This window comes from Planotetraspora silvatica (assembly GCF_016863315.1).
In the GTDB taxonomy this organism is placed as follows: domain Bacteria; phylum Actinomycetota; class Actinomycetes; order Streptosporangiales; family Streptosporangiaceae; genus Planotetraspora; species Planotetraspora silvatica.
The window spans coordinates 171,232-227,540 of the sequence record NZ_BOOQ01000026.1; the positions used below are offsets into that span (position 1 = coordinate 171,232).

Below are 56,309 nucleotides of genomic sequence, written 5' to 3' on the forward strand. Positions count from 1 at the left end.
CCCCAGCGTGAACACCCTCAGCCGGATCGGCGACGCGCTCGGCGTGACCGTGGGGCGGCTGGTCGAGGTTTCCGACACCCCCGTCGTGCGCGTCGTCCACGCGTCCGAGGTGGTCACGTTCGAGCACAGCGGGGGCGGCTCCGCGCGACTGCTCGTCGGCACCGACGCCCCCGCGATCCTCGAACTGTGGGACTGGCACCTCGGCCCGGGTGAGCTGCACGACGGCGACGCGCATCCCGCCGGGACCCGCGAGATGATCACGGTCATCGAGGGCGAGCTCACTCTCAGCCTGTACGGCAAGAGCCACATCGTGGGGAAGGACGAAGCGGTCGTCTTCAGTGCCGACCGGCCCCACCGTTACGCGAACGAGGGCGGCGCCCCGCTCCGGTTCGTCATGGTGGTCACCGAACCCGCTGAACGGCTTGATGACTGACGGGTACGCCTGCGCGGTAACGCTCCGGAGTCTCATGATTACACCATGAGTGTGCGAGGGCCAGCTCAAGGTTGGGTACATCCCTTTTTGTGTGCCTCTCTTCGGCGACGGATCGTGAGTGTCCGGCAGCGGGTGGTGGCGGGTGAGTGAGTCGCAGGCCGCGCTGGAGAAACTCCGCGCGGAGCTCGCCCTGCTCGGGGTTCCCGACGCGTACGAGATCGGTGACGACGTGACCCTCTCGGTGTGGATCGGCCTGGTCGTCAGCTTCCGGGAGGGTCTTTACCGTTGGCGGGAGGGTGCCGTGAAATGCCGGCACCTGGGTACGGACCCTGTCGGATGCGCCATCCGGGTCGCCCGGCGATATGCCGAGCTCAAGGCACACGAGCCGCCCTGGTGGGAAGACCTGGCCAAGGTTCTCCGGGGGGAAGGGGTCAAGGGGCATCCGTAGCGTCCGCGCCCCCCGAGCTCTCCGGGGGGTCGTATGCGGATCGGATTGGTGCTGCTGTCGTTGCTGCTTGCCGCGGGATGTGGTGAGGCCAGATCGTCCGCGGTCCCGAGTCCGTCCTCGAAGTCGCATCACGCGTTCCGCGTGGGCGGCCAGTTCGACGCCCAGGTCTTCGGCAGCAGGCTGGCGGCCCGGCAGCACGGTTGGCCCGGCCCGCGGATGCCGGTGGCACCGCCACCCCGGAACATCGACTGCCGTCAGCTGAAATGCGTGGCGCTGACCTTCGACGACGGGCCGGGAGACAACACGGGCCACGTGCTGGACACCCTGGCCGCCCACCGTGCCCGTGCCACGTTCTTCATGCTGGGCCAGATGGTCACCGACGGCACCCGCGACTTCGTCCGGCGGATGGTCTCCGAGGGGCACGAGCTGGGCAACCACTCGTGGGATCACCCCTCGCTCGTGGGGCTGTCGGAAGGGGCGCTCCGGCGTGAGCTCCAGCGCACGCAGGACGTGGTCCAGCAGGTCGCCGGAGTGCGGATGCACGTGATGCGCCCGCCGTACGGGTCGACCAACCACGAGGTGGAGGCGATGGCGAAGGAGGAGGGACTCGCCCAGATCATGTGGGACGTGGACACCCTCGACTGGCGGGACCGCAACCCCGGACTCGTGGCCAAGCGTTCCGCCGAAGCCAAACCAGGCGACATCGTGCTGATGCACGACATCCACCCCACGACCGTCGAGGCGCTCCCGCGCCTCCTCGACGAGTTGGACCGGAAGAAGTTCACGTACGTGACGGTCTCCGAGCTCATCGGCAGCCTCACTCCCGGAAAGGCGTACCACAACGGATGAAGGGCTACGATTTCCCGGGACCGGCGCTGGAACTGGGCGCGCTGGTGAAGGACGACGGCACGGCCGATCCTTCGTCACCGATCCGGATCCCTCTCGCGATGATGAACCGGCATGGGCTCGTCGCCGGGGCGACCGGCACGGGCAAGACCAAGACGCTCCAGCTCATGGCCGAGCAGTTGTCCGCCCAGGGTGTGCCGGTCTTCCTCGCCGACGTCAAGGGCGACCTGTCCGGGATGGCCTCGCCGGGCGTCCCCTCCGACCGCACCGCACAGCGGGCGGCCGAGGTGGGCCAGTCCTGGGCGGGGAGGGCCTGCCCCGTGGAGTTCTTCTCTCTGGGAGGCATGGGCGAAGGCATCCCGCTGCGCGCCACCATGACGGCCTTCGGGCCCACCCTGCTCTCCAAGGTTCTCGGGCTCAATGAGACGCAGGAGTCGTCACTCGGGCTGGTCTTCTATTTCGCCGACAAGCACGGCATGCCGCTGCTCGACCTGAAGGACCTCGTCGCGGTCATCACGTACCTGACCGAGACGCCCGAGGTGCTGAAGGGCATCGGCGGCCTGTCGTCGGCGACGGCGGGCGTCATCCTGCGCGCCGTGGTCAACTTCCAGGCGCAGGGGGCGGACGCGTTCTTCGGCGAGCCCGAGTTCGACGCCCGTGACCTGCTGCGGCAGGGGCCGGACGGCCGGGGCGTCGTCTCCATCCTGGAACTGCCTGCCGTACAGGACCGGCCGCGGTTGTTCTCCACATTCCTGATGTGGCTGCTCGCGGACCTGTTCGAGGCGCTGCCCGAGGTGGGCGACCCGGACAAGCCCAAGCTCGTGTTCTTCTTCGACGAGGCCCACCTGCTGTTCAGCGACGCCTCCAAGGCGTTCCTGGAGTCGATCACGCAGACCGTGCGGCTGATCCGCTCGAAGGGCGTCGGCGTCTTCCTCGTCACCCAGACGCCCAAGGACGTGCCGGCCGACGTGCTGGCCCAGCTCGGCGCCCGGGTGCAGCACGCCCTGCGGGCGTTCACGCCGCAGGACGCCAAGGCGCTGAAGGCCACCGTCTCGACCTTTCCCGAGTCGCCGTACGACCTGCAGAGGCTGCTCACGGAGCTCGGCATCGGGGAGGCGGTCGTCACCGTGCTCTCGGAGACGGGAGCCCCCACACCGGTCGCCTGGACCCGCCTGTGCGCGCCGCAGTCGCTGATGGCGCCCTCGGACCCGGCTGTGGTCGGCGGAGTCGTCGCGGCCTCCCCGCTCCTCGCCAAGTACGGCACGGCGATCGATCGCGAGTCGGCCTACGAGATGCTCAGTGCCCGCCTGGCGGCGCCCGCGTCCACCGACACCTACGGCGCGCCTCCACGGGAGCCTGAGCCGCGGCGGCACGAGGAGAAGTCGGTGCTGGAGGGAGTCCTCGGCTCGTCGGCCTTCAAATCGCTCACCCGATCCGCCGCGTCGGCCCTCGGCAGGGAGATCACCCGCTCGATCTTCGGCACCGCGAGACGTCGGCGCTGACCGCCTGTCGCCTTCGCCCCGGCAGGGTTGTCGGCGGGGCGTGCGAAGGTGGGTGCCATGGGATTCAGCGGGTTTCCTGATGAGGCGCTCATTTTCTACGAGGGCCTCGTCGCCGACAACTCCAAGTCGTACTGGGCGGCCAACAAGGGTCTCTACGACAGCGCGGTGAAGGCGCCGATGCTGGCGCTGATGGACGAGCTGGCCCCCGAGTTCGGGACGCCGCATCTGTTCCGGCCCAACCGGGATGTGCGCTTCGCGAAGGACAAATCGCCCTACAAGACCCACCAGGGCGCGTACGTGCAGGTCGGGGTCGACGGCATCGGCTACTACGTGCAACTCGACGCCGAGGGGCTCTACGTGGCCGGTGGCTGGTGGGCGGGGGGAGACCAGATCGTCCGCTACCGGGACGCGCTCGACGACGATGTGGCGGGCGGCAGGCTCGAGTGCGCGATCGCCGAACTGCCGCCGGAGCTGACCGTCGGCGGCGACCGCCTCAAGACCCGGCCGCGCGGGACGCCTGAAGGCCACCCCCGTCTGGAGTTGCTCCGGCACAAGTCGCTGCACGCCGGCCGCCGATTCGAGCCGGAGTTGTGGCTCAACACTCCGGAGGTCCTCGACCGGGTCCGGGTCACTTGGCGCTCATTGACCCCGCTGGTCGACTGGCTGCGGATCCACCTCAGCTGATCGTCAGGTGAGAACCCTGATCACGCCGCAGCCCACCCGGTCGCCCGCGTCCCCGGTCTTGAGCGTGGTCGCGTCCGGCCCCATGGCGCCCGTCGCGTCGGAGGCGTGGGTGTAGCGCGTGGGGATGTTGGCGAAGTTGTCGGCCTTCGCGTGCACGACGACCGCGCTGCCGTCGCTGTCCGCCAGTTGCGCGATGGCGAACCGGTCGGTCACGAAGGACGCGTTGCCGGTGCCGTCGCCCGCCACGAGCAGCGAGGGAAGGTTGCCGGCGGCCATGCCGTACGAACCGGCGCTGGGGTCGAGGTGGGCACCCGCGCTGGAGAACGGGCTGCCCGTGGTCGCGTCCACGGACTGTGGGTCGCACACGCCCGCCGTGTGGATGTGGAGGCCGTGGAATCCGGGGGCCAGCCCGCGGACGTTGACCGTGACCCGCGACTTGGTCATGTCGTATCGCTCGATCCGCAGGGTGCCGAGCGCGGTCCCGGCGGTGTCCTTGATCACGGCGATGGCCGACGGGCCCACCGGGGGACGGGCCGGTTCCGCGTGTGCGAGGACACCCGTGCCGACGCAGATGACGAGGTTGGCGGCCAGGGCGAGATGGGTTTTCCGAAGCATGGACGGCTCCTCCGTATGCGCTCGTGACCTGGCACAGGAGAGCACGGTCGATACCGGGGAAGAGCTCCGGAAACGCCGCTCATAGACCGTCGTTTGCCCCCACCTTGCCGACTCCCGCCCCTTCTCCGCGTGATCATGCACGGATTCGTGGGCAAGGTGTCTGAGCGGCGCGAACGCCCTGCGTGATCATGCACAGGCTCGTGGATTCGGCCCTGACCTGCGCAGACTCCGAGCGTGATCATGCACGGATTCGTGGAACCAGGCTCTGGCCTGGGCGAACTCTGTCCGTGATCATGCACACATTCGCCGGAAGGATGTCTGAGCAGCGCAAACGCCCCTCGTGATCATGCGCGGTGGCATGTTCACGAGGGGCGTCGCTGCGTGGTTCGTCGCCCGGTCACGACCGGGGTCCTCGCGTGGCTGAGCGCCGCTCGCCAGGGCCGGCCGTTCGCCGGGTCAGTTGACGCGCTTGGCCCGCGCGGTTGCGCGGCCGCGGCTGGCCGCGTCGAGCACGACCTTGCGGATGCGGACGGTCTCCGGCGTGATCTCCACGCACTCGTCGTCACGGATGAACTCCAGCGCCTGCTCCAGCGACAGGGATCGCGGTGGGATCACCTTCTCCGTCTCGTCGCTGGTGGAGGAGCGCATGTTCGTGAGCTTCTTCTCCTTGGTGATGTTCACGTCCATGTCGTCGGAGCGCGAGTTCTCGCCGACGATCATGCCCTCGTAGACCTCGGTGGTGGGAGCGACGAACAGCGTCCCGCGCTCCTGCAGGTTCAGCATCGCGAAGGGGGTGACGGGGCCCGACCGGTCGGCGACGAGCGAGCCGTTGTTGCGGGTCCGCAGCTCGCCGAACCACGGCTCGTAGGCGTCGAACACGTGGTGGACCAGGCCGGTTCCCCGGGTCTCGGTGAGGAACTCCGTACGGAAGCCGATCAGGCCACGTGCGGGAACCACGAACTCCATGCGGATCCAGCCGGTGCCATGGTTCGTCATGTGCTCCATGCGGCCCTTGCGTACGGCCAGCAGCTGGGTCACGGCCCCCAGGTACTCCTCGGGGCAGTCGACGGTGAGCCGCTCGACCGGCTCGTGCACCTTGCCGTCGACGAGCTTGGTCACGACCTGCGGCTTGCCGACGGTCAGCTCGTAACCCTCGCGGCGCATCTGCTCGACGAGGATGGCCAGCGCGAGCTCACCACGGCCCTGGACCTCCCAGGTGTCGGGGCGCTCGGTGGGGATCACGCGCAGCGAGACGTTTCCGACCAGTTCCTTGTCGAGCCGGTCCTTGACCATCCGCGCGGTGACCTTGGAGCCCTTGATCTTGCCGACCAGCGGGCTGGTGTTGGTGCCGATCGTCATCGAGATCGCCGGCTCGTCGACCGTGATCAGCGGCAGGGGCCGCGGGTCGTCCGGGTCGGCCAGCGTCTCGCCGATCATGATGTCGGGGATGCCGGCGATGGCGATGATGTCGCCCGGGCCCGCCTCCTCGGCGGGCTTGCGCTCCAGCGCGTCGGTCATGAGCAGCTCGGAGATCTTCACCCGCTGGATCGTGCCGTCGGTACGGCACCAGGCGACCTGCTGCCCCTTCTTGATCGTGCCGTGGTGGACCCGGCAGAGCGCGATCCGGCCCAGGTAGCTGGAGGCGTCGAGGTTGGTGACGTGCGCCTGCAGCGGGGCGGTCGGGTCGTAGAGGGGAGCCGGGATCGTCTTGGTGATCGTCTCGAACAGCGGCTCGAGGTTGTCGGCGTCCGGCATGCCGCCGTCCTGCGGCCGGTTGAGCGAGGCCCGCCCGGCCTTGGCCGAGGCGTAGACGATGGGGAAGTCGATCTGCTCCTCGGTGGCGTCGAGGTCGAGGAACAGCTCGTAGACCTCGTCGACGACCTCGGCGATCCGGGCGTCGGGCCGGTCCACCTTGTTGATGCACAAGATCACCGGCAGCTTGGCGGCGAAGGCCTTGCGCAGCACGAAGCGCGTCTGGGGCAGCGGCCCCTCGGAGGCGTCCACCAGGAGGACGACGCCGTCGACCATGGAGAGGCCACGCTCGACCTCTCCGCCGAAGTCGGCGTGGCCGGGGGTGTCGATGATGTTCAGGGTCATTCCGCCGTGCTTGACCGCGGTGTTCTTCGCGAGAATGGTGATGCCCTTCTCGCGCTCGAGGTCATTGGAGTCCATGACGCGCTCGTCGACGTCCTGGTTGGCGCGGAACGCCCCGGACTGCCACAACATGGCGTCCACCAGCGTGGTCTTGCCATGGTCGACGTGCGCGATGATCGCGATGTTCCGCAGGTCGTCGCGGCTGTTCAAAGGCATAGTGGAGTCTCGCTCTAGTTCGTCGGGGTGTCGTCCGCGTCCCGGAACTTCGGCGAGACGGACATCCGCCGCGGAGTGCGGCCATTCGATTTTAGTTGATCCCCGTTACCACCATGTGCCGTGGAAGCGGGAATCCCCACGACCTGCGGTTTTAGCGGCGTATTCGCTACGAGTTCGCTATGGGTTTGCTACGGGCGATCGGCTGGGCCTGGTAGCGGCCCGTCTTCGACGGCCGTTGCCGATTGCATGATCACGGCCGATGAAGCCGCGGGTCGTGGGGGGTTTTCGCGAATCTGTGCATGATCACGAATCTGGTTTGGGCAGGTGGCGAGGGGCTTCTGCGAACCTGTGCATGATCACGCGGGGTGTTTTGGCTGGTCAGGTGTCCCGTCTCCGAACTTGTGCATGATCACGGGGAGTGGGGTGGGGGTGGCTTCTGAGATCGGGGTGGGGGAGGAAATAAGGTCGGCGACATGGGTTTTGCTCCTGCCTTCGGGGCGATGTTGCGGACGGCCGACGGAATCAGGATCGACGCGTCGCACACGCCCAACGGTTCGCTCGATCTCGGCGTCGTCGTCGCCCACGGGTTCACGGGCTCGTGGCGGGAGCGTCCCACGCGGCGCATCGTCCATGTCCTGTCCGGTTTCGGCGGCGTGATCTCGTTCGACTTCCGGGGTCACGGACGTTCCGGCGGCGTATCCACCGTCGGCGACCTGGAGGTCCTCGACCTCGACGCGGCGGTCAAGCACGCCCGGTCGATCGGCTACGAGCGGGTCGTGACCGTGGGCTTCTCCATGGGGGCCGCCGTGGCCGTACGGCACGCGGGCCTGCATGGGGGAGTGGACGCGGTGGTGGCGGTCAGCGCCCCGGCCCGCTGGTACTACCGGGGAACCCGCCCGATGCGGCAGGTCCACTGGGCGATCGAGCAGTGGTCGGGACGTCTCGCGGCCCGGCTGGCCAAGCGCACCCGGATCTCGACCGGGACGTGGGATCCCGTTCCGCTGCCGCCTCACGAGGCCGCCGCGCTGATCGCGCCGACGCCGTTGCTGATCGTCCACGGGGACGCCGACCCGTTCTTCCCGCTGGACCACGCCCATCAGCTGTACGAAGGCGCCAAGGAGCCGAAGGAGTTGTGGATCGAGCCGGGGTACGGCCACGCCGAGGCTGCGGCGACTCCTGAGCTGATCCGGAAAATTGGCCGGTGGATTTCGCGAACCAAATCCCAATAAGGGTCGTCTATGTGAACGTAGGGGTCCCTGGGGGATCCACACCGCCGATCAAGGGGGGTCGGCGCACACCCGCGGGTGTGGCCCAGCGTCGCGGGGGCGCGCTGGGCGATCTTCCCGGTCCTGTACGGCCTGCCGTACAGGACCGGGAGGTGCTCATCCTCAGCCCAGGCGGGCGATCGACTTGTACTCCAGGTACGCCGACAGGCCCTCGGGGCCGAGCTCACGGCCGAGCCCGCTGGCCTTGTAACCGCCGAACGGCGTGTTCGGGTCCATGGTGTTCATCATGTTGACGCCATAGGTCCCGGTGCGGACCTGCCGGGCGACGTCCACACCGTGGTCGGTGTCCGCCGTCCAGACCGTGCCGGACAGGCCGTAGTCGCTGTCGTTGGCGATTCTGATCGCGTCGCCCTCGTCCTCGTAGGGGATCACGGTCAGGACCGGCCCGAAGATCTCCTCGCGGGCGATGCGCATGTCGTTCGTCGCACCGGCGAACACGGTCGGCGCGACGTACCATCCCCGGTCGAACGGCCGGTCGAGGCCGCCGACCACCGGCTTGGCCCCCTCGTCGAGACCGGCCCGGATGTAGCCCTCGACACGCTCCTGCTGACGCTTGGCGACCAGAGGGCCGATCCCGGTGGCGGGGTCCGCCGGGTCACCGACGGCCTGGCTCGTCACCATGTCGGCCACGGCCTGGACGACCTCGTCGTACCGGTGGCGCGAGGCCAGGATGCGGGTCTGGGCGACGCAGGCCTGGCCGTTGTTCATGAGGGAGGCGATCGACAGGAAGCCCATCGCCGAGGGCAGGTCGCAGTCGTCGAGGATGATCGCGGCCGACTTCCCGCCCAGCTCAAGCGTGCAGCGCTTGAGCTGCTCGCCGCAGATCGAGGCGATGCGGCGGCCCGCGGCGGTCGAGCCGGTGAAGGCGATCTTGTCGACGCCCGGGTGGGAGACGAGGTGCTCGCCGGCCTCGCGACCGGCGGCCACGATGTTGACCACGCCGTCGGGGATCCCCGACTCCTTGATCATCTCGGCGAGCAGGTAGGAGTCGAGCGGCGTCTCCGGAGCCGGCTTGATCACGACCGTGCAGCCCGCGACGAGTGCGGGGGCCAGCTTGGTCATGATCACGAACTGCGGGACGTTCCACGGCACGATCGCGGCGACGACGCCGACGGGCTCGCGACGGATGGTGACCGGGCCGAACGTCCCGGGCCGCTCCTCCTCCTCGGGGAACGTGGCGCCGAGGCCGGCGAAGTACTGGAGCATGCCGAGCGGCTGGGGAGCCTGCGCGAGCTGCGAGAACGTGATGGGGGAACCCATCTCGAGGGTGATGACGTCGGCGAGTTCCGCCTGGCGGGACGCGTAGATCTCCGCCAGTTTCCCGACGACCGCGGCGCGCTCGGCCATGGTCATACGCGGCCAGGGCCCGTTGTCGAAGGCCTCGCGGGCGGCGGCCACCGCCCGGTCCATGTCGGCAGGGGTGCCGTCCGGCACGCGTCCGACGACTTCCTCGGTATGGGGGGAGATGACGTCGATGGTGCCGGTGCCCGCGGGGGCGACCCAATCGCCCCCGATGAATAGCGTGTCGTGCTGAAGCATGTCCCTGCCTCCTGGTCGGGCGCGCCTCACGAATTTGAGCGAACGCTTGCTTGGACAAGTCTGTTCTCGCGCGCCGGACGTCACAAGTCCCCGCGCGCTCAGTGAGACCGAATCATGTTCTGTCGGTCGTTGGCAATACCCCGGCGCCGGGGGCTTCGGAGCGGGTGTCGCATGCGGCGAGTCCGGCTCGCCGGCCTGAGCCGGGCCTGAGCAGAGCCTGAGCTGAGCTGAGCATGAGCCGGGCCTGAGCTGAGCCTGAGCCGAGCATGAGCCGGGGCACCCGGAGAGCCGTACGGCTCCCGCCCCAGAAGGAGCGGGAGCCGTACGGGTGCGGGACTACGGGAGGGTGGGGTGGAGCAGGTGGGTCATCGAGCGCTTGACCAGGTCGGTCCGCATCGCCTGGGTGGTCGCTCCTTCGGCGCCGAAGCCGAAGTAGACCGTGTCCTTGGTGGTGATGCCGGCCCCGTCCTCGAGTGACTGGTCGCTGCGCGTCCAGTCGTTGGGAGCCTCGGACGAGTCGGCGGGCGGCCCCGCGACCGTCCAGCCACCGAGGTCGCCCTCGAAGGAGGTCTCGGAGACGGTCGCACCGTCGGCCGTGACCTTGGTGTCGTCGACCCAGACGCCGAGGCCCTGCGTGCCCCAGTCGCTGATGTAGGAGATCGACACCTCGACCTGCTTGCCCGCGTACGCGGTCAGGTCGATCGACCACTGCTGCCAGCCGTTCGACGAACCGGAGGCCGCGTGCCACGAGCCGGTGGTGCCGGTGCCGGTGCACGAGGTCGCGCCGTCGAAGGTCTGGTAGTGCGCGGTGGACGGATGGATGTCCACCCAACCGGAGGCGCAACTGTCACCGGGCTCACCCGAGGTGTGCCCGTTGGCGTCGGGCAGGGTCGTCCAGTCGTCCTGGCCCACGGTGTGCGCCTCGACGGTCAGGAAGTCCCAGTTCGGCTCGGTGTTGTACGACGTCCAGAACGACAGGTTCCCGCTGGTCTTCCCGGTCAGGTCGACCGTACGGGTCAGGCGCTTCCAGGACACGTCGGCCTGGCCGCTCTGCGCGTCCCATGCGCCGGTGTGCGGGCTGAAGGGCGCTCCCGAGCTGTACTGCCACTTCAGCGGCGCCGAACTGGCGAACTGCGGGAACTTCTTCTGGGACAACACCGAGGAGGTCGTCACGAAGGTCGAGGTGTGGTCCTGGTTGTTCGCCGAGTCCCCGCCGTTCAGCGTGCCGAGGAAGCCGTTGAACGCGCCTGCCGTGCCCTTGAGCGGGAGGGTGTTCCCGTCGCCGTCCTGGCCTCCGCCGTCCACGAAGGTGTAGGCGCCCAGGTAGTACTGCACGAAGTCGTTGCTCAGCGCGAGGCACGGCGGTTTGGTCCCCGTGGTGCACTCGGGCTGGCCCGGGTAGTCGGGCTCGTACCAGTACGCGTTGTTGACGTTCTGCGCGTACAGGGCGTACTTGCCGGTGGTGAGGAGCTTGCCGCCCTCGTTGAGGTAGTCGCGGAAGGCTAGTTCGAGCGCCTCGGCGAGGTTCGCGGCGGTGCCGCCCGGCTGGGTGGCCGCGCGCGGGATGATGTCGTCGCCCGTCTCCCAGACGACGGCCTTGTAGTGGCTGAGCGCGCCCAGCGGGTGGGGCGCGGTGCGGCCGTTCTTGTCGACGTCGTAGACGTCGGAGCTGTAGCCGGCCTTCGACAGCGCCGTGGCGTAGTCGTCGGCGTACTTCGCCTCGGTCACACCCTGAACCGGGCTGGCGCCGGTGACGTCCTCCGCCGCGACGATGAGCACCTTGCCGCCGATGTCAGCCGACACCTTGTAGGTGAACGACTCGCTCTTGCCGGTGAGCGAGGTGAACCACACCTTCACGCTGTCGCCGGGCTTGGCGCCCTTGACCGTGCCGCGGAGCTGGTGGAAGTAGGTGTCGTAGCCGTCGCCGTAGCGCTCGCCGCCCTTCCACTCGGAGGTGGCGGCGACCCGCGCGATCCCTCCGTTGATCTGGTACCGGAGCAGGACGGGGCCGAGCCTGCGCTGGGCGTCCACCTGGACGACCTGGTCCTTGCCGTAGCTCACGCCGAACTTGTCGACCACGAAGTCGGGGACGGTGTTGCCGAGGTGGCTGACCGGCTTGGCCAGGTTTGGAGCCGACTTGAGGATGTCGAGCGCGAAAGGCAGCTGCTTCTCGAACTCGGCCTGGACCAGCGCCTCGTCGTCGGGGAAGACGAACCCGCAGCCCTCGCACCCCTCATCGAGCTCGGGAGTCCAGGCGAGCGTGCCGTACTTCGCGTGCGCGTGGTCGGTGGTCTCGCCGTTGGTCGTGTACAGCTCGGCGGCCACGCCGGGGTCGAATCCGGGGACGGCCGGGTTCTCGTCGGTTCCGGTCAGCGCCAGGTAGACGGGGTCGTCGGCGGTCTTGGTGGCGACCTGCCAGCCCTGGGGGTAGAGCAGCAGCGGGCCGAAGGAGTGGTAGTTGACCTGGGCCTTGGGGCGCAGGCGCTTGAGCAGCCCGTCCATGGCCCTCGTCTCCGGCTCCGAGGCCGGGGCCGTACCGCGGTAGGTCTCGCTGCTGTAGACGCCGGACGACCCCTCGTCGTCGTAGCCCCACTTGGTCGGGAAGTTCCGGTTGGGGTCGACCCCGTCGTTGCCGGTGATCTCACTGTCGCCGTCGTTGTCGCGCAGGTTCTTGCGCCACAGGCGGTTGCCCTCGGTGAAGGTGAAGTCGTAGCCGTCCGGGTTGGCCACCGGCACGAACCACACCTCGGTCGTGGACAGCAGCTTGCTGACGTCCGGCTTGGACTTGTTGGCCACCAGGTACTTCAGCAGGCGCATGTCGACCTCGGTGGAGATCCACTCGCGCGCGTGCTGGGTCGCCGAGTAGAGCACCGCCGGCTTGGCCCCGTCGGGCAGGACCCTGGCGAGCTTGGTCAGCTTGACGGCGAGGATGTCCTTGCCCTGGATGGTCTTGCCGATCGACTGCAGCTTCGCGATGTCCTTGTTGCCGTCGGAGATGGCGCGGAGCTGGTCGGCGATGCCGCCCTTCTCGGAGTAGGACCGCCACACGGTGTACCCGCCGGCGGCCTGCGCCCGGGCCGCCTGCAACTGGGTCTGACCCTGGGGGTTGCGGACCGGCTGCGGCCTGTAGCCGAGGGTCTGCAACTTCTTCAGCTCGATCGGGGTGGCGGTGAGCTCGATGTGCTCCTTGTCGCCCGCGGCCTTCTGCTGAACGACGTCGAAGCCCTTCTGGGTCAGCGTGCCGGCGGTCCCGGCCGGGCTGTCCAGTTCGTAGAGCTCGATCCGGTCCGTGGGTGGAAGGGGGTCGGCGGTGACGGCCTGCGCACCGGCGGTCGGCATGAGTGGCGCGAGCAGTGCGCCGGCCGCAAGGACTGACAAGATCAGTCTTCGGGACATGGATACGGCCCTTCGTAGGGAACGATCACCCGAATCTCGCCTGCGGTCAGATCACCCGCAAGTCACGTCAGGACTCGTGTAAGTCACGAATTGGTCACGGCTACCCCAAGGGAAAATCCTCACAAATGGTTAAAAAGTATGAGATTCCTCCTTAATAGGGCATGAGTTTCTCCCGTTCTGGTAGCAGGCGTAAAGATCGCCTTCTATAGTTTCGGTCCGAATGGGATTGGAGGCCGCGTGCGACCGAGGCGCCTGATTGGGCTGGCGGTGGTGACCACCGCGTTACTCGGGACGTTCGCGGCACCCTACGCGCAGGCCGCGCCGGACGAGCAGGCCTCGCTGGCCAAGCTGACCAAGCAGGCCGCCGAGCTCACCAAGGCCTATCGCGGTGAGATCGTCAGCCTCGAGGACGCGCAGACCGCCGTCAAGAAGGCGTCGTCGCGGGCGAAGAACCTCAAGAGCGATCTTCGTGCGGCCGAGGAGCGGGTGGGCGACTTCGCCCAGACGTCGTACATGGGCGGCGGGCTCAACGACTCGCAGTTGTTCAGCATGCGGATCGACCCCGGCACCGTCTCCACGATGTCGTATCTCTCCAACCAGACGACCGAGCAGCTCAACACCGTCAAACGGCTCATCGCGGAGCACAAGAAGGCCACCGAGGACGCCGACACGGAGATCGCCAAGCTGCGGAAGAACATCAAGGAGCTCCAGGCCCAGCGGCGTGACGTCGAACGGCGCATGGCCAAGTTCGGCATTCAGACCCCCGGCTCGGCGTCGGGTCTGACCAGCCGCCTGGTGAACGTGCGGGCCGCGATCATGTCGCAGTTCCCCATGCCGTTCGGCGTGGGATGCCTGCGCGTCGGCGACCCGGGCGAGCACGGCAAGGGCCGGGCCTGCGACTTCATGATGAGCTCGGGCGGCCGCCTGCCGGACGCCGTGGCCAAGGAGCGCGGCGACGCCCTGGCCCAGTGGTGCATCAGCCACGCCGGCCAGTACGGGATCATGTACATCATCTGGCAGCAGCGCATCTACGACATGCGCACCGGGGGCGGCTGGAAGATGATGGAGGACCGCGGCGGCACCACGGCCAACCACTACGACCACGTGCACGTCTCGGTGCTCTGAGGGTTCGTCAGCCCTGATTCGCGAGGAACTCCCTGAGCCAGTGATAGGACGCCTTCGGCGTGCGCTCCTGGGTGTCGAAGTCGACGTGGACCAGGCCGAACCGCTGGTGGTACCCCTCGGCCCACTCGAAGTTGTCGAGCAGCGACCACACGAAATAACCCCGGACGTCCACACCCTCGGCCTGGGCCTGCCGCACGGCCGCGATGTGGCCGTCGAGGAAGGTGATCCGCTCCTGGTCGTCGACGCCCTCGTAGGAGCAGCCGTTCTCGGTGATGTAGACGGGCGGCAGCGCCGTGCCGTACCGCGCCTTGAAGGTGACGAGCAGCTCGCGCAGGCCGTCGGGGACCACGGGCCAGCCGAAGGCCGTCGTCGGGTAGCCGGTGATGCCCGCGTCGGTGAACGGCAGGCCGTCAGAGCCCGGTCCTGCGATCCGGGTGGGGTTGTAGTAATTGATCCCCAGGCCGTCGAGGGGTTGGGCGATGGTCTCCAGGTCTCCGGTACGGACGAAGTCCAGGTCGGCGATGCCGTACGCCGAAAAGTCGGGATATGTGCCGAAAAAGAGGGGGTCGTTGAACAGCCGGTTGTGCAGGGTGTCGTAGGCCTCGGCGGCGGCCAGGTCCTCGGCGGAGCCGGAGGCGGGCCACACCGGTGTGCAGTTGTTGGTGATCAGCACGCGTTCGGCGCCGCCGCCACGCAGCGCCTGTACGGCCAGGCCGTGCCCGAGCAGTTGATGATGGGCCGCGGGGAGGGCGTCGAGGAAGAGGGCCTTGCCGGGGGCGTGGATGCCCAGGGCGTAACCGAAGACCATATGGATGAAGGGCTCGTTGAGTGTGATCCACGTTGTGACGCGGTCGGAGAGGCGGTCGGCCACGATGGCGGCGTAGTCCGCGAAGTATGCGGATATATCGCGATTGAGCCAGCCGCCCTCGTCCTCAAGGGCCTGGGGCAGGTCCCAGTGGAAGAGCGTGGGCGTGGGGACGATGCCCTTCTCGCACAACGCGTCCACCAGTCGGTCGTAGAAGTCCAGGCCCGCCTGGTTGACCGCGCCGCGTCCGGACGGTTGGACGCGTGGCCAGGAGATCGAGAAGCGATAGGCGTTCAGGCCGACTTCCTTGATCAGCGCCACGTCCTCGGGCCACCGGTGGTAGTGGTCGCAGGCGACGTCGCCGGTGTGGCCATCGCGGGTCCGGCCGGGTTCGTGGGAGAAGGTGTCCCAGATCGACGGGCCCTTGCCGTCCTCGTGGGCGGCCCCCTCGATCTGATAGGACGCGGTAGCCGTACCCCAGAGGAACATGGCCGCCTCCTGTGCGCCGTTACATGAGTCAAGCTCATGTTAATCTGCCAGTCGCCGGATCGGGAGACAATAGCGGAATGACGGACGCCACGGGTGGAACACTGCGTCGCCGGCCGGCCCAGCGCCGAAGTCAGGAGCGAGTCGAGCGGATGCTCGACGAGTGCGCCCGGCTGCTCGACGAGGCGGGGTACGACGCGCTGACCACGAAGGAGGTCGCGCGCCGGGCGGAGGTGCCGATCGGGACCTTCTACCAGTTCTTCCCCGACAAGCAGGGACTGGTCAGGGCGCTCGCACTGCGCAACCTCGACGCCTTCCTCGACAGCGTGGCCACGAGGCTGGCCGTCTCGTCGCCCTCGGGCTGGACCGACGTGGTCGATCTGGGCATCGACGAGTTCGTGCGGATGAAGCGGACGGTGCCGGGGTTCGGTGTCGTCGACTTCGGCGAGGTGCAGGCGACGCCTGGTGGTCCCGGTCTGCCCGGTACGCAGCGGATGCTGGACGCGGCGCTGGAGAACAACGTCGTGGTGGCCGACCGGCTGCGCTCGCTGACCACCGATGTGCTCGGACTGCCGAGGAGTGGCGACACGGCGCGGGCGTTCCTGGTGGCCGTCGAGGCGGCGGACGCGGTCCTGAAGCTCGCGTTCCGGGCCCACCCCGACGGTGACCCGGACCTGATCGCCGAATGCAAGCGCCTGGTCCGCCGCTACCTGGCCGACCACCTCGCCTAACGCGTGATCATGCACAAGTTCGTGATCAAGCCGTCCGACCTGCGCCTTCACCGGGCGTGATCATGCACAGGTTCGGCGAAAGGCCCGCCGACCTGCACCTTCCCCAGCGTGATCATGCACGGATTCGAGGAACGCCCCGCTGGCCTGGGCGTTCATCCGGCGTGATCATGCACAAGTTCGCTGAGGAATGGGCGGACCAGGCCAAACGTCTTTCGTGATCATGCATTGATCTGGGCGACTTGCGCGTCGAAGAGTGTGCCCGACCTGGGGGTCGTTCGATGGTCGTGCGGCGACCCGGTCAATGCATGATCACGCAGTCCGAAAATGCAGGTAGGCGGGGGTGTCTGCGAATCCGCGCATGATCACGATTCGAGAATGCCCAGGTCGGTGTGCCCTTCCTAGAATCCGTGCATGATCACGCCGGGAGACGGTGCAGGTTGGCGGGGCTTTTCCCGAATCTGTGCATGATCACGCTGGAGGGATGGCCAGGTCGGCGGGCCTTTCGCCGAATCCGCGCATGATCACCAACCAGGGAGGGGCTGGCCAGAAGGGATGACCACGAACTTGTGCATGATCACGCTCGGGGGGGTGTGCATGATCACGCCCCGGAAGGCCTGCGCATGATCACGCTCGGGGGAGGTAGGCCTGGGCTTGGAGGTTGTAGAGATCGGCGTAGAGGCCGTCGAGGGTGATGAGGTCGTCGTGCGTGCCATGCTCGAGGACCTTGCCGTGGTCGAGGACGTAGATCCGGTCGGCATAGCGCACACTCGCCAGCCGATGCGTGATCAGCACGACCGTCCGGCCGTCGGCGTGTCGCCTGATCCGCTCGAACAGTGCGTGCTCGGCCCGGGCGTCCAGCGCGGCGGTCGGCTCGTCGCAGATCAGCAGAGGGGCGTCCCGGTAGAACCCCCGGGCGACGGCGATCCGCTGCCACTGGCCGCCGGACAGCTCCTGCCCGTCCTTGAACCGGCGGTCGAGAAGCGTGCGATAGCCGTGCGGAAGCTCGGCGATGACCTGGTCGGCGCCGGCCACCTCGGCGGCCCTGATGATCGCATCCTCGGGCTTGTCCATGCCCATCGTGATGTTGTGGCGGGCGGTCAGCGGCCAGCGGGTGTGGTCCTGGGCGATGACGGCGATGTTGCCTCTCAGCTCGTCCGGGTCCACCTTCCGCACGTCGGCCGAGTCCCACAGGACGCGGCCGCTGTCCGGGTCGTAGAGCCCGGCGAGGATCTTCGCCAGCGTGGTCTTGCCCGACCCGTTCTCTCCAACGAGGGCCACGACCTCACCGCGCTCGATGTGCACGGAGACCCCGCGGAGCGCCGGGGTGTCGGCGCCCGGATAGCTGAAGGTGACGTCCTCGACCACGACCCGGTCGAACTCCGAGGGCATCTCGGCGGTCCGCCCGGCGGGGATCCGCGACTCGGCCTCGGCGGCGAAGTCGAGGAAGTCGGTGAAGTACAGCCCCTCCTCGTAGAGCCGGTTGGTCGCGTACATGAAGTTGGCGAGTGACGACTGCCCGGAGCGGATGGCGAGCACCGCGGTGCCGGCCACGGCGAGCGGCACCGCGGCGACCGCGAGGAGCACGCCGAGTGCCACGAAGACCACGCCTTGGCCGATCCCGCCGAGGCCCTCGCCGGCGACGCGAGCGGACGCCTGCCGCTTGGCCAGGTCGAGCAGGACCTTCTGCTCCGATCTGGCGATGCCGTCGTACATCCTCAGGAGGAAGTCGCGCATGGTGAACGTCCGGACCTCGGCGGCGGTGTCCTTGTCGGCCAGCAACTCCGTGACGATCCACTTGCGGCGCCGCTGCGGCACGAGCAGCAGGTCGGTCGCGTAGCTCATCCTGGCCGACCGCACCGCCGCCCAGGCGTCGGGCAGGACGGCCAGCAGGAGCAGCGGCAGCAGCACGGGATGCAGCACACCCAGCACTCCCGCCGCCGCCGCGATGCCGATGGCTCCGGTGAGGGTGTCGATCGCGGTGTACACCACCGTGTCGGCCGAGTCCATGCCTCGTATCCGCGCCCGCTGCAGAGAATCGTGGAACTCCGGGTCGTCGAAGCACACGAGGTCGACCCGGCTGGTCAGGCCGTAGAGCCGCTCCTCCGCGATCCGGTTGACCTGCGGGCCGAGCCTGGCCTGCGCCCAGCCGGCGCCGGCCTGAAGAACGGTCCTGATCGTCGCGGCCACCCCGACGAGCACGAGGCTGGGCAGCGCCGCACGGATGCGGTCGGGTGTCGGGCCCGACTCGAACAGCGCCGTCAGCACGCCCGTGGTGGCGAGCAGGCCGAAGGCCGTGAAGACGCCCCCGAGCAGGCTCAGCGTCACGGTCGCCGTCGTGTCGCGCGGGCTGGCCTGCCAGGCCATGCCGAGTGCCTGCCTGATCAGGTTGGGCAGGCGGCGCGCGACCGTGAGGAAAGCGATTCCCGCCATCGTGTCCCCATGGCGAATCCAGGTGAAGGAGGTCATGTCCGCGAGGTCGGGTGCGTCCCTCTGGGGATCGGAGGGGGAGCCGGCGCCCTCGGGGTCGTCGTGGGGGTCCCGTCGTTCCGTACCAGGAGGAGTGGACGCCATAAGTGCAGTGTGAGCATCTCGACCGACAAAACGCCACCCGAATGAAACCCCCCGGGTGAACGGCACACGTTGTACGGCGCAGCCGTGGCCGGCACCTCAGGCAAACCAGGCCGGTTTCTCAGGAGACCAGGCCGGCAGGCCTCCGTACCCGTTCCCGGCGGGACGGGCGATCAGCGCCGCGCCGCGGAGTCGGTCGAGCCGGTGGCGTGCAGATCGGCCTCGACGCGGGCGGCGGCGGCGAGCAGCGGCGGGAGCAGATCCCTGCGGACCGCCTCGAGTGTCGTACGGCTGGCATGGGAGGACACGTTCACCGCCGCGACCACGCGCCCGCTGCGATCCCTGATCGGCGCCGCGATCGAGCGCAGGCCCTCCTCGAGTTCCTGGTCCACCATCGCCCAGCCCTGCGCCCTGACCCGGTCGAGCTCCGCCCGCAGTGCCGCCGGCGAGGTCGTCGTCCGCGGTGTGAGGCGCTCCAGCGGGGAACGTTCGAGAGACGCGTCGAGCTCGTCGGGGGAGAGCCACGCCAGGAGCACGCGGCCCATCGAGGTGCAGTAGGCGGGGAAGCGGGTGCCGATGGCGATCGTCACCCGCATGATCCTCGCGGTGGGAACGCGGGCGACGTAGACGACGTCGCCGTCGTCGAGCACCGAGACGGACGCCGACTCGTGCACCTCGGCGACGAGCCGCTCCAGGTGGGGGAGGGCGACCTCGGGGAGCGAAAGACTCGAGAGGTAGGCGTAGCCGAGTACGAGGATGCGCGGTGACAGCGAGAAGAGTCGTCCGTCGGTCCGCACGTAGCCCAGCCCGACCAGGGTGAGCAGGAAACGCCGCGCGGCGGCCCTTGTCAGATCGGTCTTACGCGCGACGTCGCTGAGCGTGAGTTCCGGACTGGTCGCGTCGAACGCCCGAATCACCGCCAGACCCCGGGCGAGCGACTGGACGTACTCCTCGGCCATGGGCCGCCCCACCTCCCGACCGGGAACTCTAGCGTCTCGTCGTTGTTCGTATTCAGAACCGACGTTCTCATGGCGAACGACGTACCGGAAGAATGATCTGTTTCTTCATTGACGGGCTTTGAGGGCGGGCGTAGCTTCCACAGTACGTTCCGTACAAGAACTCTCGTTCGCTGTGCGAACAAGTGGAGTGCCGATGCACTGCTCCTTGCGGCATGTGCGTCCTGGCGGCGGTGGTGTCGGGCTTCGCTTGGCCGTACCGGACCGGCCGGTCGTGGCGATCGTGGGGGATGGCTCGGCGGTCTACGGGATCCAGGCGTTGTGGGGCGCGGCGCGCCACCGAATCGGGGCGATCTTCGTCGTGCCGGCCAACGGCCGTTACGCCGTCATGGACCGGCCGGCGGAGAGGCGTCGTTTCCGACTCCGAGTTCCCCCTAGGAGGATTTTTCATGACATTTATGGACGCGAAGATCTGGGCAGGATCGATCTTCGGCGGTGAATGGGCGACGTCGCGGGCCGGTGACTCTCCCGTCATGGAGCCGGCGACCGGCAACGAGATCGGCCGCGTGGGCGTCGCGGGTCCCGACGACGTCGCGGCCGCCGCCGTACAGGCGAACGCGGCCCAGCGTGGATGGGCCGCCGCCACGTTCGAGGAGCGGGCCGCCGTCCTGCGCAGGGCGGGCCGGCTGTTCGAGGAGCACGCGGAGGAGATCCAGGGCTGGATCATCCGCGAGACCGGTTCGATTCCCGGCAAGGCCGCGTTCGAGACCGCGGTCGCCGCCTCGGAGTGCTACGAGGCGGCCGCCCTGGCGTCCCAGCCGCCGGGGGAGATCCTGCCGACGGGGAGGCCGCGGCTCAGCCTGGCCCGCCGCGTGCCCGTCGGTGTGGTCGGTGTGATCGCGCCGTTCAACGTCCCGCTCATCCTCGGCATCCGATCGGTCGCGCCCGCCCTCGCCCTCGGCAACGCGGTCGTCCTCAAGCCGGACCCCCGTACGGCGGTGGGCGGGGGCGTGTCGATCGCCCGCGTCTTCGAAGAGGCGGGACTGCCCGCGGGCGTGCTCCACGTGCTTCCCGGCGGCCCCGACGTCGGAGAGGCCCTCGTGGGCGATCCGCACGTCCCTGTCATCTCCTTCACCGGGTCCACGGCGGCGGGCCGAAGGGTCGGGGAGATGTGCGGCCGACTGCTGAAGAGGGCGCACCTGGAACTGGGCGGCAACTCCGCGCTGATCGTCCTCGACGACGCGGATCTCGACCTCGCCGTCTCAGCCGGGGCGTGGGGCTCGTTCTTCCACCAGGGCCAGATCTGCATGACCGCCGGCCGGCATCTTGTGCACTCCTCCCTTCAGGAGGAATACGTGGCACGGCTGGCGGCCAAGGCCGACCACATGCCGGTCGGCGATCCGGCCACCGGGCAGGTCGCCCTGGGCCCCCTGATCGACGAACGGCAGCGCGACAAGGTCCACGCCCTGGTCACGGGCAGCGTGGACGCGGGTGCGCGGCTCGCGGCAGGCGGCACGTACGAGGGGCTGTTCTATCGGCCCACGGTCCTCGCCGACCTGACGACCGAGGCGCCCGCGTACGCGAACGAGGTCTTCGGGCCGGTCGCGCCGGTCATGCCGTTCTCCACGATCGAGGAGGCGGCGGCGCTGGCGGGGGACAGCGAGTACGGACTGTCGCTCGGCATCCTGACGCGGGACGTCATGAAGGGCCTGGCTCTCGCCGACCTCGTCCCCACGGGCATCGTGCACATCAACGACCAGACGGTGGACGACGAGGCCGTCGCCCCCTTCGGGGGGCTGGGCGCGTCGGGAACCGGTTCCCGATTCGGCGGAGGCAGGGCCAACATGGACGCCTTCACGCACACGCAGTGGGTCACGATGCAGGGGGACATCGCCAGGTACCCGTTCTGAATGCATGATCACGGCACGGGTTCGCGCATGTCAGGGCGGGCGCGCGCGAACCTGTGCATGATCACGGCCGGAGTTTGTGTAGATGGGGCGAGGTGCCGCCGAACCTGCGCATGATCACGGGGGAGAGGGTGGGGTGGTTGGGGGGCTTTAGGGTATTGATGGTGTTTATGGTTGACCATGGGTAATCGCGGTCGGGTGTTGCTCGTCGCTGGGTTCGTCCTGGCGGCATGGAACCTCCGGCCCGCGCTCGCAGGCGTCTCCCCGCTCCTGAACGACATCATGGGGGATCTCGGCCTCACCCCGGCCGCGGGCGGGGCGATCACCACGGTGATGGTGCTCTGTCTCGGGCTGCTCGGCCCGCTGGCCCCCGCCCTGTCCACCAGGCTCGGGCTCGACCGCACGCTGCTCGTCGGCCTGCTCATCCTGGCCACGGGCGTCATCGTGCGGAGTGCGGGAGGCCTCGTCACCCTGTACGTCGGCGCCGCCCTGGCCGGCACGGCTATCGCGATCATGAATGTGGCCATGCCCGGCCTGGTCAAGCAGCACTTCCCCTCGCGGGTGGGGTTCTTCACCGGCGTCTACGTCTCGTGCCTGGTGGCGGGAGCGGCGGTGGCGTCGTCAGTCATGGTGCCGCTGGCCAGGGAACACGGCTGGCGCACGGCCGCGGGCTCGGTCGCCGTGCTCGCGCTGGCGGCCGCGCTCCTGTGGGCGCCGCAGGCGTTCCGGCGTCCCGCCGGTGGCGGCCGGGCCGCGGGCCGTGGGCGATACCGCGCTCTGCTGCGTAGCAGGACCACCTGGGTGGTCATGACCTTCATGGGGCTGCAATCGCTGACCTTCTACGTCATGCTCGCCTGGCTTCCGACGATCTTCCAGGACGCCGGGCTCTCCGCCGATGAGGCCGGGTACATGCTCGGCCTCACGAACCTGGCTCAGATCGCCGCGACCCTCACCGTGCCTGTGCACGCGGGCAGGGCGCGTTCCCAGGTGCCGCACGTGACCGCGGCCGCCGTCCTGACCATGGCCGGATACGTCGGCGTCCTGCTGGCCCCGGCGGCACTGCCGTGGCTCTGGATGATCGTCCTGGGTATCGGGCAGGGCGCCTCGATCGCCCTGGCCCTGCTGATCATCACTCTGCGCGCGCCCGACCCGGCGTCGGTGACCGCGCTGTCGGCCGTCGCCCAGTCGAGCGGATACACGCTCGCCGCGCTCGGTCCTGTGGCCTTCGGCCTGATCCACCAGGCCACCGGTGACTGGACCGCGCCTTTGCTCGCGGGTCTCGGCGTCTGCGTCCTCCAACTCGGGTCCGGCTTGTTCGCCGGCCGTCCCGCGCCAGGTGACCTTGCGGCCGTGGCGGCTGCCGGGACGACGGGGCCGGGGGGCGGTCGCACCATCATCCGGTAGCCCGTCAGGAACGGACTGACCGATCTCCGACGAGATGGCATGAGCGTCTAAGCTTTAGGTAAGGCTTACCTAAGCGAGTGGAGAAGTCGTGCTCCTTGGCGCTCTCACCGAGAGTCTCGAAAGCCTCGCGGAGGAGAGGGACGGCATCATCGGCGTGCTTCCCGGGCTCGTCACCGAGTACTCCGATGGATGGATCCGTGCCTCAGAGTTGGTGCGGGAGCCGTACGGGGAACTGGCCGGCCTGGTGCGTGAGACGGCGGACCGGTGGGACGCCCCCCGCCACGTGGCCGCCGCGCTGCTGTGGAAGACCTACGGCTACTGGCACACGTTGCCGATGGCTCTCGGCTGGGGACTCGGGCGGCGCGTGCCGCTGATGCGGCTCGAGGACACCCTCGTGCGGTCATCCGAGGCGGGGGTGACCATCGCGGCCGAGAAGGTGACCGTCGCTGTCCTTCCCGGCGACCCGATGGCGGGCACTCCCGGCACGGTGGTCGTGGACAGCCTGGGCGCGGCGATCAGGGAGGCGCTGTTCGACGGGCAGCGGCCCGTCATCCGGGCCCTCGGCGCGCTGGCCAGGGTGGGGGAGCGCACTTTGTGGGGATCGACCGCGGAGGCGTTCGTCGGCCCGCTGCTCGAGCTCGGGCCCTACGACCAGGCGGCCGCGCTCCTCGCGGAGATCGGCCGCCCGGTGGACGGTCTGATGGTCCCCCATGAGGACGGCTATCGCCGCCGCACCTGTTGCCTCTGGGTGACCATCCGCCCCGAAGACCCCTGCACCACCTGCTGCATCCTCCCCTAACTCCCCCTTGGCCGTGATCATGCACACCCTCGGGGATGTGCCCCGTGAGATGCCCAGACTTCTCCCGTGATCATGCACACCTTCGGGGGAACCGCCGCTGAGCTGGCCGCACGCCCGCGGTGATCATGCACACCTTCGCACGCATGGCCGTTGGCGTGCACTTATGCATTTCGTGATCATGCGCACATTCGGGGGGCCACCGCTGAGCTGGCCATTTGACATCCGTGATCATGCACAGGCGAGCTCCTGGGTGCCGGGCGGTCATGCATGATCACGCGGTACGTTTTCGCAGGTCAACATGCATCGATCCGAATCCGTGCATGATCACGAAATTCGTCTCGGCAGGTCAAGGCGGCATTTCCAGAACCTGTGCATGATCACGGCGGGTGGGTGGCCAGCTCAGCAGCGGTTTCCCCGAAGGGGTGCATGATCACGGGAGATGTGTGAGCAGCTCACGGGGCACGTTCCCGAAGGGGTGCATGATCACGGCCGAGGGGGAGGGTTAGGCGGGGTCTAGGGGGCGGAGTTCGTCGGCGTAGCTGACGGACAGACGGCGCATCATCCCGTCCTGGTTGATGGAGTACTGCCCGAGGCGCCACAGAGGCGGGGAGTAGGCGTGGATCGACACGCTCCCGTGCTGCGCACCGGTCAGGCGGTGGATGTGGTCGGGGCCGAACGTGAACGACTCGCCCTCGGCGACGGCCGTCTCCAGGTGCTCGCCGCCGATCCGGGGGTTGCATTCCTTGAGCTCGCCGGTCACCACGCGCACCGCTCCCGAGGAGATGTCGTGGTCGTGCCAGCCCGTGTCGTCCTCCGGGCGCCAGCACAGCAGCCACACGTCCACAAAGGAGTCCCGGTAGAGCGACGCGTAGTGGCGGCCGCCGTCCTCGGCACCCTCGAAGTTGAGCTGCTCCTTCCACAGCTCGGGCTGCTCGGCCAGCTCGTTGACCAGCTCCGACAGCTCGCGGCGGTCGAGCGCGCGGGCGGGTAGCTGCTCGAAAGGAGCACAGCTCGCGGTGACCTGGACGGTGGGGGTGCTCATGACTGCGACTCCTTTCGTTTCAACATGCGATCGGGATTGCTCACGCGGATGGCGTGGCGGGCGGCTTCGCCGAACTCGGGCGACGGGGCCTCTGCGTACGGAAGATCCGAGCCGTTGACGACGACGTCGATGCCGAGTTCGCGGACCACCGCGTCGATGGCCCGCGGCCCGTAGGACGAGGTCTCGACGAACAGGTTCGCGTCCACGCGCCCCCGGCCCGAGCCGCCGCGGTTGATCTGTCGCTCCGAGTGAAGGGGTGCCAGGCCTGCCAGGAGGGCGAAGCAGACCTTCAGGCGGGGGTGCCTAGGCCGGCCGAACGCCTGGAAGGCGTACCACGAGGCGTGCATCTGCTGGACGTACGGCACGACCGCGGCCCACCAGGACGGGCCTTCCGGCGTGGCCGCCGGCCCGGGGTGGACGAACAGCGGCACACCGCGCTCCTCCAGCACGTCGAGCAGCGGGGCCACGGCCGAGAGTCCCTCGGCGTCCCCCAGGGCGGTGGCGGGTAACTGAAGCCCGCGGAACCCCTGGTCGAGGGTCCGCGAGAGCCGTACGGCGTCGACGTCGGTGACCGGTGCGGCGGCCCAGGCCCCGAACGGCGCGGGCAGGTCGCGGGCACCCGAGTGGTAGGCGTCGATCAGCGGCCACGCCTCGGCGGGCGGCAGGTGCTCGATTCCGAGGGGGCTCGACAATGAGACGAGCGCGAGGTCGAGATCGGCGTTGAGCTTGAGCCGGGAGTCCAGGTCGTGCGCGCCGGGGTCGACCTCGTAGGGGGCCTCGCCGTCCAGGATCAGCGTCCAGCCGTCGAGGAACGGCGGCTCGGCGCGGCGGCGCAGGGCGTCGAGGAACGACGGCGTCCACAGATGCTGGTGCACGTCGATGCTCATCGTCACCTCCTTCGTTGCCCCTATTCCCGACTGATAATACATGTAATCGGAGAAGGACAACCTTGTCAAGGCTCTGAATCGCTTCACTGATACGTTTCAGTGAACCGCTTCACCTCGTGAGGTGTCAAGACGTGAACGCCTGTCCGGCATAGGGTTACCGGGTGGCTCAGCGAAAGCGCGCGACGATTCGCGAGGTGGCGCAGGCGACCGGCCTCTCACCCGCCGCGGTGAGCTACGCCCTGCGGGGCATGCAGGTGTCCGAGGAGACCATCCAGCGGGTACGGCGGGCCGCCGCGGAGCTGGGATACGAGGCCGACCCGATCGCCCGGGCCCTCGCCAGCGGCCGTACCGGGATGATCGGTCTCCTCTGCGGCTCGCTGGAGGACCTGTGGCAGCAGTCGCTCGCGGTCGGCATCGGCCGCGCGCTGCGCGACAAGGACAGATACGCGCTCATCCTCGACGCCGCCGGTGACCCGGCCAGGGAGCGCACGCTCGCCCTTCAGCTCAGGGACCAGCGGGTCGACGGGCTGATCGTGCAGCCGGTGGACCCGGCGGCCAGGTTCTGGGCCGATCTGGCCGACTCCCTGCCCGTCGTGGCCATCGGCGACGCCCTGCTGCACGGGCACACCGCGGCCGAGGTGGTCTTCGACAACCGGCGCGGGGTCACGATGGCGCTGGAGTACCTCAGGGACAAGGGCCACCGCCGCGTCGCGGTGCTCACCCCGACCCGGCCGAGCACCCCCGACCGCCCCGCCGACGTCCACGTGATCGCGGAGGCCGAGCGGCTCGGCCTGGACATCGACGTCAGATCGGCCGGGCAGAGCCTCGCCGACTCTGCGGGCGTCGCGGCCGGGCTGCTGACCCGGGCCGACCGGCCGACCGCCGTGTTCTGCTTCTCCGACTCGATCGCCTACGGCGTGTACAAGGCGGTCGCCGAGCTCGGGTTGTCGGTGCCGGACGACGTCGCGGTGATGGGATACGACGACCATCCGATGTCGGAGCTCCTCGGCCTGACGACCGTGAACTGGGACCTCGACGGCATCGTCCGCGCCGCCGTCCGGCTGGTCGTCGCCGCCTCGGAAGGAAAGACCCACCGCCGCCGCATCGTCCAGGAACCCGGCCTGCGCGAGCGCGTGTCGGTCCGGCCGGGCGTGATCTAGGCGAAGGCCGGCAGCACGGTCCGTGCGGCCTCGATGTCGGCGTCGAGGGGCCGATCCTGCATGCGCGGGTCGAGCGGCACGTCACAGGAACGCCCACGCTGCCGCTGCGCGCGCACGGCCGCGACCAGCTCGCAGGCCAGGACGATCTCGTACGGCTCCCGCGTCGCGAGGCACGCCCGCGCGGCCTGGGTGCCGAACCCGGCGTGGTCCTCCACACTGCGCGAAAGGACCGCGCCCCCCAGCGTCACCGGGGCGGCGAGATTCCGCAGCGTGGCCAGGGCGTCATAGGCGACGTACTCGAGGATGAGGGCCCCCGAGGCGCCCGGCCGGTCGGCGAGGAACGGAATCAGGCCGGTGTAGGCGGGCTCCATCATGGTGGCCAGCCTCGCGGTGGACAACGACGCCGTCTGCACGAGCGCGGCGCGCAGCGCGTCGAGGGCGAGGGCCACGGGCGCGGTGTGGAAGTTGCCGTTGTGCCAGGCCCTGCCGCCCGCGATGAGCGGGTTCTCCGCCGCGGAGTTCATGTCGGTCGTGACCACCTGCTCGGCCGTGTCCAGCGCGTCGAAGGCCGCCCCGTGGACCTGTGGCAGTGCGCGGTAGCCGTAGGGGTCCTGGAGGCGGGGGGACGGTCCGGGGACGAGCAGGCGGCGCAGCCGCGTGGCCACCCTGGCCTGGCCGGGATGGCGCCGCGCGTCCTGCACGGGCTGTTCCAGCGGCTCGTCCGACGCGTCCACGGCGCGCCACGACTGGGCGGCCACCCCGATGGAGGCGTCGAGAAGCGGGCGGAGCCCCGCGCACGCCAGCGCGGCGTCGCCCAGTGTCATGGCGTTGGCGCTCATGAACGGCAAGGCGTCGGAGCCGGACAGGGCGAACGACGGCCCCTGCTCCGGCGACCATGAGGCGCGTCGCCAGGGGACCTCGCCCGTGAGGCAGAGGGCGGCCGTGGACAGGGCGGTGAGGTCGCCCGTGCCGATGGCGCCGTAGAGGCGGACGGGGGGAGTGAAGCCCTCATTGATCGCGTACGCGAGGACGGGGAGGACTCCGGGATTCACGCCCGACCCGCCCCGGAGGATCTGGTTGAGGCGGATCACCAGCATCGCCCGGGCCCGTTCCTCCTCGACCAGCGGCCCGGCTCCGCCGGCGTGGCTGCGCACCAGGTCGAGCCCCTGCTCGTGCACGGCCACGTCCTTGTTGGCCCCGACGCCCGTCGTCCGGCCGTACACGGGGCCGTGCAACTGGCTGGAGGCGCGCCAGGCGGCCTGGGCCGCGGCGGTGGAGCCGACCGCGACCCGGGCCTCGCCACGGGCCACCGCGCCGACCTGTTCGCAGGTCAGCGTGGTGCCGTCGAGGGTGATGTCAGTCGTCACCGAGGATCATGTTGAGAACCCAGCTGATCACGCCCACGATGATCGCGCCCCAGAAGGCGGCCAGGAACCCGCTGACGTGGAACGGAAGGTCGACCTTGTCGGCCACCCAGCTCGTGAGCAGAAGCAGAGCGGCGTTGACGACCAGGGCGAACAGGCCCAGCGTCAACACGTAGAAGGCGCACCCGATGGTCTTGATGATCGGCTTGAGCACCGCGTTGACGAGACCGAAGATGAGCGACACGGCGATCAGGGTGCCCGCCTGCTTGGCGGCGCTGCCGGTGTTGACCGTGATGCCGTCCACGAGCTGCGTGGACACCCACAGCGCTCCGGCGACGATCAATACCTTAAGGATGATCTTCAAAGGGGGGATCCTTCCATGATCGGAGAAGACGGTGCCAGGCGGCTGAGACGGACAAGCATGCTCGCCCCGCCCTCCGCCCGGCAAGCCTGCCCGGCCACCCGCGGCGCACCCCCGGTGACCCGCCTCGCTGACACGTTTTGATCGTATAGTTCGGCGGTCCCGGCACGGCGGGGCGGGTTCTCCGGGACCGCCTCCCCGGATCGCTCAGACCCGGATCGCCAGACCCGGATTGCTCAGATCTTCGGCAGATGGGCCATGAGGACCGGTGCGAGGAACTGGGCGTACTGCTTGGTCATGTGGCCCTCGTCCCGGTAGACGAGCAGGTTGCCGACGACCGGCGGACAGGTGCCCGCCGTGCCGCAGAACCACGCGGTCGGGTCGATCACCTTGATCTTGGCCTTCTTCGCCGCGGCGGCGATGGCGCTGCGGCGGGCCGGTGAGTGCAGGGCCTTCGGCAGCTTGTTCGTGCACAGGGTCAGGACCCGGGGGTTCTGAGCCAGGCACTCGGGCGCGTCGCTGTTGGGCCAGGGGATGTCCTGGATCAGAGTCATCTTCGTGCCGCGGGCGTTGATCTGCTTCAGCGTCGTCGCGAAACCCGCGCCCCAGGCGGCCGCGTTGTCGGTGTTCTTGGGGAAGATCGTCCCGTCCTCCGACGAGGACATGACGACCAGCGCGGGATGGAGCCTCTTGATCCTCGCGATCGTCTGCTTCCGCCAGGTGTCGCAGCTTTCGTACGCCTTGCCGGTGCGGACCAGCGTGATCGAGGAGACCTTGCACGAGGCCTTGGTCCACGAGTAGAGCTTCCAGTGGTTATCCAGGGCGAGCCTCTCCATGGAGGGGAACCAGCTCGCCGCGTGCGAGTCGCCGAAGAGCACGACCACCTTGCTCGACGTGAGGTCGCCGAAGGCGCACTCGGGCATGTCGACGCCGTCATAGCCCACGTGGCAGCCGTCGTCGTAGACGATCGCCTTGTCGTCCTTCACCGTGGTGAGAGAGGGCGTCAGGTTGCCGGGGAGCCGCTCGGGCGGGACGCCGTCGCCGATCGCGGACTTCAGGAAGCCCTCGGCGTCCGGCGTCGACGCCGACGCCATCGCGGCCGGCAGGTCCGCGACCTTCGGGCCGTACGGGATCGAGGGGGGCAGGGTGGCGGCCACCAGGGCGATCACCGCCGCGCCCGCGGACAGGGTGACGCCGAGTGAGATGGCCCGTCCCGGCCGGTTCTTGAAGGCGTGGTGGAAGCGGACCGGGTTCTCCACCAGGTAAAGGGTGACGGCGGCCAGGATCAGGCCGAGGCCGCAGAGCGCGAGATTGACCTTGAGCGTGCCGTGGAGGCCGAGTGCGGCGGGGCCGATGACGAGGAGCGGCCAGTGCCAGAGGTACCACCCGTACGACAGGCCGCCGATGCGCTGGAAGGGCGCCAGGCCCAGCAGCAGCCGGGCGTCGGCGCGTGCCGCCGCCGTGCCGCCCGCGATGACCAGGGCGGTGCCGGCCACCGGCAGGATCGCGTGATAGCCGGGGAAGGGGGTGTCGTTGTCGTAGACCACCGCCGCGACGACGATCGCGGCCAGGCCCACCCACGTCATGGCCGCGGCGATCCGGCCCGGGGTGCGGGCGAGCCGTGTGGCGGCCAGAGCGACGAGCGCTCCCGCGCCCAACTCCCAGATGCGGGTGTGCGAGCCGAAGTACGCCCAGGGGGCCGAGCGCGGGGTGTCCACGATGCTCAGCAGCAGCGACACGGCCGACAGGACGACGAGCGGAACCGCCAGGTACCGTGTCCGGCTGCTGCGGCCGCCCCTGCTGAGCAGCCAGGCGGAGACGATCAGCAGGAGGGGCCAGACGAGGTAGAACTGCTCCTCGACGGCCAGCGACCAGAAGTGCTGGAACGGCGAGGGCGGGGCCCCCTCCTGCAGGTAGTCGGTGCCGGTGATCGCCAGCCGGAAGTTGATCGCGTAGAGCGTGCTGGCCAGGGCGTCCTTGGTGTATTCGGCGAACCTGACCGGCGTGAGCCACAGCCAGGAGCCGATCACGGTGAACACGACCACGATCGTGGAGGCCGGCAGGAGCCGCAGGGCCCGCCGCGCGTAGAAGCGCCGGATCGAGATGCGGCCGGTGGTGTCGAGTTCGCGCAGCAGCAGCGAGGTGATCAGGAAGCCGGAGATCACGAAGAAGACGTCGACGCCGATGTAACCACCGGCGAACAGGGCCACCCCGGAGTGGCTCAGCACGACGAGCGACACCGCGACGGCGCGCAACCCCTCGATGTCGGTCCGCTTGCGGGCGTGAGGAGGGGAAGCGGGCTCAGCGCGCTCGGTTCTTTCCAGTGGCACGGGGGTCACGTGCGTCACTGCGCGTTTCTCCCGGCGGCCGGCGCGATGCGCGAAGCGGGAGGGCGTTTCCGGGGAGACGGCATAGCGACAAACCGAAACAGAAAACATCGACGCAGGTCAAGCCCTGGCAAACAGGTGTTCCGCCGAAGTTCATACGCGTTTCATATAGGTGGCTACCAAATGTCTACAAGGTGGGGCGAATGGGTCGCGTGCGTGCTCGACGGGCGCGATCCGCGCGTTGACGAGCAGAGGGCGTCGGCAAAGGGATCGTGGTCTCTGACTACCCTTTTCTCTGCCATGGGCATAACCGGCACGGCTTGGGGCAATCACGATTTTTGGGGTGAGTGTGGATGGACGTGGAAGAGCTCGATTCGTTGTCGGCCAAGGAGTTGCACGACCGCGCCGTGCACTACGCCGTACGGCACGGCGATTTCGGTTTCCTCTGGGACCTGCTGAAGCTGATCCCGGCCGCCGAGGCGGCCAGCGGCAACTCCGATGAGACGGCGAACGATCTCAGCCGGGTGTCCGCGCTGCTCAGCGATGCGATGGCGGCAGGAGAGGGAGAGCTCGGCGATGCCCTGCGACCCGTCTACGTGGACTACCTGTCCAAGCATCCTGACGCCTGAGGTCCCCCCTGCGGGGGCTTAGAGCTCGAAGGGGTCGTGGTGGACGTGCCGGTCGCGCACGCCCGCCTTGCGTAGCTCCGCGTGGACCCGCCGGACGAGACCGGGGGGACCGCACAGGTAGACGTCGCGGTTCCCGATGCCGGGTACGAGCCGGGCCAGCCCCGGTGCGGTGAGCTCCTCGGGGATGTGCCGGCCGTCGGCATCCCCATGAGCGTCGCTTCGCCCGCCGTTCTCCCGGCCGTCGTCGTCCAGCAGGTAGACCAGGCGTGCGCCGCGTGACCTGGCCAGCTCGTCGAGCTCGTCGCGGAAGACCACCTCGCTGTCCGTCCTGGCCCGGTAGAGGACGACCGTCCCGGGCGGCATCTCCTCGAGCAGGGCCCTGATCGGCGTGATCCCGATGCCCGCCGCGATCATCAGAACGTCCTTGTTGACCCGTGCGCCGGCCGTGAAACTCCCGTACGGGCCCTCCACCACGACCCGGGTGCCGACCCGGACCTCCTGCAGCCCGCGGGTGTGGTCGCCGAGTGCCTTCACCGTCACGCGCAGGCGGCGCCCGTCGGGAGCGGCCGACAGGGAGAAGGGATGGGCCTGTCCCCAGTCGCTGCGTGTGAGGAACCGCAGCCACAGGAACTGGCCCGGCTGGACCTGGAACTCGCGCATCCGGCGGCCGCCGATGTGGATCGAGGTGACGTCCGGCGTCTCCCGGACCACGTCGGACACCCGGAAGCCGTGCCGCGCGACCAGTCTGGCCGGCCGTACGATCCGCCGCCAGACGGCCAGCGTGAGGGCCGTGCCGTACAGGACGATCCAGGAGACCCTGGCGATTCCCTTGATGTCGGTGGAGATCATGATCGTGTGGGCGAACGCCAGCGCGGTTCCCAGGTAGGCGTACAGATGCAGGTAGTACCAGGTCTCGTAGCGCATCCGGCGCTTGATCGCGCGGATCGAGGTCAGGCCGATCATCACGATCAGAGCCGTGCCGACGTAGGCCGCGAGCAGCCAGGGATAGTCGTAGACGAACCTCATCGTCTGGTCCGCCAGGCTTCTCCCGGCGGCGTGGCCGACGGTGCTGAAGACGATGTGCGCGGTGATGAACGCGAAGACGGCGGCCCCCAGCCTGCGGTGCCACACCGAGATGAGCCGCGTGTCGAGGACCCTGCTCATGAGGATGAGCTGGACCGCGATGAGGTATCCGGCGAGCATCCCGGCCAGCCTGCCGGTGCCGACGAGGGGGTCGGCGGCGAAGCGGCCGCCCGAGTGGACCGCCCAGGGCACGAGTGCCGCGGCCGCTCCCAGCCAGAAGATCGCCGGCCAGAGCCACGTCGTGGAGGCGCGAGCCGTACCTGCCCGTGAGCGGTCCGCCGGGGCCGCGCCCGTCAAGTCGGTGTGTGCCATCCCCCGACCATCGCCGATGGATATGAGGCGGATCTGAACGAGCCACCCGTGGCCGGGGGCGCGATCGGCTGGTGCGCCGCGGATACGGGCGCCGGCCTGCGGCGTTCCTTCATGAACTTCTCATCGTCTCAGGCCAGGATGGCGTGGTGGTCAAGACACGGATGCTGGTCGTGGACGACGATCCGGACGTACGCGACGCGATCGCGCGCGCCCTTCGCGGGGAGGGATACCGCGTCACGACCGCCGACGACGGCGAGTCGGCGCTCGCCGCGATCACCGGCGGCACGCCTGAACTCGTGCTGCTCGACGTGCTGATGCCGCGGATCGACGGTCTGGAGGTCTGCCGGAGGCTGCGGGAGAAGGGCAACCGGGTCCCGGTGCTGATGCTGACCGCGCTGGAAGAGGTCGGGGACCGGGTGGCCGGCCTCGACGCGGGCGCCGACGACTACCTGGTCAAGCCCTTCGCCGTGGAGGAACTGCTGGCCCGTGTCCGGGCGCTGCTGCGCCGTACGGGCCCGGCGGAGCCGGCGGCGGGCTTCGCCGACCTGACGCTGCTTCCGGAGAGCAGGCAGGCGAGGAGGGGAGGCCGGGTCATCGACCTGACGAGGACGGAATACGCCCTGCTCGACCTGTTGATCCGCAACGGCGGACAGGTGCTCACGCGCAAGGTCATCCTGGAGCGGATCTGGGGGCAGGCCTTCCGTCCCGCGTCCAATTCGCTGGAGGTCTACATCCGCTACCTGCGCAGGAAGACGGAGGCGGCGGGGGAGCCCCGGTTGATCCACACCGTGCACGGCCTCGGATACGCCCTCAGGGAGACGATCAGGGACACCCTTCGCGACGCGGGCGCGTTCGGAGAGGCGGCCGGGCGCTGATCCCGGCTACGCGACCGAGGTCGATCCTTCCCCAGTAGGGTGACGTCATGGCATTCGTCCACGTTGAGCGCACCGAAGATGGATTCGTCGCCCGTAACGATCGGGGCGCGGAGATCACCATGGGCACGTCGGAGGGCCGGTTCAGCCCGCTGGAACTGCTGCTCGCGGCCGTGGGCGGATGCAACATCATGACCGTCGAGCCCCTCACCGCCCAGCGGGGCCACCGGCTCGTACGGCTGGCCATGGATGTGACGTCCGAGAAGGCCGGCCCCACCCAACTGGAGTCCGTCACGGTCACCTACGACGTCGAGGCGCCGTCCGAGGAGGCCCGGGAGGTCTTCGAGTCGGTGGCGCAGCGGGTCCACGAGCGGCACTGCATCGTGAGCCGTTCACTCGAGCGGGGCACCGAGGTCCGCATCGTCCTCAACGGGTAGTCCCGCCTGACCCGCGTTCACCCGTTGGTCCCGACAGTCTCCGCGTCCGCCGAGGGCGGATCGAGCGGATCGATGTGACGAGTTCCACATCCGCCCGGCCGGGTGTTCTTCCGAGTGGTTGCTCTGAGTGGGTTTCGTGGGCGGGAAATCGGGGATTCCAGGGCCCCGGCTTCGTCGTGGGGGGTGTCGCTTGACCGTGTCGCACCTGGTCAACGCCGGATGTAGGCCGAAAATCCACCTGTCGATGACGAGTTCATGACAACCACGGCGCTAGTGTGGTAGCAGGTCGAGAGGACCAGTTGAAGCTTTACCGAAGGACGCGGAGGGGGAACCGCGTCCGGCAACAAGCGGGGGCCTGCCGGTGCCTTTGGGGAGGGCATGACTGGCGGAACCGCTTCAGCCGAGGCCGGACAGTTGGGGGACTGTCCGGCCTCGGCGTTTTTTTATGCCCCAAATCTGTCGAACGTGGCGGCCCGTGGTCGTCCGCCACTGGCAGGGTCCTGGAACCCATGCGGCCGCTGACGATCGTCGTTCTCTCCGGACGGCCCATGCCGTCATCTACTCCCGCACCCGGGCGATGCCCATGCTCGCCCGGCGAGGCGTCGCGGGCGGACGGCGGGCCGATGCGGCGACTGCTCATCCGTTCTCGCGCGAGGTTCAGCGATCGGCGTGGCCGGCCTTGGGGGCTTTGCCCAATCGGGGCGGTGACCAGACGTGGCCTGACGAGCCCGTTACCCGGGCCGCTTTTACCCTCTCCATGCCGATGTGTGCCCACCCTCTTTCCTGACCGAGCCCCTGACTTGCTCTTTGCCCGGAGGGCTTTGCCTCGGTACGCCGTCGTACTCAGGTGATGGGGGCTTCTGTCGCGTTGAATCAGGCCTTGTGGCCGTCTGAGCTCGTGGTCTCCCCTTGGGAGAAGCGGTAGATCTTCTGGGTGTTATGGGGGATTTACTTGGTTCTATCCTGACTTGTCTTGTAGAGTCCCAATTGCTACCGACCGGTGGCTGCAAGTCCAGGAGAAGAGATCAGCGGTGGGTGACCCCACCAGCGGCCTTCACTCCAGATCCTTTCGGACCACGTCTGACATACGGCGGCCTCACGGCCTGTCCTCATAGCTTCCGCGCCTGAGCGTGTGTCTCGCGGGCGATCGATTTATCTCGCCCGGCCAAGCGACCCGCGTCCACGGCCAGTCCGAACCGCAAGGTTCGATCGCCGACGCAAAGTCGCTCATCCGTCGTCTCACGAAAGATCCCCAGGCTTTCCATGAAGACCTTTCTCGATCCGCGTACCAAGGCCGTAGCCGGCCTGTGTACCAACGCCGTCCGTGACCTGTTCGGCAAGGGTGTCCGCGAAGTGCGCGCCCACCGGACCGTGTCGTCCGTGACCTCCGTGGCGTGCGCCGCCATCATCGGCGCCTCCATCATGGGTGCCGCGCCGGTCGTGAAGCCGGCGGTGAACGAAACCCTCGCCGCCGCTCCGGCGGGCGTCGAGAACGAGCAGGTTCTCCTGCGGGGCTCGACGAGCGGTTCGTACTTCTGGGACGACGGTTCGGGCCGGCTGGGGGACACCGGGCAGCCCGCGATCGGCAAGCCCATGCAGCAGGGCCTGTTCGCCAGCCCCAGCTGGCCGCTCGGCACCGAGGGCTACGTCTTCTACAACGGCCGCAGGGCGAAGTTCTTCATCGGCGACCGCGGCCCCGGCACCCCCTCGAACGACGGCGTCATGCTCGACATCGACGGCAAGACCTTCGCCGATCTCGTCGGCGCCAGCTGGAATTCCGACACGCTCACGGTCGGCAGCTCCCAGGGGCACATCCCGGTGGAGTACGTGGTGACCAAGTGGGGCGACGGTCCCGGCAAGAGGGGTACTCCGGTCCCCTTCTCCAGCGGTGCGTGGAGCAGCAGCTGAGCCTGTCGCGGCGCCCTTTGCGAGACTCCCGCACCTGATTTCCGATGTGCGTGCCGTCCTCGGGGCTGCTAAGGTTACCCACGTCGCAGGCGCCGCTAGCTCAGTTGGTTAGAGCAGCTGACTCTTAATCAGCGGGTCCGGGGTTCGAGTCCCTGGCGGCGCACTTCGCAGAAGACCGGCGCATTCCTCGTTCAATCGAGGGGTGCGCCGGTCTTTTTCGTGCCCGGCTGTTTTTTCGTGCCCGGACTCCGCGGCCCTCGCCCGTCACGAGCACGTACTCGCCGAAGATCGTGACGCTCCTGCCCGGACTCGTCACTTCTGGTGCGTGGTTCACGGATTGATCGGACATATCCCAGGGGAGCCTTCGCGTGGTAACGGTAAAGGCTGAAGATCCGCTGCATCCCTGACCGACTGAGAGGTGCCCGGTGGCGGAGTTCGTGCCTGGACAGACCGCGCTCGTGGTCCACGTGCCTGAGGCGGAAGCCGTGGTGAGCGCCTGGCGGCGGCGGTTCGACTCCTCCGCCGCCCTCGGGGTCCCCGCGCACGTGACGGTGCTCTACCCCTTCCTCGACGCCGACCGCGTCGACGCCGAGGTCGTGGCCGCTCTGGGGGAGGTGTTCGCCGCCCATGACGCGTTCGAGGCGCGGTTCTCCACCTGTGGCCGCTTCCCTGACGTGATCTACCTGGCCCCCGACCCTGACGGCCCGTTCCGGGAGCTGACCGAGGCGGTCGCGGCGCGCTGGCCCGAGGCTCCGCCGTACGGCGGGCGGTTCGAGGACGTCATGCCGCACCTGACCGTGGCCGAGGGCGTGGCCCCCGATGTCCAGGACATGATCGAGGCCGATTTGGCCGGGCGGTTGCCGGTGATCACTCGCGTCCGTGCCGTGGCGCTGGAGACCTACGACGGAGCGCTGTGGAAGGAGACGGCCTCCTTCCCGCTCGGGTGATCAAGTGCTGTGAGCACGGTTTTGTCGGTCGGGCCGATCAGACTCGGCAGGGTCTTCCCCGATCCTGGAGGTCACGATGGCGAGGCGTAGATCGCCGGTGCGGAAGCGGGGGCGCGGCAGGCGAGGCGCGCGCGGGAACGGCGTGGTGTGGGCGTCGGCTGTCGTGGTCGTGCTCATCGCGGTGACCGAGGCCGTGAGAGCCATGGGGTGGGCGTTACTGCTCGCGATCGCCGTCGTGGTCGTCGTCCTGCCGGTCGCCGCCTTTCTCGTGATCCGCCGAATGGGGGCGAGCTACCGCAAGGACGCGCTGCGGAGGGCCGGGCTCGACCGGCTCGATCCACGGCGGTTCGAGGAACTCGCCGCCGAGTTGTTGCGCCGGGACGGCTTCCGCAAGGTGAGCGTCATCGGGGGAGCGGGAGACCGGGGCGTCGACGTGCTCGGCGTCGCTCCGGACGGCGCGCGCTACGCGATCCAGTGCAAGTACTACACGCGTGCGGTGGGCCCCGGGCAGGTGCGTGACTTCGTCGGGGCCCTGCAGGCCAGGCCGTACCGGGATCATCGCGGTGTCCTGATCACCTCCCACCACCTCAGTGCGGAGGCGGCCAGGACGGCGCGGGATCACGATGTGGTCGTCATCGACCGCGAGCGGCTGGGCGACTGGCTGCTCGACGCCTACCGCCTCGGGCCGGGCGGGCGGTCACCGGCCTGGCTGGCCAGGTTGCGCCGTGGCCGGGAGGCCGCCGAAGGCTCCCCGCATCCCGGACCGTGAGCCGAGGAAGGGCGGTGGTGTGATGGGGCAGGCCACGGTGATCGGCCGATCGCCGTCCGGGAAGGGGTTCGACGGTGCGACTGCTCGACGACCGGACGCTGGAGCGCTCCGCGGTGGTGGCCAACCGCACGATGAACCGCGAACGCGGCCTGACCGGCTCCAACGGCTACGGCCGAGCGCTGGGCCTCGACGTGCTGGACGTCCTGCGCTCCCGGTCACCCGCCCGGCCGGTGGTGCGATGGCTCGATCTCTGTTGCGGTACGGCACGGGCTCTCATCGAGGCCTCCCGCGAACTCGGCGACGAGGCGGAGGTCGTGGGGGTGGACCTGGTCGACTTCTTCGCCGGTCCCTCCCGGCCGCCGCGGCTGCGGCTGATCACCGCATCGATCACCTCGTGGGAGCCCGATGAGCCGTTCGACCTGATCACCTGCGTCCACGGCCTGCACTACGTCGGCGACAAGCTGAGGGTGCTCTCCCGGATCCCCACGTGGCTGGCCGGCGACGGCCTGTTCGTCGGCGACTTCGACATGCGGTGCATCCGGCTGGAGGACGGCTCGCCGGCGGGACGATGTCTCAACGCGGCGCTCAGGGCGTCGGGATTCACCTACGACTCGCGGCGCCGCCGGATCACCTGCCGGAACGGCGGGGGCGGCGACCTGCCCTATCGGTACCTGGGATCCGACGACGACGCCGGGCCGAACTACACCGGTCAACCGGCCGTGGACTCCTACTACGTCTTCCTGGACTGACCGTCATCCGACCGAAGCCCGTGATATCCGTACACCATGGATGATCTAGCCGAAGTCCGCGAAGCGACCAGGGAGAGCCTCGCCGGCCTGGCGCGAAGCCATCTTCCCGCGGATGTCGCCGACACCTGGATCTCCCTGCTCAGGCCGGGCCTGCGGCTCACCCACGCGGAGGACGGAGACCGGGTGGCCGGACACCTCGGCGGAGACCCGCGGCTTGCGCCGGACGTCTTCTGGCCCGTATGGGAGGACCGGGGGCCGTTGACGTTCGTCGCGGCCCTGGACTGCTCGGCTCTGGAAACGGTGGATCCGGGCGGGCTTCCGGCCGACGGGGTCCTGTCGTTCTTCTACTTCGACGGCCAGATCGGCGACGGCGAGGAGACCGTCGGCCCCTGGGACCCCGCGACTCAGGCGGGGGCCCGCGTCCTCTATGTTCCCGCCGGGGCCGAGGCGTCGCCGTGCCAGGCGCCGGAGGGGATCGAGCCCTATCCCTACGTGCCCCTTCGGGCGCATGTCGTCGTGACGGTCCCGACGTCCGCCCACCCGGTCCTGGCCGAGGCGTTCGGAGGCGGACCCGAGACGATCAAGGATCATCCCGTGTCGGCGCGGTCGTTCCGCAGGGGGCTGCCTCCGTCCGGGGACATCGGCCATCGGGTGGGCGGCTACGCGGCGCCCGTACAGGAAGACGTGGAGTACGAGGTGGCGCAGGTCGCCCTCGGCGAGCCGGCGTACCTGGGCGAAGTCGCGCCCGAGCACCCCGCGCGGCCCCGGCACCGCACGTCAGGCGCGCGGCGCGGGGTTGCCGCGCCCGCCGCGTGACCAGAGCGCGCGGCTGGGGAGGGGGAACAGCTTCGACAGCCGGTAGGTCGCCATCGGGCTGCTCGAGACGAACTCCTTGTAGGCGATCGCGCGCCTGCCGGTGAGATGCCACCGGCGCGGGGTGTCGTCGGCGCGGGTGAACTGGATGACCGCGTCCTTCCTGCCCAGGCTGACGGGCTGGTGGAGGTAGCCGAACCGGAACGCCCCCGGCCGCCTGCCGCGCAGTTCCCCTCCGATCGCGTCGGCGGCGTGCATGGCCGTCGGCAGGCCGCTCTGGCAGGTGCCGTGCAGCACTCCGTACGCCTGACGCACGGCGGCGGCGTCGCCGACGGCGTAGATAGCGGGGTGGGAGACCGAGCGCAGCGTGGCGTCGACGACGATCCGGTCGTGATCGTCGGTGGTGACGCCCGATCGCGCGGCCAGCGGCGCGGCGTGGACACCGGTCGTCCACAGGGTGGCGTCCGAGTGCACCAGTTCGCCTCCCGACAGTTCGACCGCGTCGGGCAGCACCTTGGTGATCTCCACCCCGGACCGGACCTCGACGTGGAGGCGCTCCAGCGCCCGATTCAGGTACGCGCGGGCACGCCCGCCCATCATCGCGCCGGGCACGTCCCGGCTGATCAGGACGGTCCGTACGGTGGGGAAGGACTCGGCGATCTCGGTGACGGCCTCGACGCCGGTGAGGCCGGCGCCGCAGACCGCCACGGTGCCGCCGGTACGCGCGATCTCGGCCAGCCTGGCGGCCAGCCGGGCCGCGGCCGCGGGATCGTCGAGGGTGTGGGAGTGCTCGTCCGCTCCCGGGACCATCGTGCGGTCGGCCTTGCCGCCGAGGGCGTAGACCAGCCGGTCGTACGGCAGGACACGCGTCCCGTCGGACGTCGTCACGGTGACCTCACGGGCGTCGGGGTCGATGGCGGTCGCCCAGCCCTGGACGAAGTCGGCGCCGGTGCCGTCGAGCACATCCGGGATCTGGAAGTCCGCCAGCGACTGGCCGATGGCGATCTGGTGCATGCGCAGCCGCTCGGTGAACCTGCTGGAGGGGTTGACCAGCGTGACGTGCCCGCCGTGACGTCGGGTGCGCCCCGCCACGCGGATCGCGGTGAGCATTCCGGTGTAGCCGGCGCCCAGGACGACGATCTGCCGGGTGCCTTTCGTGGTGGTCATGTCGACTCTTCTCTGTGGCCGGCGCCCCTGTCGGGCGCCTTTCACTTCCGAGACGAAACGAGCCGCGAAAAGTGTGACATCCGCGGCCGGGCAGGCGGCGGTGTCAGAGCGGAGATGACAGAGCGGAGATGACAGAGCGGAGATGTCAGAGCAGACCGTAGAGCCCGAACTCCGTGTACGCCCGCGCCTCGATCGCCGTCCTCCTGGGTTCGTAGACGGTATAGAAGTCTCTGCCGCACTCCAGGTCGTCAAGGGCGTCCGTGATCTCTTCCGCCAGGTACGGCCGGGCCTGCCCGACCGACAGGTCGGGTTCGAAGAGTGCTCCTTCCGGCTGGTCCATCTCCATCCGGACATCCTCTGGGATCCTCGTGCCCATGGGTTTCTTGATCGCTTCGAGCACCGCGCGCCCCCGGTCCGCCATCGCGGTCGGCCGCGTCGAGCCGATCCGGTAACCCCTGTCCTCGAGGCACGTGGCCATGGCGGCGGCGCGCCCGGCGAGCAGCGGATCGCCGTCGAGCGCGTGGCTCTTCAGTTGCGCCGCCCTGGTGTTGGCCTGGTCGACCTGATCGCCGATCGACTTCACGTCCTTGCCGACGACGGTCTTCACCGCCCGCACAAGGCACTCCTGGTCGGCTTCCTGGTACGCCCGGAACTGCGTCTTCGACAGCGACGCGATGAGCTTGTGGTTGGGATCGGGATCAGGAGGGAGAGGTCTGTCCGGCGGCACCATGGGGTTGCCGTACTCCTGGGGGTAGACGTAGAACGCGAACACGCCGTAGCCGTTCTTCTGGCGGAACCGCTTCATCGCCTGGTAGTCGCCCGCCTCCTCCTCGACCTCCGCGGCGGTCTTCCGCCTCGGCGGCGGGACGTAGGGGACGTACCTGAAACCCTTCTCCCTCATGCAGTCGCCTCGTATCGCTTCCATTTGCCGGGCGCCGTCCGCGGGCGTGCCCGGCCGGGCGACGGCTCGTTCGGCGGCCGCGCTGCCACAGCCCGAGAGCGCGACGAGCAAGAGTGCGGCGACCGCCGTGAACCTCCTGGTCATGCCGTTCCCCTCTTCGCAGGCGTACGCCGCGTCCCGCTAAGCCGGGCCGCTCATCGGGAGCGAAGGTCGCGCTGCCAGCGCGTGGAGGGCGAGAGCCGCGGCCAGGCAGGCGACGGGGACGACCGGCAGAACGTAGCGATGATCGAAGTCTAGGACGGCGACCGGGCAGACGAGCAGGGCCGCGGACAGGCTCCAGGGCAGCAGGACCGTCCGGCGTCTCAGCGCCGCACCCGCCGCGCCCACGAGCAGGATGGCGGCCAGCATCGGGCCGCGCAGGTAGGCGGGGTACTGGTAGGCGATCAGGATGTCGGAGTAGGGCCGGACCGAACTCATCCCACGGATGTCGGGGTCGAACTCCCTGCGCACCTTGTCGATCAGAGGTTGGTCCGGCAGTCCGGCCGTCCCGTGCCGGAAGCCGAATGCGGGCGTGGTGCGCCTGGGGTGGGCGATCGGGGTCCACGAGAAGGCGATGGAGGTGTCCGCGGCCACGTCCCGGAGATAGTCGAACGGCTGGGCGGCGATCGCGCGGATCGCGAAGGCGCGGGCGGCCTCGTTGTGGTCGAACCGGTCGCCCGGCAGCAGGTTCAGCGACGCGCCGGGCGCCCAGACGTACTCGGACGCGGCGTCGACGACGGTGCCGTTCGGGCAGAACCCCGCCAGGTCGGCCGGCGGCCGGATGACCGCGCAGTCGGCGAAGGTCATCGTCCGGGCCCACAGGGCGATCCCGTCGGCGCCGCTGAGTGCGGGCCTTCCATGGCTCTGGCCGTACCAGGCGGCATAGGCGGCCAGCGGCAACATCCCGGCCAGGGCGAGGGCGAGCAGGGGCCGCAGACCGGTCCGCTGGAGGGCGAGGACCAGCAGCACGAGCACGAGCAACGGCAGCGCGATCGTCCGTGTGAGCGCGGCGAACGCGAACAGCAGGCCGGCTCCCGTGGCGGCCCGTGCCGACAGACGCGGCGACCACATGAGCGTGGCGAGCCCGGCTGTGATCAGGAAGATGAACAGCGTGTCCGACAACACGGCGTGTTCGAGTTGCAGGAAGGAGGCGTCGAACAAGGCGGGCGCCGCGGCCAGGCACGCGCCCCAGGCGGGCAGGGACCTGCGGCGGAGCAACGCGTAGATCATCATGCCGATGGTGAGACCCATCGTGTGCTGGAGGGCCGCGACCAGTTCGACACTGTGGAACGGCCACAGCAGCCGAAGCAGGAGCGAGTAGCCGATCGGGTGGAAGTCGCCCGGCGGTGAGAGATGGGCGGCGGTGTCCATGTAGGTGAAGGAGTCGTACCAGTACAGCCGGGCGGGCGGGTAACCGAGCATCGTGATCACGCGGAGTGCGGCGGCGAACGCGAGGACCACGGCGAAGGCGTGGTGGCCCGCGAGAACGCCGGGCCGGGGCAGCGCGGGCGGCGCCGGTCGGACGTCTGTGAGCACGCTGAATCCAATCGTCGTCGGCGGGGAATTCACCGCCGGGCTGTGGGGGAATGCGCGCACGCGAGAACGGCCACGTGGCGAATGCGGAGAAGCGGTCGATCAGGCGCAGGTCAGAGTTGGGGCTGCGTTCGTGCTCTGTACGGCACGGCGATCGCCGCGAAGGTGAGGAAGGCGAGCAGGGCGAAGTGGGCGACGTCCTGGCGGGTGGAGGAGGACAGGTTCTCGGCCAGAACGGTCAGTTCGGTCAGGAGATAGGTCCCGGCCGCCACCGCCCACCGTGGATCGCCCGCGAGGCGACCGGCCCAGATCGCGAGCAGGAGCAGTGCGACCTCCAGCCCGACCCTCGCCATCGTGCGCGGCGACCCGCCCGCGAGATCCAGTCCCGCCGGATCGGTGCCCGCGATCAGCGGAACCACCGCCCACCAGCACCAGGACCGCTTCTTGAGCGATGTGTCGCCCGCGGTCAGCACCAGCAGGCCGAGGAGGACCACCGTGTAGGCCGCCGCCGGGGCCACAGGTCCGCCCACGCTGTACAGCGCACGGCCGCCCCAGATCGCGTCGGGGAAGATGGGCAGCAACGTCTCGTCCAGCCAGGGTCTGCCGAGAGCGATGGCGACGACCTTGCCGCCGACCAGCAGGACCAGTGGGATCGCGAGCCCGGGCCGCCCCCGCAGCACCGCCAGCACGATCGCCGCGGACAGCCCGGTCCAGACGGGCATCGAGCCGGCGTAGGGGACCAGCATCGCCAGGTCGGCCAGCACCACGACGAGGATCCCGAGATGGAGGCCGTCGCGCCACGGAGAGCCGCGCGCGGCGAACGTCGCCCTCGTCCGGAAGCCTCCGCGGATCAGGCCGGCCGACTCGGTGAGGGACGGCAGCGCCCGGCCGGGCTCGGAGCCGTCCAGCAGCGTGGCGACGAGTTCGGCCCCGAACCGGCGGCGGTAGTCGCGCGGATAGAAAAGCAGGAGTCGCTCGTAGCGCCGAGCCAGCGCCCTCTTCGGGGTTTCCGTGGTGGGGGCCGCGTGTGTGCCCGCGCTCATGTGAAGGCCGATCCGGTGCCGAGGATCCGGCTGGTCACCACGGACGCGGCCTGTTGCATGCGCAGCGCCTCCGCGGAGACCAACCCGCGCCCGTCGTCGGTGAGCCGGAAGTAGCGGCGCGGCCGTCCTTCGACGACCTCCTCACGCTCCACCGCGATCAGATCGTTCGCCGCGAGCCGGTCGAGTGCGCCGTACAGCGTGCCGACCGGCAGTTTCACCCGGTTCTCCGACAGCTCCAGCGTGCGCCGGATGATGGCGTGGCCGTGCAAGGGGCCGTCGAGCAGTGCGGCGAGGATGAAGTACGTCGGCTCGCTCACCGTCGGCGATTTCTTGGCCATGTCGGCGACCATACTTCGTGGTGCGAAGTATGGTCAATCGTCGATGACGGAAATGTCAGGTGCTCGCGTGGGCTTCGGACGAGTCGGCCATCCGCGGGGACCAGGCGTCCTCGTGCGGCTGGAAGCCCTCCGCGACCGCCCTCTCGTAGTGGTTGACGAGCTGGGCGCACAGTGCGCTCCACGTGCGGTGGAGCACGGACGCGCGTGCGTTGCCGCTCATCCGCGCCCGCGCCTCGTCGTCGGTCACGAGGTGGGCGACGGCGTCGCGCATCGCCTCGGGAGAGTCGGACGGGTAGAGCAGCCCGTTGCGTCCGGGCTGGACGAGGTCGAGCGGGCCGCCCGCCGCCGCGGCGACGACCGGGACCCCGGCGGCCAATGCCTCCTGTACGGCCTGGCAGTACGTCTCGTTCGCGCCCGTGTGCACGAAGACGTCGAACGAGGCCAGGATCTCCGAGAGTTCCGTGCCGGTGCGGAGCCCGCAGAAGACCGCCTCAGGGATGCGGCGTCGCAGGACCCGGGCGGCGGGGCCGTCTCCCACGACGACCAGCTTGACCCCCGGCAGGTCGGCCAGCCTGGCCAGCAGGTGGACCCGCTTGTCCGCCGCCAGACGACCCACGTAGCCGACGATGACCTCGCCGTTCGGAGCCAGCTCACGGCGGAGCCGTTCCGAACGGTGCCCGGGGTTGAACCTGTCGAGGTCGACACCCCGCCCCCACAGGGACAGCCGCGGGATCCCGTGCGCGTTGAGCTCGCTCATCGTCGCCGAGGAGGGCGCGAGCGTGCGGGCGGCGCGGACGTGGATGTGGCGCAGCCAGCTCCAGATGGCCGCGTCGGCGCCCCGCATGCCGTACTGGCGGGCGAAGCCGGCGAGATCGGTCTGGAAGACGGCGACGGCGGGGACGCCGAGCCGGGCGGCGGCCGTCATGCCGGACGCTCCCACCACGGTGGGGGAGGCGAGGTGGACGACGTCGGGTTCGAACGCCTCGAGCGACGACATGATCTCGCCGCTCGGCAGGCCGACCCGGAACGAGCGGTAGAACGGCAGGCGGAAGGCCGGGGTGGTCCGCACGGGAAAGCCCGCGTAGTCCGCCGGACCGCGGCCCGGCGCGACCACCATCGCCTCGTGGCCGTGGCGTTCGAGATGTTCCAGGACGCGGCAGACCGAGTTGGTGACCCCGTTGACCTGGGGGAGGAAGGATTCCGAGACGATGGCGACTCTCATGGGCAGGCATCTTCCGTAGCGACGTGCGGGGAGGGAGAGGGCGTTCGCCGCGGGCCGGTCACGACAGGACGCGCGCCGAGGTGCCGCAGGGCGTGATCGAGATCGGTGTGGAACCGCTGGTCGAGCAGGGCCGCCCGGCCGCGGACGTCGTGCCATGCCTCGCTGAGGACGAGGCGGGCGAGTTCGGGCAGGAAGTCGCGGGAGCGCCGCACCACCCACCCGGTGCCTTCGACGGCCATCCAGCGCGCGCTCGCCCAGGCGGACGGGTTCGCGTCGGTGGGTTCCGCGTCGGGCATCGCGTCCAGGGGGACGCCGCGTGCGGCCAGTTCGGTGGCGATGAGCCGGGCGAGCAGGCGGTGGCCGCGCTCGCTCGGGTGGAGCCGGTCGACCCCCCACATCCGCCGCTCGTACAGGGCCGGGTGGCAGGCCGGGTCGACGTGGACCGTGTCGTACCGGCGGGCGACGTGGTCGAGGATCGTGTTGATCGCCCGCACCCGCCGGGTGAGCGGCCGCCGGACGAGGTCGGGGATGCCCAGCATCAGTCCCGGGTCGGGCAGGCGGATGGTGAGCACGGTGGCGCCGGTACGGCGCAGCCCTCCGACCACCTCCTCGATGTCGGACGCGATAGCCGGCAGTTCGAACGTGCCGCGCAGTGTGTCGTTCACCCCCGCCAGCACCGTGGCGAGCGTGGGACGCAGGGACAGGGCGCGGGGAAGCTGGTCCGCGGCGAGGTCGTGGGACGTCGCCCCGGACGTGGCGACGTTGCTGAACTCCACCTGCCCGTGCGGGCCGAGCGCGTCGGCCAGGATGGCCGCGTAGCCGCGCCAACCGCCGCCGGGGAGGGGGTCGCCGAGTCCCGCGGTGACCGAGTCACCCAGTGCCACGAGTCGGGTTGCCACTAGCGTCGACCTCCGATCAGGTTCGCAAGCCCGTGGGCGCGCAGGAACCCGTCCGCGGAGCCCGGCCAGTCGAAGCGCTCGGCCTGGCGGCGGGCGCCGTCACGGCGATGCCGTTCCTCGCCGGCCAGGAGCAGCCGCACCGCGTCGGCGTACTCGCCCGGGTCGTCGCCGACCGCGACCCCGGACTCGCCGATGACCTCGGGCAGCGCGCTCTCCCGCGACACCACGACGGGGGTTCCGCTCGACAGGGCCTCCAGCGCGGCCAGCCCGAAGGTCTCGACGGGACCGGGCGCGATGGCGACGTCCGCCGTGGCGAGCAGCCGCGCGAGGAGGTCGCGGTCGGAGACGTGCCCGAGGAACCGGACCGGCAGCCCGTCCGCCCGCGCCTCCAGCGCAGCCCGCCGCGGGCCGTCCCCCGCCACCACCAGTACGGCGGGCACGCCCCGGCGGCGGAGTTCGCGCAGCGCCTCGATGGGCCGGTCGGGTCGCTTCTCGGGCGAGAGCCTGCTGCAGTGGACGAGCAGCGGCTCGCCGGGCGCGGCGAACCGGCGGCGCAACTCGGGGTCGTGCCGCTCGGGGGAGAACCGGGCCAGGTCGACGCCGAGGGGAACGCGCATCAGGTTGGGCACGTTCAGCCGCCTGAACTCGGCCGCCGCCCATTCCGTCGTGCACACCACCATGTCGAAGTCGGCCGCCGTCCGCCGGTTGAGCCGGTCCGCGAGCCCTCTGACGATCCGCTCCGCCCGGTCGGCGCGCGCGTCGCCCGAACCGGGGAACGCGGGCAGGAAGCGCGGGGCGAACAGGCGCAGCAGCCCGTCGAGACTCTCGTGCGAGACCATGAGCGACCGCACGCCCCGCGAGCGGGCCCAGCGGCCCGTCCACCGGAGCGTGGTGCGGTCGGAGACCTCCAGCCGGTCGGGAGCGAGGTCGTCGAGCAGCCGGCGCAGCGACCGGCGCGCGGTGATGACCCGGTAGCCGCCCGATCCCGGGACGACGGGACCCGGCACCGTGATGATCTGTCCCGAGGGTGTGTCGCGCCTGCCGGCCTCGGGTCCGGGAATCACCAGCACCGCTTCGTGCCCGGCGGCCTCGTAGCCCGCGCCCAGTTCGTTCAGGGCGGTTCGGAGGCCTCCCGATCGGGGGGCGATGAAGTTGGCCAGCCGTACGATCCTCATGTTCCATCCCGGGAGCCGCAGGACGAGCACTGCATCTTGCCGCGATGGTGACCCAGCCGATTACCCGGACAGGTAACCCCAAATGACCTGATCCCTAACCTTCTCCGAATACCCGTGTCATTTCCGGCACGCCAAGATCAGGTGAAGTCAGCGCATCCAACGGAAGATCTTCGTCGTGCCCACGGTGGCGGGGGCTCCGGACGGGGGAGATCGCTTCTCACTACCGTTCGTGTCCGGACGAGCACACTGCTGCTTCCTGGCACCGAGCCTGGAGGTGATGGCAGTGCCGATCTCAGCCGAGGATCTCGCGTGGAGTCAGTTGCGCAGTGAGTACGGAAGTCATTGGTCGATCTGGAGAAGTGACGCGGGGCGCTGGTACGCGACGCGGATGAGGCGGTCGCTGTCCCGGGTGGAGATGGACCGGGGTCTGATCATGACCGCGTCGGGAGAGGACGCGGAGGAACTGCGCGACCTGCTCACCGCCCAGGAGCGGATCGGAAGTCAGACGATCTCCTCCTGACGGGAGGCGGATGAGGCGGATCGATCCGGTCGCATGGCTACCGAACTTTGTTCCGGATGATTAGTCTCGATCTGTGACTCTGCCTCAAGCGGCGACGGTTTTGGACGAACTCGACCGCCACGGCTACGTGATCGTCCCGGACCTGCTGAGCCCGGAGGAGGTCGCGGGGGCCAGGGCGGAGCTTCGGGCCATCCTCGAGAGCACGCCCTTCGGGCGGAACGACTTCGAGGGCGACCGCACCCGGCGGGTCTACGCGCTGTTCGCCAAGACGCGGAGGTTCGACGGACCGGCGACCCATCCGCTCGTGCTCGCGGTGCTCGACCACTTCCTCGGGCACTACCAGTTGAGCGCGCCCACCGGCATCGAGATCGGGCCGGGGGAGACGGCGCAGGCGCTCCACCCGGACGACGGCGTCTATCCCGTCCCGCGTCCTCATCGCGAGATGGTGATCAACGTGATGGTGCCGCTCGACGACTTCACCGAGGCGAACGGAGCCACCCGGCTCGTTCCCGGCAGCCACCGCTGGGGTGAGGAACGGCCGGGGCCCGGCACGCCGACCATCGGGGCGGAGATGCCCGCCGGCTCCGCGCTCATCTACCTCGGCACCCTGTGGCACGGCGGCGGCGCCAACCGCACCGACCGGCCGCGTCTCGGCGTGGTCCTGCACTACGCGGCCTCCTGGCTGCGCCCGCAGGAGAACCACCTGCTCGCCGTGCCGAGGGACATCGTGCGGGACCTGCCGGAGCGGATGCAGGAACTGCTCGGCTACAACATCTGCCCGCCGTTCATCGGCTACGTCGACGGCCGCCACCCGCGCAGGGTGCTGGACTAGGCGCGGGCTGGGCCGGATCGCCTCGCGTCCCTATGATGAGTGCGCTTTCACCGGCTGTGCTCGCGGCCTTCAGGCTGCCCGCCGTACGGCGCCCGCGGGCCACCTTGCGGAGAGGAGACCTGCTCGCCGATGAGCCAGGAGACGCTGGCGGCCACGCCGCCACGCCGACGCCGGATGACAGCCCGGGACGTCACCGAGTCGTTGCGCGTGGCCACCCCGCTGGAGTTGCTGTTCGACCTGTGCTTCGTCGTCGCGGTCGCGCAGGCGGCGGGCGGGCTGCACCACGCGCTGACGGCGGGGCACTTCGGCGACGGCCTGGTCGGCTACGCCATGACGTTCTTCGCCATCTGGTGGGCCTGGATGAATTTCTCCTGGTTCGCCTCCGCCTACGACACCGACGACGTGCCGTACCGGATCGCCGCGCTGGTCCAGATCACCGGCGCGCTGATCCTCGCGGCGGGCATCCCGAGGGCGTTCGACCAGCGCGACTTCACCATCGCGGTCCTGGGATACGTCGTGATGCGCACGGCCCTGGTGGCCAACTGGCTGCGCGCCGCCGTCTCCGATCCGGAGGGCCGCGGGACCGCGCTGCGATACGCGGCCGGGGTCACGCTCGTGGAGGCGGGATGGGTCGCGATGCTGGCGCTCCCGTCCGGGGTGCGGCCGTGGGTGTGGCTGCTCCTCGCGTGCGCCGATCTCGCGGTCCCGCTGTTCGCCGAGCGCAGGCACCGTACGGCATGGCACCCGCACCACATCGCCGAGCGCTACGGCCTGTTCACACTGATCGTTCTCGGTGAGTCGATCCTCGCGGCGACTCTCGCCGTTCAGGAGGCCGTCGACACGAGACACGCCACCGCGGGTCTGTACGGCGTGGCGGCGGGAGGGCTGCTCATCGTGTTCGCGATGTGGTGGCTGTACTTCGCCAAGCCCGCCCACCGGTTCCTGACCTCCAACCGGTCGGCCTTCATCTGGGGCTACGGCCACTACCTGGTCTTCGGGTCGGCGGCCGCCGTCGGGGCGGGGCTGTCCGCCGCCGTCGACTTCGCCACGGACCACTCCACCGGTGACGGGGTGGTGCCCGGGGCGGTCGTGACCGTTCCGGTGGCGGTCTTCCTGCTCGCCGTGTGGTGGTTGCAGCACCGTCCGCACCAGGTCGGCCACCTGCACAATCTGCTGGTGCCCTCCGCCGTGGTCCTCGTGCTCGCGGGCACCTTCACCGGCGTGCCCGTGCTGATCGCCGGGGTCGTCCTCACCGTGCTCGTCGTGCTCGCCGTGGTGGTGACGCGCCGCGCGGGCGTCGCCGCCGACGGTCATGCCTGAGCGTCACGCCTGACCGTCATGTCCGACCGTCACGCCTGACCGCCAGGCTCGCCGCCGAGCCTCGCCAGCACGATGCCGGCGATCTCCTCGGGGGTGTTGGCCGAGGTGTCCACCGTGACGTCGGCCACCTCCTGGAAGTGCGGCAGGCGCCGGGCACGCTGCTCGGTGAGCATCTCGACCAGGTCGGGCTTGAAATGCGGCCGGTGGGGGCTCGACCGCATGCGTTCGGCCAGGACGGCCGGCGGCCCGTCGAGGAACACCACGAACGCGGGGGCCAGCAGGCTCCGCGAGTCCGGATCGTCGACCGTGCTCGCCGCCGCGGCGATCACCGGGACCGGGTCGGCGGCCAGGGCCTCCTTCAGCACCAGCGCCTCACGCGCGTGCAGTTCGCCGGGGCCCACGTCGGCGGCCATCGTGGCTGCGGTCGTGCCGTAGCGGCTCTGGAGGTCGGCGTCGCTGTCTCTCATGGGACGGCCGAGCGTCCGGGCGAGCAGGCCGGCCACCGTGCTCTTCCCCGCCCCCATGAGTCCCATCACCACTACTGGCATAACCGTCATAAAGGCAATGCTGCCCGGTGCCGCGGACTCATGCCGACGTTTGACTTCCGTGCAGGGGATAGAGCAGAGGGCGAAGGAGGGACTGCGCCATGACCATCGCTGGAAGCATCATTCTCATCATGCTGGGGGCCATCCTCACCTGGGCCGTCGACTTCGCCGTGGCCGGAGTGGACATTCAGGTGATCGGTGTGATCCTCATGCTGGGCGGCCTCGCCGGCCTGCTCTTCGGCATCTGGCGGCTGAGCACGGTGCGCCGGGCGACCACCGTGAGGACCGTCGAGCCCACCGATGAAGTGATCCGCCACCACCCTGTCTACGAGGAGCGACGAGACACCGACGCCTTCTGATCCAGAGGGTTCCCTGACGGGAGCGGCCCGCCGCGGATGATCGCGGCGGGCTGTTCCCGTCCCTGAGACCGCGGCAGGTCAACCGGCCTGCCGGACCCGCTCCAGATACCGGACCAGGTCACGCATCCGGTCGGCGGGCCAGGGCAGGCTCCGCCCGATCTCCTCGCTGTTGTCGTTCCACATGCGCTGGGCCGCCGCCCTGGTCTGCTCGCCGTCGCCGGCGTGGAAGCGGCTTCCCAGCGCGTCCCAGCGGGCGACGAGGGACCGCACCCGCGGGTCCTCGACGGGAGTGTCCTCCTCCACGTGCCGCAGGAGTTCCTCGACGAGTTCCGCCCACTCGGTCTTGGCCGCCTCGATGGTCTCCGAGCCGAGTTCGGCCCTGCGCCGTGCCAGTTGCTCGCGTTGCTCCGTCGTGAAATACGTCTCGAACACAGAGATCATCTCCAGGGTCGTGAGGAACTGGTCCGGATCGGGCATCGACGCGTGGTCGATCTGACCGAGCAGCCCGCGAAGCTGCTCGGTGAGCTGCTGGACCTGCGCGGCGTGGACCTCCAGCCCGCGGAGCTGCTCCGCGAGCAGATCGCGCATCGCCTCCAGGCCGCCCGTGGAATCCGCGAGGACGCTCGCGATCTCCTCCAGGGAGACGCCGAGGCTCCGCAACGCCCGGACCTGGTACAGCCGGCGCACGTCGAACTCGGTGTAGCGGCGGTGCCCGGACGCGGTGCGTTCACTCGGGCTCAGCAGGCCGATCTCGTCGTAGTGGCGCAGGGCTCGCACGGTCGTCCCGCTCGCCCGCGCCACCTCGCCGATGCTCCAGCGACGTCCCACGTCGTCTTTCCCGATCACGTTCGCAACGCTAGGACCTCCCGCGACGGCGGGTTCAAGTCCCCCGTCCCGCGAGTTCGGCGGGTGTCTCCGTCACCGGCGGCGGCGCAGGCCCACGAGCACCGCCGCGGCGAGCCCGGTGGCCGCGGCGGTCACCGCGCCGCGATGTTGCGACAGCCACACCTGGACACTGCGCGGGTGCGAGCGGTCGTCGAAGCCGCCGTGCGCGCCGTAGTCCTCGTCGTCGTCCGCCGGCTCCCAGAGGTTCGACACCTCACCGGGCGCCTTGCCCTCCACCTGCTGGGCCTTCACCCCGGTCCGGCCGAGGTAGCGGTCGAGCAGGCCGGGAGCGACCCGCTCGGCCATGATCGTGGCCGCCGTCGTGGCGCCGACCCAGAACTCCCTGCGTTCCGGATGATCGGCGGCGAACAGCACCGCCTGGGCGGCGACCTCCGGCTGATAGATCGGCGGCACCGGCTGGGGGTGCCTGCGCAACCGGGTCAGCCCCCAGTCGAACTGTGGGGTGTTCAGGGCCGGTAGCTGCACCATCGTGATCTTCACGCTGGACCCTGCGGCGAGGAGTTCGGTCCTGACCGACTCGGTGAAGCCCTTGATCGCGTGCTTGGCTCCGCAGTACGCCGACTGGAGTGGGATGGCGCGGTAGGCCAGCGCCGAGCCGGCCTGCACGATGACGCCGCTGTCCCGCGGTCGCATCACCTCGAGGGCCGCGCGCGTCCCCCACACGTAGCCCAGGTAGGTCACCTGGGTGACGCGTTCGAACTCCTCCGGGCTGATCTCCATGAACGGCGCGAACACCGTCGTGAAGGCGACGTTGATCCACACGTCGATCGGGCCGAGTTCGGTCTCGATCCGCTGGGCGGCCTGCCGTACCTGCTCGTAGTCGGCCACGTCGGCGGTGAAGACCTTCGCGGTGCCGCCTCCGACGCCGACGTCCACGGCGGCGCCGGCCAGGCCGGCCTCGCCACGGGCGATCAACGCGACGATCGCCCCCTGGCCGCCGAGCTGCCGGACGATCGCGCGGCCCACACCACCGCTGGCTCCTGTGACCACGACGACCTTGTCGCTGAGGCTCACCTCGTCATCCTCTCGATTCAGGTCCGCCGCCGGGGCTCGGCCGCCCGCGGGCGGCCGGGGCATGGGCGCCCTCTACCCGAGAAGAAACGAGTCACGCACGGCGTCGCCGCGTCACGGCGCGACAGCTGAGCGTCACGGCCGGACGTTTGCCCATGAGGTCAAGGGGTAGCCGGGACTCATGACGGGTCTGCTTGTCGAGGGTGTCGAACGGATCGCGGTGTTGCCGGCCGGTGTCCTGGCCGACCTGCTGATCGCGCTGCCTGCCCTCGATGCCCTGAAGAGGGCCTATCCCGCCGCCGCGATCACCCTGCTCGGACGCGACTGGCACACGCGCTTCCTGCGGAACCGTCCCGGTCCCGTGCACGACGTGGTGCCCCTGCCGCCCATCTCCGGCGTGTCCTCCTCCGTCGGCGGCGGCGCCGTTCCCGACGAGGTCTATGACGATCTGCGCTCGCGCCGATTCGACGTCGTGGTGCAGATGCACGGCGGCGGCCGCGACTGCAACCCGTTCGTACGGCGGCTGGGCGCGCGGCTCACCGCCGGCCTGTGCGCGCCCGACGCCGAGCGTCTCGACAGATGGATCCCCTACATCGACCACCAGCACGAGACCCTCCGATCCCTGGAGGTCGCCGGGCTTGTCGGCGCGGGGACCGCGGACGTCGAGCCGCACCTGTCCGTCATCAGGGAGGACTGGTCGGAGCTCAACCGGCGGCTGGGCAGACTGCCGAAGGGACTCGTGGCGATCCATCCCGGCGCGCCGGACCCGAGGCGTCGCTGGCCTCCCGAGTGTTTCGCCGAGGTCGCCGACCGCCTGGGACGGCCCGTGGTCGTGACCGGCACGGAATCGGAACGGGACGTCGTCGAACGGGTGGCGGCCGCGATGAAGCGCCCCGGGCACGTCGTGATCGACGAACTCTCCGTCGGCGGGCTCGCCGCGCTCTACGCGGCCTGTGACCTCGTCGTCTCCAACGAGAGCGGGCCCCGTCATCTCGCCGCCGCCACCGGCACGCCGACGGTCGGCGTCTACTGGTGCGGCGATCTGATCAGCCGGGGACCGCTGAGCAGGGGCATGCACCGGCCGCTGATCTCCTGGACGATCCAGTGCCCGGCCTGCGACGGAGGGAGCGTGGGCTCCCTCGGCTGCGGGCACAGATCGGCCTCGTGGGTCGCGGGCGTCACCGTTGACGACGTCCTCGAACAGGCGCAGGACCTGCTCCGATGACCACCGCGCCCTCGCTCCCCCTCCTCCGGGCGGACAGCACCTCGTCGTAGACGGCGAGCGTCTCCGAGGCGATGCGGCCCCAGCCGTACCTGACCTTGGCCCGGTCGGCCCCGGCGATGCCGTACGCCGTACGACGCACGGGGTCGTCGAGGAGGGTCCGCAGGGCCTTCGCGAGCGCCCGCGGGTGGCGCGGCGGGACGAGGAGGCCGGTCACACCGTTGACCACGGTCTCCTTCTGACCGCCGACGGCGGAGGCGACCACGGGGACGCCGCACGCCATCCCTTCAAGCGCGACCATGCCGAACGGCTCGTACCAGGGGACCGAGACGAGCGCCGCGGCCGAGCGCATGAGGGAGGGCAGTTCGGACCTGCCGATGCGGCCGATGAACCGCACCCGGTCGCCGACTCCGGCCTGGGCGGCGATCCATCGCAGGCGGGTGACCTCCGCGTCGCGATGCAGTTCGGAGGCCGCGGGACCGCCCGCGACGACCAGTTCGACGTCCGGCAGGCGGCGCAGTGCCTCGATGCTCGTCTCCACGCCCTTGCGCCGCACGAGCCTGCCCACGGACAACAGCCGCGGACGGCTGGGCCGTTCGCGCGGTGTGACGTGGTGGTTGAAGGCGGCGGTGTCGACGCCGCAGGGCACCACCCGGGTGGACCTGCGGGGTACACGCATGCGGATCAGCTCGTCGACCTCGTCGTGGCAGGTCGCGATGATCGCGTCCGCACGCCGGCCGATCGAGGCCTCGGCCTTGATCCGGTCGCGCGGGCTCGCGTCCGCGGAGCCCTGGTGGCGCCGCTTGACGCTGCCGAGGGCGTGGTAGGTGTGGACGACCGGGACGCGCACCTGCTCGGCCGCCTCCAGCGCGGCGACGCCGCTCATCCAGAAATGGCTGTGCACCACGTCCGGCCGGTCGAAGACCCATCGGTCGCGCAGCCACGCGCCGAAGTCGGGGATCCAGGGCAGGATCTCGTCCTTGGAGATCGGGGCGGCCGGTCCGGCCGGCACGTGCACCACGCTCAGTCCCGGCCCGATCTCGACGGTGTCGGGGGCGTCCTCGCGGTCCTTGCGCGTGTAGACGGTGACCTCATGGCCGAGGCCGGCGATCTCGCGCGCGAGGGCGCCGACATGGACGTTCTGTCCACCGGCGTCCACCGCGCCGGGAACGGCGAGGGGGCTGGCGTGTTCCGAGATCATGGCGATCTTCACAGGGGTTCCTCCGTGAGGGGCGGTGTCGAGCACCTGGCTCGGGGATCACGGAGCCCAGGTGAGGGTGCCCGGTGGCCGGGCCGGTGGGGTTGTGCACGACGTGGCCGAAACGATCGTGAAGTCGCCGGATCGGGAGTGGAGTCTCACCGAGATGCGAAGAAGACGCGTGACCCATTCCCAAGAACGCTCCTCCGGCAGGCATGTTCGTGCCACGGAGGTACCTGCGTCTTAGGTACCGAGGTCTGGACTGTCCATATCCCCGTAATTGCATCTCAAACCGCTGCGTTTTATGCGGTATAGGTCGGGCAGCGATAGCCGTACAGGGTGAGGGGGAAGTCATGGAGACGCCGCAGTACGTGGCGGCCCGGATCCAGCGGGCTCTCGCGGAGGACGAACGCACCAATGAGCTGGGCATCCGTGTGGACGTACGCGGGGATCAGGTGTTCCTTCGTGGTCAGGTTTCCTGCGAAGAGCGCAGGCACGGCATCGAGGACGTCGCCCGCGAGGCGGCTCCGGGCCTGACGGTCCACAACGAGGTCCAACTCCTGGAGGTAAGCGACCCGG

Annotated in this window: 52 protein-coding genes and 1 tRNA gene (2 of these 53 only partly in view); 28 read left to right on the plus strand and 25 right to left on the minus strand. The window is 69.7% G+C overall.

What is annotated here, in order from left to right; genetic code table 11:
• The 5 genes from Psi02_RS20040 to Psi02_RS20060 form a co-directional block, all read left to right on the plus strand.
• Positions 1-433, plus strand: the 3' portion of a protein-coding gene (locus tag Psi02_RS20040; protein WP_203976304.1) for a helix-turn-helix domain-containing protein. It extends 146 nt beyond the left edge of the window; only the last 433 of its 579 coding nucleotides appear in the window; its start codon lies off the left edge, out of view; it ends in the stop codon at positions 431-433.
• Between the two features lie 142 nt (positions 434-575).
• The gene (locus Psi02_RS20045; protein ID WP_203976306.1) at positions 576-881 is read left to right on the plus strand and encodes a hypothetical protein; all 306 of its coding nucleotides are present in this window, start codon (positions 576-578) and stop codon (positions 879-881) included.
• A 33-nt stretch (positions 882-914) separates the two neighbouring features.
• Positions 915-1,730, plus strand: coding sequence for a polysaccharide deacetylase family protein (locus Psi02_RS20050; protein WP_203976315.1), 816 nt, complete (start codon positions 915-917; stop codon positions 1,728-1,730).
• Complete coding sequence (locus Psi02_RS20055; protein WP_203976317.1) at positions 1,727-3,229, plus strand: helicase HerA-like domain-containing protein; 1,503 nt, start codon at positions 1,727-1,729, stop codon at positions 3,227-3,229. Before Psi02_RS20050 ends, Psi02_RS20055 begins: the two co-directional genes overlap by 4 nt.
• A gap of 57 nt (positions 3,230-3,286) precedes the next feature.
• On the plus strand, positions 3,287-3,913 hold the full coding sequence (locus tag Psi02_RS20060; RefSeq protein ID WP_203976319.1) for a DUF2461 domain-containing protein: 627 nt from the start codon (positions 3,287-3,289) through the stop codon (positions 3,911-3,913).
• Positions 3,914-3,916: 3 nt separating this feature from the next.
• Here Psi02_RS20060 and Psi02_RS20065 read toward each other — a convergent pair whose 3' ends face one another.
• On the minus strand, positions 3,917-4,528 hold the full coding sequence (locus tag Psi02_RS20065; protein WP_203976321.1) for a superoxide dismutase family protein: 612 nt from the start codon (positions 4,526-4,528) through the stop codon (positions 3,917-3,919).
• A gap of 456 nt (positions 4,529-4,984) precedes the next feature.
• Positions 4,985-6,838, minus strand: a complete 1,854-nt coding sequence (gene typA / locus Psi02_RS20070; protein WP_203976323.1) for a translational GTPase TypA — start codon at positions 6,836-6,838, stop codon at positions 4,985-4,987.
• Between the two features lie 473 nt (positions 6,839-7,311).
• Here typA and Psi02_RS20075 point away from each other — a divergent pair, with 473 nt between their 5' ends.
• On the plus strand, positions 7,312-8,067 hold the full coding sequence (locus Psi02_RS20075; RefSeq protein ID WP_203976325.1) for an alpha/beta hydrolase: 756 nt from the start codon (positions 7,312-7,314) through the stop codon (positions 8,065-8,067).
• Positions 8,068-8,226: 159 nt separating this feature from the next.
• On the opposite strand, the gene Psi02_RS20080 is transcribed toward Psi02_RS20075, so the two are convergent.
• Together Psi02_RS20080 and Psi02_RS20085 are read right to left on the minus strand one after the other, a co-directional pair.
• Positions 8,227-9,663, minus strand: a complete 1,437-nt coding sequence (locus Psi02_RS20080; protein ID WP_203976327.1) for an aldehyde dehydrogenase — start codon at positions 9,661-9,663, stop codon at positions 8,227-8,229.
• A gap of 336 nt (positions 9,664-9,999) precedes the next feature.
• Positions 10,000-13,041: a M14 family metallopeptidase gene (locus Psi02_RS20085; protein ID WP_239095013.1), complete on the minus strand. Its 3,042-nt coding sequence runs from the start codon at positions 13,039-13,041 to the stop codon at positions 10,000-10,002.
• Positions 13,042-13,296: 255 nt separating this feature from the next.
• Between Psi02_RS20085 and Psi02_RS20090 the strand changes: the two genes are divergently transcribed.
• A complete protein-coding gene (locus Psi02_RS20090) occupies positions 13,297-14,184 on the plus strand; it encodes a coiled-coil domain-containing protein (protein ID WP_203976329.1) in 888 nt (295 codons plus the stop codon).
• A gap of 7 nt (positions 14,185-14,191) precedes the next feature.
• On the opposite strand, the gene Psi02_RS20095 is transcribed toward Psi02_RS20090, so the two are convergent.
• Positions 14,192-15,478, minus strand: a complete 1,287-nt coding sequence (locus Psi02_RS20095; protein WP_203976331.1) for a GH1 family beta-glucosidase — start codon at positions 15,476-15,478, stop codon at positions 14,192-14,194.
• 77 nt (positions 15,479-15,555) lie between these two features.
• Here Psi02_RS20095 and Psi02_RS20100 point away from each other — a divergent pair, with 77 nt between their 5' ends.
• Positions 15,556-16,206 carry a TetR/AcrR family transcriptional regulator gene (locus Psi02_RS20100; RefSeq protein ID WP_203976333.1) on the plus strand — a complete coding sequence of 217 codons (651 nt, stop codon included), beginning with the start codon at positions 15,556-15,558 and terminating at the stop codon, positions 16,204-16,206.
• A gap of 624 nt (positions 16,207-16,830) precedes the next feature.
• Here Psi02_RS20100 and Psi02_RS20105 read toward each other — a convergent pair.
• On the minus strand, positions 16,831-18,777 hold the full coding sequence (locus tag Psi02_RS20105) for an ABC transporter ATP-binding protein (protein ID WP_239095014.1): 1,947 nt from the start codon (positions 18,775-18,777) through the stop codon (positions 16,831-16,833).
• Between the two features lie 170 nt (positions 18,778-18,947).
• Entirely contained in the window at positions 18,948-19,733 is a 786-nt protein-coding gene (locus tag Psi02_RS20110; RefSeq protein WP_203976335.1) for an IclR family transcriptional regulator domain-containing protein, read from the minus strand.
• 193 nt (positions 19,734-19,926) lie between these two features.
• Here Psi02_RS20110 and Psi02_RS20115 point away from each other — a divergent pair, with 193 nt between their 5' ends.
• The 4 genes from Psi02_RS20115 (at position 19,927) to Psi02_RS20130 (ending at position 23,840) form a co-directional block, all read left to right on the plus strand.
• Positions 19,927-20,229: a thiamine pyrophosphate-dependent enzyme gene (locus tag Psi02_RS20115; protein WP_203976337.1), complete on the plus strand. Its 303-nt coding sequence runs from the start codon at positions 19,927-19,929 to the stop codon at positions 20,227-20,229.
• Positions 20,180-21,640: a benzaldehyde dehydrogenase gene (locus Psi02_RS20120; RefSeq protein WP_203976339.1), complete on the plus strand. Its 1,461-nt coding sequence runs from the start codon at positions 20,180-20,182 to the stop codon at positions 21,638-21,640. Before Psi02_RS20115 ends, Psi02_RS20120 begins: the two co-directional genes overlap by 50 nt.
• Positions 21,641-21,835: 195 nt before the next feature.
• Positions 21,836-23,041, plus strand: a complete 1,206-nt coding sequence (locus tag Psi02_RS20125) for a CynX/NimT family MFS transporter (RefSeq protein WP_239095015.1) — start codon at positions 21,836-21,838, stop codon at positions 23,039-23,041.
• 88 nt (positions 23,042-23,129) lie between these two features.
• On the plus strand, positions 23,130-23,840 hold the full coding sequence (locus Psi02_RS20130) for a hypothetical protein (RefSeq protein ID WP_203976343.1): 711 nt from the start codon (positions 23,130-23,132) through the stop codon (positions 23,838-23,840).
• Positions 23,841-24,342: 502 nt separating this feature from the next.
• Here the strand turns inward: Psi02_RS20130 and Psi02_RS20135 are convergent.
• Positions 24,343-24,882: a cysteine dioxygenase gene (locus tag Psi02_RS20135; protein WP_203976345.1), complete on the minus strand. Its 540-nt coding sequence runs from the start codon at positions 24,880-24,882 to the stop codon at positions 24,343-24,345.
• On the minus strand, positions 24,879-25,769 hold the full coding sequence (locus tag Psi02_RS20140; RefSeq protein WP_203976346.1) for an amidohydrolase family protein: 891 nt from the start codon (positions 25,767-25,769) through the stop codon (positions 24,879-24,881). Before Psi02_RS20140 ends, Psi02_RS20135 begins: the two co-directional genes overlap by 4 nt.
• A gap of 161 nt (positions 25,770-25,930) precedes the next feature.
• Between Psi02_RS20140 and Psi02_RS20145 the strand changes: the two genes are divergently transcribed.
• Positions 25,931-26,929 (plus strand): LacI family DNA-binding transcriptional regulator, encoded by a 999-nt coding sequence (locus tag Psi02_RS20145; protein WP_239095016.1) that lies wholly within the window; start codon positions 25,931-25,933, stop codon positions 26,927-26,929.
• Here the strand turns inward: Psi02_RS20145 and Psi02_RS20150 are convergent.
• The 3 genes from Psi02_RS20150 to Psi02_RS20160 all read right to left on the minus strand — a co-directional run bounded on the left by Psi02_RS20150 (position 26,926) and on the right by Psi02_RS20160 (position 31,002).
• A complete protein-coding gene (locus Psi02_RS20150) occupies positions 26,926-28,296 on the minus strand; it encodes an aromatic amino acid lyase (protein ID WP_203976348.1) in 1,371 nt (456 codons plus the stop codon). The two genes, Psi02_RS20145 and Psi02_RS20150, sit on opposite strands and share 4 nt — an antisense overlap.
• On the minus strand, positions 28,286-28,657 hold the full coding sequence (locus Psi02_RS20155) for a phage holin family protein (protein WP_203976350.1): 372 nt from the start codon (positions 28,655-28,657) through the stop codon (positions 28,286-28,288). The genes Psi02_RS20150 and Psi02_RS20155 overlap by 11 nt, the downstream gene beginning before the upstream one ends.
• A gap of 233 nt (positions 28,658-28,890) precedes the next feature.
• Positions 28,891-31,002: an acyltransferase family protein gene (locus Psi02_RS20160; protein ID WP_203976352.1), complete on the minus strand. Its 2,112-nt coding sequence runs from the start codon at positions 31,000-31,002 to the stop codon at positions 28,891-28,893.
• A gap of 332 nt (positions 31,003-31,334) precedes the next feature.
• Between Psi02_RS20160 and Psi02_RS20165 the strand changes: the two genes are divergently transcribed.
• Positions 31,335-31,610 (plus strand): hypothetical protein, encoded by a 276-nt coding sequence (locus Psi02_RS20165; RefSeq protein WP_203955560.1) that lies wholly within the window; start codon positions 31,335-31,337, stop codon positions 31,608-31,610.
• An 18-nt stretch (positions 31,611-31,628) separates the two neighbouring features.
• Here the strand turns inward: Psi02_RS20165 and Psi02_RS20170 are convergent, their stop codons facing one another.
• A complete protein-coding gene (locus Psi02_RS20170; RefSeq protein WP_203976354.1) occupies positions 31,629-33,005 on the minus strand; it encodes a ferredoxin reductase family protein in 1,377 nt (458 codons plus the stop codon).
• Between the two features lie 146 nt (positions 33,006-33,151).
• Between Psi02_RS20170 and Psi02_RS20175 the strand changes: the two genes are divergently transcribed.
• The 8 genes from Psi02_RS20175 to Psi02_RS20210 all read left to right on the plus strand — a co-directional run bounded on the left by Psi02_RS20175 (position 33,152) and on the right by Psi02_RS20210 (position 39,503).
• Entirely contained in the window at positions 33,152-33,880 is a 729-nt protein-coding gene (locus Psi02_RS20175; protein ID WP_425564541.1) for a response regulator transcription factor, read from the plus strand.
• A 47-nt stretch (positions 33,881-33,927) separates the two neighbouring features.
• A complete protein-coding gene (locus Psi02_RS20180; protein ID WP_203976356.1) occupies positions 33,928-34,314 on the plus strand; it encodes an OsmC family protein in 387 nt (128 codons plus the stop codon).
• Positions 34,315-35,577: 1,263 nt separating this feature from the next.
• The gene (locus Psi02_RS20185) at positions 35,578-36,222 is read left to right on the plus strand and encodes a hypothetical protein (RefSeq protein WP_239095017.1); all 645 of its coding nucleotides are present in this window, start codon (positions 35,578-35,580) and stop codon (positions 36,220-36,222) included.
• Between the two features lie 89 nt (positions 36,223-36,311).
• Positions 36,312-36,385 (plus strand) — tRNA-Lys (locus tag Psi02_RS20190).
• Positions 36,386-36,647: 262 nt separating this feature from the next.
• The gene (locus tag Psi02_RS20195) at positions 36,648-37,169 is read left to right on the plus strand and encodes a 2'-5' RNA ligase family protein (RefSeq protein WP_203976358.1); all 522 of its coding nucleotides are present in this window, start codon (positions 36,648-36,650) and stop codon (positions 37,167-37,169) included.
• A 76-nt stretch (positions 37,170-37,245) separates the two neighbouring features.
• Positions 37,246-37,938, plus strand: a complete 693-nt coding sequence (locus tag Psi02_RS20200; protein ID WP_203976360.1) for a restriction endonuclease — start codon at positions 37,246-37,248, stop codon at positions 37,936-37,938.
• A 74-nt stretch (positions 37,939-38,012) separates the two neighbouring features.
• On the plus strand, positions 38,013-38,687 hold the full coding sequence (locus Psi02_RS20205) for a class I SAM-dependent methyltransferase (protein ID WP_239095018.1): 675 nt from the start codon (positions 38,013-38,015) through the stop codon (positions 38,685-38,687).
• Between the two features lie 36 nt (positions 38,688-38,723).
• Complete coding sequence (locus Psi02_RS20210; RefSeq protein ID WP_203976362.1) at positions 38,724-39,503, plus strand: DUF1963 domain-containing protein; 780 nt, start codon at positions 38,724-38,726, stop codon at positions 39,501-39,503.
• Here the strand turns inward: Psi02_RS20210 and Psi02_RS20215 are convergent.
• From Psi02_RS20215 to Psi02_RS20250, 8 genes are all read right to left on the minus strand, one after another.
• Positions 39,465-40,667, minus strand: a complete 1,203-nt coding sequence (locus Psi02_RS20215; RefSeq protein ID WP_203976363.1) for an NAD(P)/FAD-dependent oxidoreductase — start codon at positions 40,665-40,667, stop codon at positions 39,465-39,467. The genes Psi02_RS20210 and Psi02_RS20215 overlap by 39 nt on opposite strands.
• Before the next feature lie 145 nt (positions 40,668-40,812).
• Positions 40,813-41,712, minus strand: a complete 900-nt coding sequence (locus tag Psi02_RS20220) for a hypothetical protein (protein ID WP_203976365.1) — start codon at positions 41,710-41,712, stop codon at positions 40,813-40,815.
• Positions 41,713-41,748: 36 nt separating this feature from the next.
• Entirely contained in the window at positions 41,749-43,143 is a 1,395-nt protein-coding gene (locus Psi02_RS20225; protein ID WP_203976367.1) for a hypothetical protein, read from the minus strand.
• Positions 43,144-43,253: 110 nt separating this feature from the next.
• Positions 43,254-44,183, minus strand: a complete 930-nt coding sequence (locus tag Psi02_RS20230; protein ID WP_203976369.1) for a hypothetical protein — start codon at positions 44,181-44,183, stop codon at positions 43,254-43,256.
• Positions 44,180-44,521 (minus strand): PadR family transcriptional regulator, encoded by a 342-nt coding sequence (locus Psi02_RS20235; RefSeq protein ID WP_239095019.1) that lies wholly within the window; start codon positions 44,519-44,521, stop codon positions 44,180-44,182. The genes Psi02_RS20230 and Psi02_RS20235 overlap by 4 nt, the downstream gene beginning before the upstream one ends.
• A 55-nt stretch (positions 44,522-44,576) precedes the next feature.
• Positions 44,577-45,743 carry a glycosyltransferase family 4 protein gene (locus Psi02_RS20240; RefSeq protein ID WP_203976373.1) on the minus strand — a complete coding sequence of 389 codons (1,167 nt, stop codon included), beginning with the start codon at positions 45,741-45,743 and terminating at the stop codon, positions 44,577-44,579.
• Positions 45,740-46,642 (minus strand): SGNH/GDSL hydrolase family protein, encoded by a 903-nt coding sequence (locus Psi02_RS20245; RefSeq protein ID WP_203976375.1) that lies wholly within the window; start codon positions 46,640-46,642, stop codon positions 45,740-45,742. Before Psi02_RS20245 ends, Psi02_RS20240 begins: the two co-directional genes overlap by 4 nt.
• Positions 46,642-47,817, minus strand: a complete 1,176-nt coding sequence (locus Psi02_RS20250) for a glycosyltransferase (RefSeq protein ID WP_203976377.1) — start codon at positions 47,815-47,817, stop codon at positions 46,642-46,644. Before Psi02_RS20250 ends, Psi02_RS20245 begins: the two co-directional genes overlap by 1 nt.
• Before the next feature lie 277 nt (positions 47,818-48,094).
• On the opposite strand from Psi02_RS20250, the gene Psi02_RS20255 reads away from it, so the two are divergent.
• The 3 genes from Psi02_RS20255 (at position 48,095) to Psi02_RS20265 (ending at position 50,489) form a co-directional block, all read left to right on the plus strand.
• Positions 48,095-48,337 (plus strand): hypothetical protein, encoded by a 243-nt coding sequence (locus Psi02_RS20255; protein ID WP_203976379.1) that lies wholly within the window; start codon positions 48,095-48,097, stop codon positions 48,335-48,337.
• A gap of 73 nt (positions 48,338-48,410) precedes the next feature.
• Entirely contained in the window at positions 48,411-49,169 is a 759-nt protein-coding gene (locus Psi02_RS20260) for a phytanoyl-CoA dioxygenase family protein (protein WP_203976381.1), read from the plus strand.
• Between the two features lie 129 nt (positions 49,170-49,298).
• A complete protein-coding gene (locus Psi02_RS20265; RefSeq protein WP_203976383.1) occupies positions 49,299-50,489 on the plus strand; it encodes a low temperature requirement protein A in 1,191 nt (396 codons plus the stop codon).
• 29 nt (positions 50,490-50,518) lie between these two features.
• Here Psi02_RS20265 and Psi02_RS20270 read toward each other — a convergent pair whose 3' ends face one another.
• The gene (locus Psi02_RS20270) at positions 50,519-51,046 is read right to left on the minus strand and encodes a shikimate kinase (protein ID WP_203976385.1); all 528 of its coding nucleotides are present in this window, start codon (positions 51,044-51,046) and stop codon (positions 50,519-50,521) included.
• Positions 51,047-51,135: 89 nt separating this feature from the next.
• Here Psi02_RS20270 and Psi02_RS20275 point away from each other — a divergent pair, with 89 nt between their 5' ends.
• A complete protein-coding gene (locus Psi02_RS20275; RefSeq protein ID WP_203976387.1) occupies positions 51,136-51,393 on the plus strand; it encodes a DUF6458 family protein in 258 nt (85 codons plus the stop codon).
• 78 nt (positions 51,394-51,471) lie between these two features.
• On the opposite strand, the gene Psi02_RS20280 is transcribed toward Psi02_RS20275, so the two are convergent.
• Together Psi02_RS20280 and Psi02_RS20285 are read right to left on the minus strand one after the other, a co-directional pair.
• Positions 51,472-52,239: a MerR family transcriptional regulator gene (locus Psi02_RS20280; protein WP_203976390.1), complete on the minus strand. Its 768-nt coding sequence runs from the start codon at positions 52,237-52,239 to the stop codon at positions 51,472-51,474.
• A gap of 72 nt (positions 52,240-52,311) precedes the next feature.
• Entirely contained in the window at positions 52,312-53,313 is a 1,002-nt protein-coding gene (locus Psi02_RS20285; RefSeq protein ID WP_239095020.1) for an SDR family oxidoreductase, read from the minus strand.
• Between the two features lie 178 nt (positions 53,314-53,491).
• Here Psi02_RS20285 and Psi02_RS20290 point away from each other — a divergent pair, with 178 nt between their 5' ends.
• On the plus strand, positions 53,492-54,535 hold the full coding sequence (locus Psi02_RS20290; RefSeq protein WP_203976394.1) for a glycosyltransferase family 9 protein: 1,044 nt from the start codon (positions 53,492-53,494) through the stop codon (positions 54,533-54,535).
• On the opposite strand, the gene Psi02_RS20295 is transcribed toward Psi02_RS20290, so the two are convergent.
• Positions 54,489-55,745: a glycosyltransferase gene (locus Psi02_RS20295; RefSeq protein ID WP_203976396.1), complete on the minus strand. Its 1,257-nt coding sequence runs from the start codon at positions 55,743-55,745 to the stop codon at positions 54,489-54,491. The two genes, Psi02_RS20290 and Psi02_RS20295, sit on opposite strands and share 47 nt — an antisense overlap.
• Before the next feature lie 338 nt (positions 55,746-56,083).
• Between Psi02_RS20295 and Psi02_RS20300 the strand changes: the two genes are divergently transcribed.
• Positions 56,084-56,309, plus strand: the 5' portion of a protein-coding gene (locus Psi02_RS20300; RefSeq protein ID WP_203955537.1) for a BON domain-containing protein. It continues 20 nt past the right edge of the window; 226 of the gene's 246 nt are visible here — the first part of the coding sequence; the start codon lies at positions 56,084-56,086; its stop codon lies beyond the right edge, outside the window.

Coding starts and splice junctions, on each gene's coding strand:
- Psi02_RS20050 (WP_203976315.1), top strand. CDS start 915: ATGCGGATCGGATTGGTGCTGCTGTCGTTGCTGCTTGCCGCGGGATGT.
- Psi02_RS20055 (WP_203976317.1), top strand. CDS start 1,727: ATGAAGGGCTACGATTTCCCGGGACCGGCGCTGGAACTGGGCGCGCTG.
- Psi02_RS20060 (WP_203976319.1), top strand. CDS start 3,287: ATGGGATTCAGCGGGTTTCCTGATGAGGCGCTCATTTTCTACGAGGGC.
- Psi02_RS20065 (WP_203976321.1), bottom strand. CDS start 4,528: ATGCTTCGGAAAACCCATCTCGCCCTGGCCGCCAACCTCGTCATCTGC.
- typA (WP_203976323.1), bottom strand. CDS start 6,838: ATGCCTTTGAACAGCCGCGACGACCTGCGGAACATCGCGATCATCGCG.
- Psi02_RS20075 (WP_203976325.1), top strand. CDS start 7,312: ATGGGTTTTGCTCCTGCCTTCGGGGCGATGTTGCGGACGGCCGACGGA.
- Psi02_RS20080 (WP_203976327.1), bottom strand. CDS start 9,663: ATGCTTCAGCACGACACGCTATTCATCGGGGGCGATTGGGTCGCCCCC.
- Psi02_RS20095 (WP_203976331.1), bottom strand. CDS start 15,478: ATGTTCCTCTGGGGTACGGCTACCGCGTCCTATCAGATCGAGGGGGCC.
- Psi02_RS20100 (WP_203976333.1), top strand. CDS start 15,556: ATGACGGACGCCACGGGTGGAACACTGCGTCGCCGGCCGGCCCAGCGC.
- Psi02_RS20105 (WP_239095014.1), bottom strand. CDS start 18,777: ATGGCGTCCACTCCTCCTGGTACGGAACGACGGGACCCCCACGACGAC.
- Psi02_RS20110 (WP_203976335.1), bottom strand. CDS start 19,733: ATGGCCGAGGAGTACGTCCAGTCGCTCGCCCGGGGTCTGGCGGTGATT.
- Psi02_RS20115 (WP_203976337.1), top strand. CDS start 19,927: ATGCACTGCTCCTTGCGGCATGTGCGTCCTGGCGGCGGTGGTGTCGGG.
- Psi02_RS20120 (WP_203976339.1), top strand. CDS start 20,180: ATGACATTTATGGACGCGAAGATCTGGGCAGGATCGATCTTCGGCGGT.
- Psi02_RS20135 (WP_203976345.1), bottom strand. CDS start 24,882: ATGAGCACCCCCACCGTCCAGGTCACCGCGAGCTGTGCTCCTTTCGAG.
- Psi02_RS20140 (WP_203976346.1), bottom strand. CDS start 25,769: ATGAGCATCGACGTGCACCAGCATCTGTGGACGCCGTCGTTCCTCGAC.
- Psi02_RS20165 (WP_203955560.1), top strand. CDS start 31,335: ATGGACGTGGAAGAGCTCGATTCGTTGTCGGCCAAGGAGTTGCACGAC.
- Psi02_RS20170 (WP_203976354.1), bottom strand. CDS start 33,005: ATGGCACACACCGACTTGACGGGCGCGGCCCCGGCGGACCGCTCACGG.
- Psi02_RS20180 (WP_203976356.1), top strand. CDS start 33,928: ATGGCATTCGTCCACGTTGAGCGCACCGAAGATGGATTCGTCGCCCGT.
- Psi02_RS20185 (WP_239095017.1), top strand. CDS start 35,578: ATGAAGACCTTTCTCGATCCGCGTACCAAGGCCGTAGCCGGCCTGTGT.
- Psi02_RS20200 (WP_203976360.1), top strand. CDS start 37,246: ATGGCGAGGCGTAGATCGCCGGTGCGGAAGCGGGGGCGCGGCAGGCGA.
- Psi02_RS20210 (WP_203976362.1), top strand. CDS start 38,724: ATGGATGATCTAGCCGAAGTCCGCGAAGCGACCAGGGAGAGCCTCGCC.
- Psi02_RS20215 (WP_203976363.1), bottom strand. CDS start 40,667: ATGACCACCACGAAAGGCACCCGGCAGATCGTCGTCCTGGGCGCCGGC.
- Psi02_RS20220 (WP_203976365.1), bottom strand. CDS start 41,712: ATGACCAGGAGGTTCACGGCGGTCGCCGCACTCTTGCTCGTCGCGCTC.
- Psi02_RS20230 (WP_203976369.1), bottom strand. CDS start 44,183: ATGAGCGCGGGCACACACGCGGCCCCCACCACGGAAACCCCGAAGAGG.
- Psi02_RS20235 (WP_239095019.1), bottom strand. CDS start 44,521: ATGGCCAAGAAATCGCCGACGGTGAGCGAGCCGACGTACTTCATCCTC.
- Psi02_RS20240 (WP_203976373.1), bottom strand. CDS start 45,743: ATGAGAGTCGCCATCGTCTCGGAATCCTTCCTCCCCCAGGTCAACGGG.
- Psi02_RS20250 (WP_203976377.1), bottom strand. CDS start 47,817: ATGAGGATCGTACGGCTGGCCAACTTCATCGCCCCCCGATCGGGAGGC.
- Psi02_RS20255 (WP_203976379.1), top strand. CDS start 48,095: ATGGCAGTGCCGATCTCAGCCGAGGATCTCGCGTGGAGTCAGTTGCGC.
- Psi02_RS20265 (WP_203976383.1), top strand. CDS start 49,299: ATGAGCCAGGAGACGCTGGCGGCCACGCCGCCACGCCGACGCCGGATG.
- Psi02_RS20270 (WP_203976385.1), bottom strand. CDS start 51,046: ATGACGGTTATGCCAGTAGTGGTGATGGGACTCATGGGGGCGGGGAAG.
- Psi02_RS20275 (WP_203976387.1), top strand. CDS start 51,136: ATGACCATCGCTGGAAGCATCATTCTCATCATGCTGGGGGCCATCCTC.
- Psi02_RS20290 (WP_203976394.1), top strand. CDS start 53,492: ATGACGGGTCTGCTTGTCGAGGGTGTCGAACGGATCGCGGTGTTGCCG.